Source organism: Bifidobacterium avesanii, assembly GCF_009299475.1.
In the GTDB taxonomy this organism is placed as follows: domain Bacteria; phylum Actinomycetota; class Actinomycetes; order Actinomycetales; family Bifidobacteriaceae; genus Bifidobacterium; species Bifidobacterium avesanii.
Map to the genome: position 1 here is coordinate 1 of NZ_WBSN01000015.1, position 57,671 is coordinate 57,671.

The following is a 57,671-nucleotide window of genomic DNA, read 5'->3' on the forward strand; positions in this document are numbered from 1 at the left end:
GGGGATGCGGGCGGGGGCGGGTAAGCATAAACGGATGGGCGCGGCCGGATCGCCGCCCGCAATCTCGACCGCGAACCGCATCCGCCAGCCACGCCCGCGGTCCACCAATCGGACTACTTGTGTCGGAAATGTGAAGATGTGACGCGGTTATCTTGACGTTTTGCCATAATCTCGTCGCGTCTGTTTACATTGGGTGGCTATTATGTGAACGGCTCGAAAACGATAGTCGCAGCACTTAGGTCTCTATATAAGGAGGAAGGATGGCACCAGCGTCATGCTGAAATTCATCGCCAAGCGCCTCGCCAATTACGTCGTCATGCTGTTTGTGGCGGTGTCTTTTACCTACTTCATGGCGTCCGCCTTCATGCATCCGCGCTCGAACTACGAAGCGCGCACCCCCCGCCCGCCTCAGGACTCCATCGAGCGCACGCTTGATCTGGCGAATGTGAACGACCACACGCCGGTCCTCGAGCGCTACTGGAACTGGCTCACCGCCATCGTCACCCGCTGGGATTGGGGCAAGTCCCCGACGCTGGAGTCGGTGAACGGCGCGATCGCCCCGCGAATCCTCGCCTCCACCGAGCTGGTGACCCTGTCCACCGTGCTGTCCATCGTGCTCGGCGTGGCCCTCGGCATCTACACCGCCCAGCGCCAGTACAAGTGGCAGGACCGCGTGTTCACCATCACCGGCACGTTCTTCATGGTCATCCCGTCCGCCGTGCTCGCGCTGCTCATCGTGCTCATGGCCATCGCCGTGAACGACACCGCCGGCTTCCGCCTGTTCTACGTGACCGGCCTGTCCAGTTACACGGGCGACAACTGGGGTCTGAGAATAACCGACTTCCTGCAGCACATCATCCTGCCGACCATCTCGCTGACCCTGCTCGGCATGGTGGGCTACCACCTGACCCAGCGCACCTACCTGCTCGACGAGCTGCACGCCGACTACGTGCGCACCGCCCGCATGAAGGGCCTCACCCGCCGTCAGGCCGTGCGCCGCCACGCCCTGCGCGCCTCCCTGATCCCGACCGCCGTGAACGTGGCCTTCTCCATTGCCTCCGTGTTCACCGGCGCCGTCATCACCGAGTCGATCTTCGCGATCAACGGTCTGGGCCGCTACTTCATCACCGCCATCAACAACAATGACATCAACGCCTCGGTCGCCATCGCCGCGTTCGGCGGCGTGTGCACCCTGACCGGCGCGCTGCTGGCCGATATCTTCTCGGCGTGGCTCGATCCGCGCATCAAGATGAGCTGACGCAGGGGGAGAGAAACCAACCATGACTGAAGCAACCGCATCATCCGTCAAAGCCGGCAAGGCCGAGTCCAAGGACGGCAAGAAGAAGGAAGTCAAGCACCTGAGCTACGGCGCGCTCATCGCCCGCCGCTTCTTCCGCCAGCCGTCCGCCGTCGTGGGCGTCGTGATTCTGGCCGTCCTCATCTTCTTCGCCCTCTTCGGCTCCTACGTGGGCCAGTGGGGCTACGACGAGCCCGACTTCATGGCCCTCGCCGCCCCGCCCAGCTCCTCGCACTGGCTGGGCACCGACCCGGGCGGCTCCGACCTGTACGCCCTCGTGGTGCACGGCCTCGGCAAGTCCCTGCTCATCGGCGTGATCACCTCCGTGGCCACCATGGCCATCGCGTCCATCTACGGCACAGCCATCGCCTTCTTCGGCGGCTGGGTGGAGCGCGTGGGCATGTGGATCCTCGACTGCCTGCTCGTGATCCCGTCCTTCCTGCTCATCGCCATGCTCGTGCGCGCCGCGAACGCCAAGGCCGGCTGGATCTGGCTGGTCGTCGGCCTGACCGCCTTCGGCTGGGTGGGCTACGCGCGAATCATCCGCACCATGACCCTGTCCCTGCGCGAGCGCGACTACATCAAGGCCGCCCGCTTCATGGGCGTCGGCTCGTTCAAGATCATCCTGCGCCACCTCGTGCCGAACCTGGCGTCCATGATCATCATCAACACCGTGCTCGGCGTGGTCGGCGCGGTCAACTCCGAGACCGCCCTGTCGTTCCTGAGCGTCGGCATCAAGCCGCCGGACACCTCGCTCGGCGCCATCCTGCAGACCGGCCAGTCCACCATCCAGACCGCGCCGTGGATTCTGCTGGTGCCGTCCGTCGCGCTGATCCTGCTCACGTTCAGCATGCAGCTCATCGGCGACGGCCTGCGCGATGCCCTTGATCCGAACTCCGCAGCCGGTGGAAAGGTTGGTGCGTGACGATGTTCCGCAAAACGAAGAAGGCCGCAAGCCCGCTTGCGGACATCATGAAGGCCGGCAACGGCGAGATCCTGCGCGACGACATCCTGAGCTACGAGCTCCTCGAGGGCAACGGCCCCAAGGGCGCGCCCAAGGGCGACCCGATCATGCAGGTGCGCGACCTGCACGTCTCGTTCGCCACCGAGGCCGGCGTGTGCCGTGCCGTGCGCGGCGTGAACTTCGACCTGTGGCGCGGCCGCACCCTCGGCATCGTGGGCGAGTCCGGCTCCGGCAAGTCCGTGACGGCGCTGAGCCTGATCGGCCTGCTCGACGACAACGCCAAGGTCACCGGCTCCATCAAGATGAACGGCGTCGAGCTCGTGGGCAAGACCGACGAGGAGATGAGCGTCATCCGCGGCGAGCACATCGCCATGGTCTTCCAGGACCCGCTGTCCGCCCTGACCCCGATGTTCACCATCGGCGACCAGATCGCCGAGGGCCTGATCACCCATCACCCGGACATGTCGAAGCAGGCGATCCACGACCGTTGCGTCGAGCTGCTCGACCTCGTGGGCATCCCGCAGCCGGAGGAGCGCCTCAACAGCTTCCCGCACCAGTTCTCCGGCGGCATGCGCCAGCGCGTGATGATCGCCATCGCCATCGCGAACAACCCGGACGTGATCATCGCCGACGAGCCGACCACGGCCCTCGACGTGACCATCCAGGCGCAGATCCTCGACGTGCTCGCCAAGGCGCAGAAGGAGACCGGCGCGGCCGTCGTGCTCATCACGCACGATCTGGGCGTGGTGGCCGGCGCCGCCGACGACATCCTCGTCATGTACGCGGGCCGCCCGGTGGAGCGCGCCAGCATCGACGACATCTTCGCCAAGCCGTCCATGCCGTACACCATGGGCCTGCTGGGCGCCGTGCCGAAGCCGCATGTGGCCGCCTCCCAGCGCCTCGTGCCGATTCAGGGCAACCCGCCGTCGCTGGTCGACATCCCCGCCGGCTGCCCGTTCTCCCCGCGCTGCCCGCTCGCCACCCCGGAGTGCTCGCAGTCCGAGCCGAACCTCGAGGTCGTGGACGCGGCCAACGGCCATCTGGCCTCCTGCCGCCGCCTCGACGAGATCGTCTCCAAGCACATGAAGTACACGGACGTGTTCCCCGTGCCGGACCTGCTGCCCGCCGAATGGGCCGAGGTGCCGCGCGACCAGCGCCCGGTCACCCTCGAGGTGGAGCACCTCGTCAAGACGTTCCCGCTCACCGGCGGCGGCATGTTCCGCCGCACGATCGGCCGCGTGGCCGCCGTGGACGACGTGACGTTCAAGATCCGCCAGGGCGAGACGCTGGCCCTCGTGGGCGAGTCCGGCTCCGGCAAGTCCACCACGCTCATGGAGATCATGAACCTCATGAAGCCGGAGGACGGCAAGATCGTCGTGCTCGGCCACGACCTCGCCTCGATCAAGGGCCGCGCCGAGCGCAAGGCGCTGCGCAAGGACCTGCAGATCATCTTCCAGGACCCGATGAGTTCCCTCGACCCGCGCATGACCATCTACGACGTGCTGGCCGAGCCGCTCAAGGTGCACAAGTGGAGCAAGGAGCGCATCAACGAGCGCATCGGCGAGCTCATGGAGCTCGTGGGCCTCAACCCGGACTACGTGGACCGCTTCCCGTCCCAGTTCTCCGGCGGCCAGCGCCAGCGCATCTCCATCGCCCGCGCTCTGGCCACGGACCCGAAGGTGCTGCTGCTCGACGAGCCGATCGCCTCGCTGGACGTGTCGATCCAGGCCGGCGTGATCAACCTGCTCGAGGACCTGCAGGCCAAGCTCAAGATCTCGTACCTGTTCGTCGCGCACGATCTGGCGGTCATCCGCCATATCTCCGACCGCGTGGCCGTGATGTACCTCGGCCAGGTGGTGGAGCTCGGCGAGACTGAGGACGTGTTCACCCACCCGCGTCATCCGTACACCCAGGCGCTGCTGAGCGCCATCCCGGTGCCGGATCCGGTGGTGGAGCGCACCCGCAGCCGCATCATCCTCAAGGGCGACCTGCCCAGCCCGGCCGAAAAGCACCCGGGCTGCCGCTTCGCCTCCCGCTGCCCCGTGAAGCTCACGCTCACGCCCGAGCAGCAGAAGGTGTGCGAGGGCACCCGCCCGACGCTGCGCGCCGACTCCAAGAACCCGTCCGAGTTCGCGTGCCACTTCCCGCTGGACGTGACCGCCGACTCCAATCCGTTCTAAGCGTCAGAACCGTCGCGGCACGGCGTCAAGGCTCCCCGAAAGGGGAGCCTTTTTCATTGCGCCGAACATGGCGGGCGGCATTGCGTGGTTTGCCGCGCCGGACTCGCGCGGGGGAGGGGAGCGTTCCGCGTTCCGCTATGCGGACAGAAGTGCGAATAGTGGCATTCCCTTAGAAAACACTGGGGTTTCTCCGCAAGGACGCCCTGCGGTTCACCGTCCCGTAACATACGGCTGACGATCCCATCCCATACTCCGAGACACATCCGCGGACGCGGGCGGCCGCATCGCCATACGATCGTCGCTTCTCTCCGCGGCCCGGCAGAGAAAGGAACTCCCATGGGATTCAAGTCACAGGCCACCAAGGCCATGGCGCTCGTCGCGTCCATGGCGGCCGTCGTGGCCCTCGCCGCGTGCGGCGGCAACGGCGGCAACACCGCCACGTCCGGCACCGCCGTCACCGAGGAGCCGCAGGCGGGCGTCGAGTCGAACTACACCGGCACCTTCCCGAAGCCCGCGCAGGGCAAGGCCTACAACAACCCGACCGACCGCGACAAGGTCAAGGACGGCGGCACGCTGACGCTGGGCATCGGCGAGATCGGCCCCGACTGGAACATGCAGTCCGTCAACGGCAACTCCGTGGACATGTCCGACCTGTGGGCGTTCTACATGCCGCAGCTGTACACGTACTCCGCCGACGGCGGCACCGTGGAGCCCAACACCGACTACCTGACCAAGGTCGAGCAAACCAGCGACAGCCCGGAGACCATCGTCTACACGCTCAACGACAAGGCCACGTGGAACGACGGCACGCCGATCGACTACACCGCCTTCGTGGCGACGTGGAAGGCCATGAACGGCGAGGACTCCAACTACACGCCGGCCTCCACCGACGGCTACCGCGACATCGCCTCCGTGGAGCGCGGCTCCACCGACAAGGAGGTCAAGGTCACCTTCAAGACGCCGTTCTACCCGTACCAGACGCTGTTCGCCAAGCTCCTGCCCCCGCAGTCCGCCAGCGCCGACACGTTTGTCAACGGCTGGCAGAAGAACCCGCACTCCGAATGGGGCGCCGGCCCGTACAAGGTCGAGTCCTTCTCCGACACCGAGGTCGTGTTCACCCCGAACGAGAAGTGGTGGGGCAACAAGGCCAAGCTCGACAAGGTCACGTTCCGCCAGATGGAGGACTCCGCCGAGATCAACGCCTTCAAGAACGGCGAGATCGACGCCGCGCTCGTCGGCACCGCGGACAAGCTCAAGACCGTGAAGTCCATGGACAACGTGCAGATCCGCCGCGCCTACGGCACCTCGGTCTCCACCTACACCATCAACACCAAGAACGTGCCGGACGTCAACGTGCGCAAGGCCCTCGTGCAGGCCATCGACCGCGCGTCCCTCGCCTCCATCGGCTACGCCGGCACCGAGTGGACCCCGGACGCGCTGCCCGGCTCCGTGCTGATCCCGACCTTCCAGAAGGGCTATGAGGACAACATGCCCGCGGACGCCGCCTTCTCCGCCGACAACGCGAAGAAGACCCTCGAGGCCGCCGGCTACACGCTCGGCTCCGACGGCTACTACGCCAAGGACGGCCAGACGCTCGACCTCAAGTACACCACCTTCTCCGACAGCGCCACCACCAAGGCCGTGACCAACGCCATCATCAAGATGGGCAAGGACGCGGGCATCAAGATCGAGGGCGACATCAAGGCGTCCGCCGACTTCTCCACCACGCTGTCCTCCGGCGACTTCCAGATCCTCGGCCTCGGCTGGGGCTCTTCCGACCCGTTCAACTACGTGTACGGCTGCCAGATCTACTGCTCCACCTCCGAGTCCAACTACTCGTTCACCGGCAACGACGACGTCGACTCCAAGATGCAGTCCATCACCGGCACCGAGGACGGCGCCGAGGCGCTGAAGAACTTCAACGAGGCCGAGAAGGAGGCCCAGAAGCTCTACGCGCAGATCCCGTACTCCGCGCCGCCCATCACCATGGCGGTCAAGAAGGGGCTGGCGAACTTCGGCCCCGCCGGCTACGCCACCAGCTCCTACGGCATCCCGCTGTTCCACACCGAGGACATCGGCTGGACGGCGTGACGTCGGAACCGGTCCGTCCCCGCGGCGGTTTCCGCGGTGGTTTCCGCGGTGGTTTCCACAGCGGTCTTCCGCGGTGGTCTTGCAAGGAAACCGTGAAGATGTCCACATAATGGGCGTTACGGGCGCATTCCACGACTCTGTGGGATGCGCCCGTTTTCCGTGTCATTCCAACGAATGAGGGCCCCTTATACCACATCAAGCTGAAATATACAAGACACATAACTTGGTGTATGCTCACGGTTCTAGTTGCAAGATGTGAAATGGAGAGCACGGCGTGCGCAACTCATGCCGTGCGAAGAGAGGAATGCAACACTCATGAAGTTTGCATCTATGCGTAAGGCGACGGCCCTGCTCGCTTCCGTGGCGGCGCTCGTCTCCCTCGCCGCGTGCGGTGGCAACGGCAACACCAACGCCGCCGTGAAGAACGACACGACGACCGCCGAGCCGTCCGAGGGCACCCCGATCAACCAGGACTCCTACCCGATGCCTGATCCGACCTCGGCCTACAACAACCCGAAGGATCGCTCCGCCCTGAAGCAGGGCGGCACCCTGACCTTGGCCATCACCGAGATCGGCCCCGACTTCAACGCCCTGTCCGTCAACGGCAACACCTCCTACATGTCCGGCATCTGGAAGTTCTACATGCCGTCCATCTGGGACTACTCCGTGGACGGCTCCAAGGCCGAGCCGAACACCAACTACGTGACCAAGGTCGAGGAGACCTCCACCGACCCGGAGACCATCAAGTTCACCATCAACGACAAGGCCTCCTGGAACGACGGCACCCCGATCACCTGGAAGGACTTCTACGCGACGTGGAAGGTCTCCAACGGCGAGTCCGACAAGTTCACCCCGGCCATCACCACCGGCTACGACTCCATCGACTCCGTGAAGGCCGGCGCCAACGACAAGGAAGTTGTCGTCACCTTCAAGAACAAGTTCTACCCGTACCAGTCCGTCTTCCAGCAGCTGTACCCGTCCATGGCGTACGACGAGAGCAACCTGGACAAGACCGCCGACACCTATACCAACGGCTGGTCCAAGAACCCGCACGCCGATGAGTGGGGCGCCGGCCCGTACACCATCCAGTCCTTCGACGACACCCAGATCACCTTCGTGCCGAACCCGAAGTGGTGGGGCGACAAGCCGCTGCTGGACTCCGTCCAGTACAAGCAGATGGAGCCCTCCGCCTCCATCAACGCCTTCAAGAACGGTGAGATCGACGGCTCCGGCGTCGGCACCGCCGATCGTCTGGCCACCGCCAAGACCGTCGAGGGCGCCTACCTGCGTCGCTCCTACGACACCGGCGTGTCCACGCTGACCATCAACGCCAAGTCCGCCAACACCTCCGACGTGAACCTGCGCAAGGCGTTCGTCCAGGCCGTGGACCGCTCCCAGCTCGCCGCCATCGACTACAACGGCATGGATTGGACCGAGAAGGTTCCGGGCTCCGTGATCCTGCCGCAGTTCCAGGCCGGCTATGAGGACAACATGCCCGCCGACTCCGCCTTCTCCACCGACAACGCGAAGAAGACCCTCGAGGCCGCCGGCTACACCATGGGCTCCGATGGCTACTACACCAAGGATGGCAAGACCGCCGGCTTCACCTACACCACCTTCTCCGACGCCGCCCAGACCAAGGCGAAGGCCCAGGCCATCCAGAAGATGGCCAAGGACGCCGGCATCAAGATCGACATCGACATCAAGGCGAGCTCCGAGTTCTCCAAGACCGTCGGCTCCGGCAACTGGGACATGATCGGCCTTGGCTGGTCCGCCTCCGATCCGTTCGTCTACTCCTCCAGCTCCTACCAGCTGTACGGCTCCGACTCCGAGTCCAACTACGGCTTCGTCGGTTCCTCCGAGGTCGACGACATCCTGAAGAAGGTCGTGCAGACCGAGGACTCCACCGAGGCCATCAAGATGTTCAACGAGGCCGAGAAGAAGTACATGGAGAACTACGCCCAGATCCCGTTCGAGAACGGCTACATGATGTTCGCGTGCAAGAAGGGCCTCGCCAACTACGGCCCCGCCGGCTACGCGTCCAACCTGACCATGGGCATCCCGAACCACACCGAGAACATCGGCTGGGAGAAGTGAGCCTAGCGGCTTGACCTCCTGACCACCGGTTTCGGTCGGTTTGCCGGCAACGGCCCCGCGGATTGATTTCCGCGGGGCCGTTGCTTTAATGTTGCTTTATGCGCGCGTGAAAAACCACATAAAAACCACATAAAAACCACATAAAAACGGGGTCTTCCCTTCCATCGCGGGAAGGGAAGACCCCGTTTTGCGTGCGTAAGGGCGGGTCGCCGATTACCGGGTCGGGCTCAGCGGCAGATGCGGGAGATCGGCTCCCACGGCTCAAGCTCGACGGGCTCGGTCTCGAGCGCCTTCAGGGTGTCCGCGTCCAGATACTCCTTGCGGATGATGATCTCCTGCACGAAGCGGTCGAACCACTCGCCGGACGCCACGTAGTAGCCGTCCACGCCGTTCTCCTTGCCCCAGGAGTTCTCCACCTTCCAGCGGTCGGGCTCGCCGGCCCCGTCGAGGTTCACGCCGGTGAGGGTCATGGCGTGGTTCGACGGGCTGTCCTGGTATTCGAGGCCCTGCGCCTTGTCGAACGTGAACTCGGTGCCGAACAACTCGTCCACGCGCACGGTGGCCTTGTCGAAGATGCCGGCCTTGCGCAGCGAGAACTGCATGCAGTCGCAGGCGAACCAGATCGGATGGCCGGCGCTGAGCTGGTCCACGGCGGCCTTGCGGAACACGTCGAGCGGCACGTTGACGAACTCCATCGAGCCGGCCTCGGCCACATTGCCCTCCCACTTGAGGGCGTAGCGGCGGTAGTACGGGCGGTTCGCGAGCGGGGCGTTCGTCAGGGAGACGAAGTCGTCCAGATCCTGGCCCACGTACTTGGCGTAGAACTCCTGCGGGGTGATGCCGTGCTCCACGATCTGCCTGCGCGCGTCGATGCCGGAGTGCGCCGCGTCCTTCTTGTCGGAGTCCTTGGCCGCGTCCGTGTCCTTCTTGTCGTCGTCGCCGTCCTTGACGCGCAGCAGCACGTCGAACGCGGCCGGCGGCTCGCCCAGCGCGATCGCGCAGATGCGGTAGACCGTGCCCATCATCTCGGTCTTCATGGCGCGCAGCTCGTCCTCGGACTTGCCGGCCTTGTGGGCGTCGCGCAGCTCGGCGGCGAACTCGCGCACCTTGGTGGTCAGGTACTGCTCGAACGCGCCGGAATCCTTGGAGTTCGCGCTCTCCGGGTAGGCGTCCTTGGGAACGAGGCCGTACTTCTTCACGAGGTTGACGAACATCTGCCACCAGCCGCCGTCACCCACCGGGTAGCCGTTGACCTCCTGGAACAGGCGGCTGTCGGTCGGCTCGTCGAGGGTCTTGAGGATGTTCTCGAGGTAGTGGTTGGCCTTCTCGATCTTGTCGTAGAAGAACAGGTAGGTCTCGGAGAACTCGAAGTCCTCGAGGTTCCACTTGTGCATGAGCTCGTAGCGCAGGGTGTTCAGCGAGGCGAACATCCAGCAGCGGCCGGAGTGGCGCTGGTTGGTGATCGAACCCTGCTTGAGCTCCACGGAGAACGTGCGGGGCAGCGCGCGCACGCCGCGGTAGGCGGTGGCGGCCTCGAGGATGCCGTTGGAGACGGACGCGTTGGCGGCGACCAGATTGGCGCGGTCCGCGTTGAACGCCTCGGAGTACTGCTTGAGCTGCTCCGGCGTGATGGCCAGGGCTTCAGGCTGGGCCTGAGACATGGGGTTGCTTCCTTTCTTGGCAATGCCTGTGGTTGCGGGCCGTCGTGGCCCATTCCTCGAAGGAGTCTACCCGCCGCGCGTGAACTGCGTGGCGCGCGCACGCCGCGGCCCCGGGGACGCCGTTCGCAACGCCGTTCGCAACGCCGGGTGGACCGCATCCCGCATTGTTCATTTTGGGCGGCTACCATTTCTCAGGCATGCGGCGCCGCCCTGATTCATGGCGGCGCCGGTCCGACGACGTCTGGAGAGGATACGCGCATGACCGAGCAAGGCACATCCGGGGCGTTCCGTGTGGGAGCGGACGGCACGACCGAGGAACTGTTCTCCTATGAGGAGGCGATCCGCCAGTTCGTGTACATCGAGCTGCCGTTCGACGGCGACGACGACGGGCGCAACGACCTGATCCGCGCGGACATCATCCGCCCGCGCGAGCTGGACGGCGTGGCGAAGGTGCCGGTGATCATGGACCCGAGCCCGTACTACGAGCGCCTCGACCGCCACAACGACCAGAAGAAGTACCTGCATCCGGACGACAAGTGGGACAGCCCGCTGACCGTCTTCCCGTTCTTCTACGACAACTACTTCGTGCCGCGCGGCTACGCGGTCGTCATGCCGGACACCTCCGGCACCGCGCTGTCCGACGGGTTCTGCGACATCGGCGGCCGGCGCGACATCGCCTCGTGCAACGCCGTGGTCGACTGGGTGAACGGCCGGGCCAAGGCGTACTGGACGCGCGACGACCGCAGCGAGGCCAACCGCGCGTATGCCGACTGGTGCACGGGTGCCGTGGCCGCGATCGGCAAGTCGTACGACGGCTCGCTCGCCAACGGCATGGCCGCCACCGGCGTCGAGGGTTTGAAGACCATCGTGCCGATCTCCGCCATATCCAGCCAGTACGACTGGTACCATCCGTTCGGCTGCCTGCTCGACGGCGATGACGCGGATGGCGGCTGGTACGAGCCGTACAACTTCGCCGAATACCTCCAGTCCACCGCGCACGGCAAGCTGCAGCGCTTCACCACCGCGCCCGACGGCTACAAGGCGCTCAAGGACGGCTCGGACAAGGAGCGCCGCTCCTACAACGAGCCGTTCTGGGGCGAGCGCAACTACCGGGCGCACGCGGGCGAATTCAAGGCCAGCGTGTTCCTGGTCCACGGCGTCAACGACCTCAACGTGATGATGAACCAGGTGGACCGCTACTGGGCGGCGCTCGGCGAGGCGGGCGTGCCGCGCAAGATCTGGCTGCACCAGTACGGCCACGACGACCCGTTCGACGTGCGCCACGACGCGTGGGTGAGGACGCTCAACCGCTGGTTCGACTACTGGCTGCTCGGCGTGGACAACGGGATCATGGACGAGCCGGTCGCCTCCGTGGAAGGGTCCGACGGCGTGTGGCGCGACTACGCGAGCTGGCCCGTGCCCGGGGCGGCCGACCATGTGTGGGGCGTGTCCGGCGAGGGCGTGCTGGCCGAGGGCGCCTCCGATGCCGAGGGCGGAGACGCTTCCGGTTCCGGGGACGAAGGTTCCGCCGCCGTCGCGCACTTCGCCGCGGGCCGCATCAAGGAGCTCACCCCGCTCGCCCAAGCCTTCAATCCGCACGAGGACCGCCTGCTCTACGTGAGCGCGCCGCTCGCCGCCGACGCGCACGTCTCCGGCACCCCGCGCGTGCGCCTCAGGGTCCGGGCCACCGCGCCGGACACCAACCTCACCGTGCAGCTCATCGAATACGGCGAGGGCAACTACGTGCAGGTCAACCCCGACCTGCACGCGATCGTGGAGCTCAAGGAGACGCGCACCTGCGGCCAGTCGTCGCCGGACGACAAGCCGACCTACCCGGTGTGCGTGCCGCGGCGCTCGACCGAGGTGCAGCACGTGGTCACGCGCGGCTGGATCGCCACCGCGCACGCGGCCGGCTTCGACGCGTACGCGCCCACGCCCGTGGGGGAGTGGTTCGACGTGGAGATCCCCATGCTCGCCACCGACTGGACCGTGCGCGCCGGGCACCGGATCGCCCTGCAGATCGCGAACAACACGACCCGCCTCGCCAAGGTGCCCGAGTCCGGCTTCGACGTGGACCTCGGCGCGCTGCGGCTCGTCCTGCCGGTCGCACGGTAGGGTTGTTCGTATGACCATCACCATCGCCACTTCCAACCTCAACGGCATCCGCGCGGCCAAGCGCAAGGGCATCGACGCGTGGGCGCGCGACAACGCGCCCGACGTGTGGTGCATGCAGGAGGTCCGCGCCCCGCAGGTCGAACTCGACCCGATCCTCGACGGCTTCGCGCGCGACTACGTGGACGCGGGCAGGCTCTCCGATACGTCCGGGCTCGCCCGCATGAACGAGGTGTGCCGCGTCAAGGGCCGCGCCGGCGTGGGGCTCGTCACGGACCTCGAGGTGACCGACCGCCGCTTCGGGCTGCCGGGGCTCACGGAGGACGTGGACTCCGGCCGCTGGATCGAGACCGACGTGGTCACGCCGCAGGGCTACACCATCACCGTCGCGTGCGTGTACGTGCACGCCGGCATGGCGGAGGACGAGACCAAGATGGCGCAGAAGTTCCGCTTCCTCGACGCCATGGGCCCGCGGCTCGAACAGCTGCGCGACGAGGCGGCCCGCGGCGGCAGGCAGGCGGTGCTGTGCGGCGACTTCAACATCGCCCACACCCCGCTGGACATCAAGAACGCCAAGGGCAACGTGAAGCACGCCGGCTTCCTGCCCGCCGAGCGCGCCTACGTGGACCGGTGGATCGACGACTACGAGTTCGTGGACGTGCTGCGCGACCTGGCCGGCGAGATGCAGGGACCGTACACGTGGTGGAGCCAGCGCGGCCGCGCCTTCGACAACAACGTCGGCTGGCGCATCGACTACCAGTTCGCCACCCCGGAGCTCGCCGAAACGGCCCGCGGCTTCGTGATCGACAAGGCGCCGAGCTACGACGCCCGCTGGTCCGACCACGCGCCCCTGACCGTCACCTACGACGTGTGACGCGGCGTCCGCGCGTCCCGCGGGCCATTTTGGGCCGCGCGGGACGCACAATCGCCGCTTTGCGAATGTGCGCGTGCTAGGCTGTGGTGGAGTTGCAACCAGCACCGAAACGGTACGACAGTACGAAACGAGGAACCCATGGGACTGTTTGGATTCGGCAAGAAGAAGCATCGGGACGAGGACGTCGCCGAGCCGGCCAAGGACGAGGAGACCAAGGCCGAGGCCGCCGAGGAGACCGAGGACGAGGCAGCCGAGGCCGCCAAGGACGGTGACGCCAAGGAGAACGGCGGCGTGTTCGGCGCCCGCGGCGAGGACAACGGCCCGTGGGACCTGGACGACGAGAACATCCCCGACTACGACGAGTACCTCGACATCGGCTCCCTGCTGCTGCCGATGATCCCCATGCAGTTCGACAACGCCGGCCTGCGCCTCAAGGCCGACCGCGCCACGAACGCGGTGGTCGGCGCCGTGATCACCGTGGGCAACTCCAGCCTTGAGCTCGAGGCCTACGCCGCCCCCAAGACCATGGGCCTGTGGGACGACGTGCGCGCCGACCTGCTCGACGCCAACCAGGAGGCCGTCGAGGTGGACGGCACGTTCGGCAAGGAGCTGCACCTGCCCGTGCACCTGAAGGGCGGCACCGTGATGACCCGCATCGTGGGCGTGGACGGCCCGCGCTGGATGCTGCGCGGCATCTTCGCCGGCAAGGCCGCCGAGGACGGCAACGACCAGCGCGAGGCGCTCGACGAGTACTTCACCCGCATCGTGGTGGCTCGCGGCGAGGAGCCGCTCGCCCCGCGCGACATGATCCCCATGCACGCGCCCATCACCCCGGCCCAGCGCCGCGCGATGGAGGCCGCCGAGGAAGCCGGGGACGACGCCGGCAAGGCCGCCGAGATCCCGGGCAAGCCGAAGGGCCCGCTCAGCTCCGACCACGAGACCGAGGTGAAGACCACCCTGTCCCGCGGCCCGATGTTCTCCGAAGTCCGTTGATCGACGGCCCGTTGAAGGAACCGCGCGCATCAAGGAAGCGCACCGGCCTCGCCGCGCTCGCGGACGCCGAGGGGGAGGACGAGTTCTCCGTCATCGAGGCGATCGGCGGCCTGCGCGGCGTGGTCGAGTCGATGCTGCCCGGGCTCGTGTTCGTGGTGATGTTCATCGTCACCTCGAACCTGCAGCTCACGGTCATCGTCTCCGCGGCGCTCGCCGGCGTGCAGGTGCTCGCGCGTCTGGCGCAGCGGCAGTCGATCGTCGGCGCGCTGAGCGGCCTCGTCGCCGTGGCCATCTGCCTCGTGTGGGCGTGGAAGAGCCACGAGGCGCGCAACTACTACACGTTCGGGTTCATCAGCAACGCCGTGTACTTCGTGCTGCTGTCCGTCTCCATGCTGGCGCGCGTGCCCGGCATCGGGCTCATGGTGGAATTCCTGCGCACCCTGCCCACGGAACGCCTCGGCGCGTGGCTGGCCGACTGGCGCGGGGACAGGGCGCTCCTCAAGGCGTACATGATCGTCACCGGCCTGTGGACCGCGCTGTTCGCGCTGCGCCTCGCCGTGCAGGTGCCGCTGTACCTCACCAACAACGTGGCGGCGCTCGGCATCGCGCGCCTGATCATGGGCATCCCGTTCTGGGCGCTCGCGATCTGGGTGTCCTACCTCATCATCGCCACGCCGCTCGCGCGCCACAAGCGGGCCGGCGAGCGCACGGAAGACGAGCACACGGAAGAACAGGCCGGCGAGCAGGCCGCGTAATCTCCCGCCGGCACTCCCAAGCCGCACAACGAAAGGAACGCATTCCATGGACGCCCAAGTCCGCATCGAACGGTACGCCGATCAGGGCCGCTGCGTGGCGCACATCGACGGGCGCGTGGTGTTCGTCCGCTTCGCGCTGCCCGGCGAGCTGGTGCGCATCACGCTGGACGAGCCGCACGACCGCGACGACCGCTTCTGGACCGGCGAGGTGGCCGAGGTGGTCGAGCCGAGCCCCGACCGCGTGGATCCCGCATGGCCGCTGGCCGGCCCGCTCGCCATGGGCGGCGGCGTGGGCGGCGCCGACTTGGTGCACGTCTCGCTCGAAGGCCAGCTGAAATGGAAGGCCGCGACGATCGGCGAGCAGCTGCGCCGGCTCGGGCACGTGGACCCGGAGTCGGTCGGCGGCGTGACCGTGGAGCGCATGTCCGGCGACGAGGAGCTGGGCGGCCTCAACTGGCGCACGCGCATCGAACTCATCGCCGACGAGGACGGCTACGCCTCCATGCGCCGCCGCGGCTCGCACACCCGCGTGCGCCTCGACGGCATGCCGCTCGCCACCAAGCGCCTGCTGGAGATCGCCGAACGCGAGCACGTGTGGGACGGCGGCTTCACGCCGGGCGCGCAGATCCGCCTCGTCGCGCCCGAACCGCGCGGGGACGCGGCGACGGGGCGGGACGGCAACTTCGCGGTGCTCGTCGGCGGCGAGATCGCGGCCGGCTCGGCGGACGTGGAGGAGCGCATGAGCGTGGACGGCCACGACTTCCGCTACGAGGTGGCGTCCTCCGGCTTCTGGCAGATCCACCGCGAGGCCCCCATGCGCCTGCCCGCCTACGTGATGTCTCTGGTGCGCGCATCGCTCGACGGCGCCGAATCCGCCGTGCTGTGGGACCTGTACTCCGGTTCCGGCCTGTTCTCGCTGCCCATGGCCGCGCTCGCCGCGCCGCGCACGCGCATGCTCACCGTGGAGGGCGCGCCCGAGGCCGTGCACCACGCCCGCCGCAACCTGCGCGCCGCCGGATTCGACGCCGTGGACGCCCGCTGCGGCGACGTGCACGCCACGCTGCAGCATGTGCCGCACGATCTGGAAAGCCCTGACGTGGTGGTGCTCGACCCGCCGCGCGCCGGCGCCCGCGCCAAGGTGTGCCGCCGCGTCGCCGCCGCGAATCCCGCCGCCGTGGTCTACGTGGCCTGCGACCCGACGAGCCTCGCGCGAGACACCGCCACGTTCGTCTCGCTCGGCTACGGGCTTGCCTCGGTGCGCGCCTTCGACATCTATCCCATGACCCACCACGTCGAGACGGTCGCGCTGTTCCGCCGGACCCGGGCCTGACGCCGGTTCGGCCTGATACGCCGTCCCGGTTACAATCACATGCCATGACGATGACTGGAAGGACCCGCACCCGCCTGATGGCCGCGCTCGCCTGCGCGGCGGCGCTCACGACCCTCGCCTCCGGCTGCGTGCCGCGCGGCGTGGCGGTCGGCGACACCCAGGCCACCGAACCGGCCATCCAGCACGACGGCGTGGACGTGTCCGACGCGATCATCATCTACATCGGCTCGCAGGACTCCTCCGCGGACAAGCCGATCGTGGACGCGCTGCAGCGCGCCGGCCTCGACACGGCGTACATGTCCATGGAGGGCGTGGACGAATCCGCGGGCAACCGCGCGATCATCGACGCGACGAACCGCAACCTGTCCGCCGTGATGGTCGGCCCCAACGACGTGAACCAGTGGGCGGACGGCCTCAGGGTCGCGCGCGAGGCCGGCTACCCGGTCATCCTCGTGGACCCCACCGCGCCCGTCACCATCGACGAGACCCTGTACGCCGCGATCTTCCACGTGACCGACGACGCCTCCGCCGCCACCATCTTCGACGCGTCCATCCTGGTCATCGACGACCACGCGCACGACAAGACCATCGACGTGCGGCTGTCCTGAGCTGACTGGCCACGGGCCACGGGCCGTCCCGGGCTGAAATACGGGCCGAAACCGACGCCCCGGCGGGGGTTTGGCGCTTACAATCGCGGATTTCGTCGTTTTCGGCCCGCAATGCCGCGCACGATGCCGCGTCCGCGCGCGTGGACCGGGGAGGGCGGTCCGTCCGGGACGGGTTAGGCTAGAGACATGAGTTCGAACGCCAGCAGCATGTCCACCGCGCCCAGCATGCCCGAAACCGCCGAGCGGGGGCTCACGGCGGCCGAAGTGGCCAACCGCGAGCAGAACGGCCAGACCAACCGGGTCAAGACGCAGTCGTCGCGTTCCGTGGGACAGATCGTGCGCGCCAACGTGTTCACGCTGTTCAACGGGATCATCCTCGCCGCCATGGTCATGGTGCTCATCACCGGCTCGTGGAGGGACGCGGTGTTCGGCTTCGTGATCATCATCAACACCGGCATCGGCGTCGTCACCGAGCTGAGGGCCAAGCGCACGCTCGACCGGCTGTCCATTCTCGTCGCATCCGACTACGTGGTGCGCCGCGACGGGCGGAACGTGGAGGTCAAGCACGACCAGATCGTGGTGGACGACCTGCTGTGGATCCGCGCGGGCGACCAGGTGCCCGCCGACGCGGCCGTCGTGGAGACGTGGGGCCTCGAACTCGACGAGTCCATGCTCACCGGCGAGTCCCGGACCGTGCGCAGGAAGGCCGGCGAACAGGTCTACTCCGGCTCCACCGCCGTGTCCGGGCTCGCGCTCGTGCGCGTCAACGCCGTGGGCGAGCACAGCTATGCGGCCACGCTCACCGCGCAGGCGAAGGTCTACAAGAAGACGGTGTCCGACCTGACGCGCGGCATCAACACGATCCTCAAGTTCATGACGTTCCTCGTGGTGCCGCTGTGCGTGCTGCTCATCTGGTCGCAGATCTCCGCGGTGGGTGGCTGGAACCACGCGCTCGCCACCGGCGAATGGCGCACGGCGGTGATCTCCGCGGTGGCCGGCGTGGTGGGCATGATCCCCGAGGGGCTGGTGCTGCTCACCTCGCTCAACTTCGCGCTCGCGGCCATGAGGCTCGCGCGTAGGAACACGCTGGTGCAGGAGCTCGAATCCGTGGAGACGCTCGCGCGCGTGGACTGCCTCAACCTCGACAAGACCGGCACGATCACCGACGGCGGCATCGCCTTCAGCCGGCTCGTCATGCTGGACGGCGGCTCGGAGGGGACGTCGAACGCCGACGCGGTCCGGCGGGTCCGGCAGGCGCTGTACGACCTCGCCAACGAGGAGCAGCCCAACGGCACCGGGCAGGCCGTGCTCGCGGGGCTCAAGGCCGAGGGCGTGGGCGCCGGCCCGATCGCGGCCCGCGTGCCGTTCTCGTCCGCGCGCAAGTGGAGCGCGGTGGTCGAGGGATCCGCGGGGCCAGCGGGGGAGAAGGGCCGCGAAACCCTGTGGTACATGGGCGCGCCGGAGGTGCTGTGCTCGGCGTTCGACGGCGACCACACCGACGTGCTGGACATGGTAAACGCGTACGCGAACGACGGCAACCGCGTGCTGCTCATCGCCCGCGCGGATATGGCCGACCCGTCCGCCTTCGCCGACGACCCCCACCTCGACCCGCACGCCCGTCCCGTCGCCCTCGTGCTGTGCGCCGAGCGCATCCGCCCGGACGCCGAGGAGACGCTCGCGTGGTTCCGCGAGCAGGGCGTGCGCTGCCGCGTGATCTCCGGCGACAACCCGGTCACCGTGGGCGCGATCGCCCGCAAGGTGCACCTGACCGGCGACCGTGCGCCGGTGGCCATGGACGCGCGCGAGCTGCCGGACGACGTCAACGAGCTGGCCCGCGTGCTCGAGGGCGTGGACGTGCTCGGCCGCGTGCTGCCCGACCAGAAGAAGGCCATCGTGCGGGCCCTGCACACGCAGGGGCACGTGGTGGCGATGACCGGCGACGGCGTGAACGACGCGCTGGCCCTCAAGGAGGCGGATCTGGGCGTGGCCATGGGCAACGCCGCGTCCGCCACCAAGGCCGTGGCGCAGGTGGTGCTCGTCGACTCGAAGTTCTCCCACCTGCCCGACGTGGTGGCCCGGGGCCGCCAGGTCATGGCCAACATGGAGCGCGTGGCGAGCCTGTTCCTCGTCAAGACCGTCTACTCGGCGCTCATCTCCCTCGCCGTGGTCCTGACGCGCATCCCGTACCCGTACCTGCCGCGGCACATCACGTACATCGGCGCGCTCACCATTGGCATGCCGGCGTTCATCCTCGCGCTCGCGCCCAACACCCGCCGCTACATGCCCGGGTTCCTGAAGCGCGTGGTGCACTTCGCCCTGCCCGGCGGCGTGGCCACGGCCGCCTCGGTGCTCATGGCCGCGTGGTTCCTGCCCTCGACGATGGGCTGGGACGTGGACGCCTCCGACGCCGACCTCGCGGACCTGAGGGCCACGTGCGCGATCGTGCTGTTCGTCATGGGCGTGTTCGTGCTCGGCCGCGTGGCGAGGCCCCTCAACGGCTGGCGTGGCGTGCTCGTGGCGTGCTTCGCGGCGGCCGGCGTGATCGGCCTGTTCATCCCGTTCGTGCGGAACTTCTTCGCCCTCGTGGTGCCGCAGGGCCGGCTCATCCCCGCCACGCTCATCGCCATGGGCGGATCGGTGGCCGTGTTCTTCCTGTGCCTGTGGATCGTGCCCATGATTTGGCGGATTATCGCACGCGCGCTCGCGACACGCTAGAGTTCTGCGTTACGTACCCGACCCAATTGAGCCGGATAATCGTACCAACGCATTCGTTTGAAGCACGGAGGAAGCATGTCCGTTCGCGATGACCAGCTCGCCACCCTCAGGGTGGGGGACAAGGACTTCGACTACTACCGCATCGACGACCTGCCGGGAATCGACCACCTGCCCTACTCGCTCAAGGTGCTGGTGGAGAACCTGGTGCGCAACGTCGACGGCGCCAACATCACCGACGAGCATGTGAGGGCGCTGCTCGACTGGGACCCGGACGCGCAGCCGAGCCACGAAATCCAGTTCACCCCCTCGCGCGTGGTCATGCAGGACTTCACCGGCGTGCCCTGCGTGGTGGACCTAGCCACCATGCGCGACGCGGTGGCGGACCTCGGCGGCGACCCGGAGGTCATCAACCCGCAGGTCCAGTCCGACATGGTCATCGACCACTCCGTGCAGATCGACAAGTACGGCACCCCGGACGCACTGAAGCAGAACATGGACATCGAGTACCAGCGCAACGGCGAACGCTACCAGTTCCTGCGCTGGGGCCAGCAGGCGTTCCGCAACTTCCGCGTGGTGCCGCCGGGAACCGGCATCATCCACCAGGTCAACATCGAGTACCTCGCCAAGGTCGTCATGACCAAGGCGGCCGGGGCCACCGGCCTGGACGACGGGCGCGACCTCGCGTACCTCGACTCCTGCGTGGGCACCGACTCGCACACCACCACCGTCAACGGCCTCGGCGTGCTCGGCTGGGGCGTCGGCGGCATCGAGGCGGAGGCGGCCATGCTCGGCCAGCCCATCTCCATGCTCGTGCCGCGCGTGGTCGGCTTCAAGCTCACCGGCTCCATCCCGGAGGGCGTCACCGCCACCGACGTGGTCCTCACCATCACCGACATGCTGCGCCGCCACGGCGTGGTCGGCAAGTTCGTGGAGTTCTACGGCGAGGGCATCGCGTCCGTGCCGCTGGCCAACCGCGCCACCATCGGCAACATGGGCCCGGAGTTCGGCTCCACCTGCGGCATCTTCCCGATCGACGACGTGACGCTCGACTACCTGCGCCTGACCGGCCGCTCCGAGGAGCAGGTCGCGCTCGTCGAGGCCTACGCCAAGGCCAACAAACTGTGGGGAGACGCCTCCGCGCCCGGATACGTGGAGCCCAGGTACTCCGAGTATCTGGAGCTCGACCTCGGCGACGTGGTCCCGTCCATCGCCGGCCCGAAGCGCCCGCAGGACCGCATCGTGCTCGCCGAGTCCAAGCCGGCGTTCGAGAGGACCCTGCCGGCCTACGAGACCGAAAGGACCGTCAAGGAGCCCGTGGCGGTGTCCACCGACTTCCGCGGCGACTTCGACCTGAACAACGGCGACGTGGCGATCGCGTCCATCACCTCCTGCACCAACACGTCCAACCCGTCCGTCATGGTCGCCGCCGGCCTCATCGCCCGCAACGCGCACGCCAAGGGCCTCAAGCCCAAGCCGTGGGTGAAGACCTCGCTGGCCCCCGGCTCGCAGGTCGTGGCCGACTACCTCGCCAAGGCCGGCCTGCAGGACGACCTCGACGCGCTGGGCTACGAGCTCGTCGGCTTCGGCTGCGCCACGTGCATCGGCAACTCCGGCCCGCTGCTGCCGGAGATCTCCAAGGCCATCAACGACAACGACCTCACCGTCACCGCCGTGCTGAGCGGCAACCGCAACTTCGAGGGCCGCATCAGCCCCGACGTCAAGATGAACTACCTCGCCTCGCCGCCGCTCGTGATCGCCTACGCGCTCGCCGGCACCATGGACTTCGACTTCGAAACCCAGCCGCTCGGCGTGGACCGGGACGGCAACGACGTGTATCTCAAGGACATCTGGCCGTCCAACGAGGAGATCGAGAAGGTGGTCTCCGAGACGATCAGCCGCGAGATGTTCGTGCGCGACTACGCCTCCGTGTTCGACGGCGACGCGCGCTGGAAGGGCCTCGACGTGCCCGAGGGCGAGCGTTTCGCGTGGGATCCGAAGTCCACGTACGTGCGCCGCCAGACCTTCTTCGACGGCATGAGCGCCGAGCCGGAGCCCGTCAGGGACATCCACGGCGCCCGCGTGCTCGCGCTGCTCGGCGACTCGGTGACCACCGACCACATCTCCCCGGCCGGCGCGTTCAAGGCGTCCAGCCCCGCCGGCCGCTACCTGACCGAGCGCGGCGTGGAGCCGAAGAACTTCAACTCGTACGGCTCGAGGCGCGGCAACCACGAGATCATGGTCCGTGGCACGTTCGGCAACATCCGCCTCAGGAACCAGCTGCTCGCCTCCGTGGGCGAGGAGGTGACGCCCGGCGGCTTCACGTACGACTTCCTCGCCAAGAAGCCAACCACGATCTTCGAGGCGTCCGAGGACTATCTCGCCCACAAGGTGCCGCTCGTGGTGCTCGCCGGCAAGGAGTACGGCACCGGCTCCTCGCGCGACTGGGCCGCCAAGGGCACGGTCATGCTGGGCGTGCGCGCGGTGATCACGCAGAGCTTCGAGCGCATCCACCGCTCCAACCTCATCGGCATGGGTGTGCTGCCGCTGCAGTTCCCCGAGGGCGAGTCCTACGAGTCGCTGGGGCTCGACGGCACCGAAACATACGACATCTCCGGCGTGGAGGCGCTGAACGAGGGCGTCACGCCGAAGACCGTGCACGTCACCGCCACGCACGCGGACGGCTCGGTCACCGAGTTCGACGCCGTGGTGCGCATCGACACCCCCGGCGAGGCCGACTACTACCGCAACGGCGGCATCCTGCAGTACGTGCTGCGGAACCTCATGAAGTAGCGCGTCCGGTCTGCCCGGTCTGCCGGGCCCGTTCGACCGTCCGTGTATGCCGCTCCGCTGTGTCCCGGATTGCATCCGTTTTCCGAATTGGGGGCAATCCGGGACACACGGGGCGGTTTTTGCGTCTCAATCCGCATCCATTTCGAGAATTGGCTGCGGAATGAGACACGAAGCATGGCTCTTGTGTCTCGATCTGCATCCAAAAGTGAAATCGGTGGCGGATTGAGACATGGAGGGGCGTCTGTGTGTCTCAAACCGCCACCATATGTGGGTGAACATATGGGCGCGAACATAGACGTACCGGCGATCAGCCCTCCGCGAGACGCTGGTAGACGCGGGCGCAGGAGCTGCCGGCGCAGATGGCGTACGGGTCGTATTCGGTCGTGGCATACAGATCGGTGCCGGCCGGCAGCTGCGTGGCGTCCCAGTCACGCAGCGGGGTGTCCGTGCTTCCGACGATGCGCCCGACCGCGCCGATGCGCCGCACCTTGGCCATGTCGTCCGCCGACATGACCGAGGCGTCGGCGCGGATGTAGGCCGCGTCCCCCACGAGAATCAGGTCGGCGCCGGGCTGCCTGGCCCACACGACCTCGGGAATGGCGGACGCGTCCGTGCTGAGCCCGGTGAAATGCGGTCCGTCGCCGATTTGGTCGGGGAACGCCGCGGAGGAGACCAGATCGGTCAACTCGACGGCCTTGCGGTTGCCCAGCGGATTGCGCAGCTTGGCGCTCATGGACGCGTATCGCCCGGTCGCGGCGCCGGAATCGCCCGAGGGCTGGCAGTATCCGGCCGTGCCGGCGCTGCCCGCGACCACGGTCACGCCCACATACTGCGACGTTTCCCGCACCACGAGCCGGTACAGGCAGGAATCCGACGCCGGGAAGAACACGCGCACGCCGCCGTCCGACGTGGGCGCGTAGTGGTACCAGGCCACGCGGCTTTCGTCCGCGAGCCGCTCGGTCGGCTGCAGGTCCTCGCGCGCGTCGGACGACTCCTCGCGGTAGCGGATCGGCGTGGCGTTGGCGGACCAGCTCCGCTCGGGCGTCGTCGGGTCGGAGGATCGGATGGCCCCGACGCCGTAAAACGCGGCCAGCGCCAATGCCGTGATCGCCAGCAGCGCGCATGCGGCGACCAGACGATTGCGGGTTTTGGCTGGCATGCGCCGGGTCACGGACGCGCCAATCGCGTGGGCGGTCGGACTGGTCGGGCCGGCCGGATTGCTTTGGAGCCTCGTTGATTGGGCCGGTTGGGCCGCCCGGTCCTGTCCTGCGGCCTGAACCGACTGTGTGATTGGGGTCGGCTGCGTTGTCCGATTCGGCTGAGCGGTTTGAACCGGCTGCGTTGCCCGGTCCGGCCGGATGGGCTGGTTGTTCGGCTGATTGGTCGTCATGGCCCTCACCTCGCTTCATTGCGTTGATTCCATGGTATGGTCCGGGTTCCGTGGCCCGCAACGGCCGTCATGCGTGCCATGACACGGGATTTCGCCGGACCGGGAGCGGCTTTCCGGACGGGGAGCGCCCGCTCCCGGTCCGGCAACTTCGCAATCCGCGGAATGACGCCGTTTTTGACGCCGCCGGACGGGGAGCGCCCGCTCCCGGTCCGAGAATGCGCTCCCCGTCCGGTGCTCACGGAGGCGGAATCGCAGAGACACAATGTAATCACGGAGGCGGAATGCCCGTGCCCGTTCCGCCACCACAGCGCGGCTATACTGTATAGCAATATGGTCGCGATGATGAAGGGAGTCGCCATGGCCGCCGTGCAGATGAACGTGCGCATCGACGAGGCGCTGAAGGACGAGGGCGATGCGGTGCTGCGCGAATTGGGCGTGTCCGCCAGCGATGCGATCCGGGCGCTGTGGACGTATCTCGCGGATCGGCGCGCGCTGCCGGACATGAGCACCACCGCGGACGAGGCCGCCCGCGAGGCCGAGCGCCAACGCCGGCTCAAGCTGGTGCGCGAATCCGCCGGCATGGTCCACCGCGCGTTCGTCGAAGCCGGGCTCATCGGCGAGGACGAGGACCTGCTGGACGGTATGGATGATGCGGAGCTCAAAGACTACCGTCGTCAGTTGGCGTATGAGCGGTATATGAACAGGAACGGGAACTGGGAGGCCGCGTGATGCGCAACGAAGAATTCCGCTGTTCCGTGATGTGCGACACGAATGTGCTTATCTACTACATGCTGTGCACGCCGCCCTTTTTCCTTCGCGTGTTTGACCTGTTCAATCTGTGCGCGCAGCAAAATATTCGCATGGTCTGCACCGCGCTGTCCCTTAAGGACGTGTTTTACATCACGCCGGGACGGTTCAGGGACCGGTATATGGAAGATGAATCGGAGCTGGTGAAGTCGTTTGCGAGCAACATGCTGCCGCGCGTGGCCCGGACATCCGTTTCCCAATTGCGGAAGATGATGGCAGTGCTGCCCGTGGGCGACGATGAATGCGCCGCCGCGGAAGGACTGTATGGCAGGCATCCCGATTTCGAGGACAATCTCCTCGTAGCCGCGGCGCAGCGCGCCGGCGTGCGCTATATGGCCACGTATGACAAACAGCTCATCAGGCATTTCCCCGAACTGTGCATGCGTCCGGAGGACATCGCCGCGCGATTGGGCGACCCTACGCCCGCGTAGGCAGGTCGGCGCGCTCCACCAGACGGGCCATCTGCACCCGGCCCATGCAAAGCTTGTCCGCGGCGGAGGACAGGTGCGCCTTCGCCGTGCGCTCGGAGATGAACATGCGCGCGGCGATCTCCGCGTTGGTGCATCCCTCGGCGGCGAGCAGCACGGCTTCGCGCTCCCGCTCGGGCAGCGCGTCGAGCATGGCCCGGGCCTCGTCACGGCGGGAGCGGGGCTTGGACGCGTGCAGGTCGCTGATGAGCTGCCGCTGGCTCGCCGGATTGAACTGCGGATCGCCCTCGCACACGCCCAGCACGCGGCGGATGATCTCGTCCGGCGCGTCGGTTTTGGAGACGAACCCCTCCGCGCCGGCCTCCACCGCGCGCTCCACCGTGCCGGACGGACTGAGCGACGTGAGGATCAGCACGTGCGGCGCGGGGGAGAGGGCACGCAGACGCCGCGTGGCCTCGATGCCGTCCACGCCGGGCATGGCGATGTCCATGAGCACCACGTCCGGATGCTCCTCGCGTGCGCGTGCCACGCAGGTCTCGCCGTCCGTGGACGTGGAGACCACCGTGATGCGGCCCGCGGAGTAGTCGGTCAGGATGAGGCTCATCGCCTGGCAGATCATCGGATCGTCGTCGATGACGCTCACCTTCACCGTTCGGGTGCCCTTGCCTTCAGTCACGTTCGCCATCTTAGCCGCGCCACGGCAGCGTCACGTCCAGATGGAAGACGTGGCGGTCGTCCTCGCCGAACCGGCATGCGCCGCCCGCCGACTTCACGCGCGCCGCGAGTCCCGGCAGACCGGCGCCGTTGCGGGCCTCGGCAGTCGCGGAATCCTCGGAACTCCCGGCATCCGAAGCCTCCACGGGATTGCTGATGTGCAGGTGCACGCCTTGGTCCGGACCGACGCCGACCTCCAGCGACACCGGTTGCCCCGGCGCGTGCCGCCGCGCGTTGGTCAGCCCCTCCTGAACGGCCCGGTAGGCGATCTTGGCGACGCCGTCGTCCAAATCGCTCAATTGCCTGACGTCGATCCACGTGTTGAGCCGCATGCCGCCGTTGCGCGCGTCGGCGATCAGCCCGTCCAGCGACTCCCGCGTGAGCGACGTGTCCGCGGACGGGGCGAGCTGCTCCCATGCCTGCGCCGGGTCGCGCAGCATGTTGATGATCGAATGCGCCTCGTCCAGCGCGCCCGCCGCCTGCCGGCGAATGTCCTCCGCCTTGTGCGCCAGCTCGCGCGTTTCGGGGGAGTCCTCCAGCCGGGACGCCTCGGTCCTCAGCGCGCTCGCGTTCAGTGCGATCAGCGACAGCGAATGGGCTAGCGTGTCGTGCGCTTCGGCGGCGATCGCGTCGGCCAGCTGCTGGCTGGTCAGGTCCGATTGCAGGTTCTCCGCATGGTGCTGGGCGGCTTGGGCGCGCGCATCGGCCTCATGGAGACGGGCCCGGGAGCGGATGTGAAGTCCGAGCAGCACCGCCGCGGCCGTTTCGATCAGGGCCACCACGGCCGCGGTTGCGATGACCGTCGCGTTGCTTGCATTCACCACGGCCGGCACGCCGTTCGAGCCCGTGCCCGGTTCCGCGAACAGCTGATGCCAGAAAGAAAAACCCGTCGGTCTGACGGCGTCGCGCAGCTCGGCGTAGAGAGACGCCGCCAAGCCGGCCAACGAGACGCGGACCGTGCACCGCGGATCGCTTCGCCGCGCGAGCACGCCCGTGAGCGCCATGAGCATGGGCATCGGGGCGTAGGGGAATACGGCCACGGCTGCCGCGCAGCACCAGAACACCGGCTCGGGACGCGCGTCACGCCACAGCAGCGCGAACGGCAGCGCAAGCGCGAACAGCACGCTGACGGACGTCCACGCCTTCATACCGCCGGACATCGCGTCGAAGGACGGGCCGCCCATGAACGAGGCCTGCGCGAGGCAGAAGAACGCGGCCACGGGAATCATGACGGCCGCGAGCCAGCGCTTCGTGCGCACCGGCACCTCGTCGGCGGGCTGAGCCCCGTCGGCGGATCGCCCGTCGGAACGTCCGCCGGGCTGCATGACGGGCCGCATGGTCGTGTTCTGGTCTTCTCTGCTCATGCCTCCACTGTATTGCCGCGCGTCCCGCTTCGCCATGGGACGTCGGGGCATGCGGGGCGGCGGCGGTCTGCCCGATCGGGCGAACGGAAAGGGCATGTCGGCCAATGGCGGCGGCGTCCCGCGTTTCCTAGCGTGGAAGCGTGCCGCCCCGGCGACGGCATCCCAGAGAAACCTCCTCAAGAGGAGAAGCATCCCGGAGAAAGAAGGAACCATGACCAATCCCGCACCCCAGCAGCCGCCCGTCCGGCCCGCCGCCAAATCCGAGCCCGCACACCTGACCGTATGCGGCGTGGTCGCCGTGGTGTTCGGCGCGCTGGCCCTCGTGCTGAGCTTCATTCCGATCATCAACAATCTGGCGGCCATTCTGGGCGCCGTGGGCGCGGTGCTTGCGCTCATCGCGCTGGTCGGCACGTTCCGCGGCAAAAAGCGCGGCAAGGCGCTGTCCGTGGTCGCGGCCGCGCTGTCCGTGCTGGCCATCGTGGTCACGCTGATGATGCAGTCCGCCGCCAGCAAGGCGATCGACGACTCCGTCAAGGAGTCCAAGGGCATCTCCACGTCCCAGGTCGGATCCGCGCCCGCGGCCAAGGAGCAGGACGCCGAGGGCGACGTCGAGGGCCTCCACGTGAAGATCGTCTCCGCGGCCAAGGCCGGCAACGACTACGAGGGCAAGCCCACGGTGATGGTCTCCTACGAGTGGACGAACAAGACCTCGAAGAACAACTCGTTCATGGCCCTCGCCCACGCGCAGGTGTTCCAGAACGGCTCCGCGCTCGACACTGCGGTCTACACGGACGCGCCGGCCGGCTACGACGCCGGTTCGTCCATGACCGAGGTCCAGCCCAATGCGACCGCCGCGGTGACCGTGGGTTACGTGCTCAAGGACGATTCGCCGGTGACCGTCGACGTGAGTGCGTTCCTCTCGGTCGGCGACGATTCGAAGGTGACGCACGTCTTCACGCTGCAATAGCGCCGCAATGGTCCGGACCGGGAGCGCCCGCTCCCCGTCCATGGGCGTTGGAAACGGCCGCATCGCAAGGATGATGGCCATGTCGGACGGGGAGCGGGCGCCCCCGGTCCAAAGAAGCCGCATCGCTCCCAGCGGACGTTCAGGAATCGTCCGGGAATCTTTGCCGGGATTGCCCGGAGACGTGGATGATCGCCCCAGTGGCCCTTCGGGAACGGGCGGTTCCATGGGAGGCATGAACACAGCAACACCATTGACAACGCCATCCGCGCCGCCGGCCGAAGCGCCGGCCGCATCGGTGATCGCCGAGCGCGTGGGCTCCCCGCGCCCGGTGGACGCCGACATCGTCATTCCCGTCTACAACGAGCAGGAGCAGCTCGCCGGCTCGGTCGTCACCCTCATGAACCATCTGGCCGCGAGCCAGCGCGAAGGCTGGGCGTACACGTGGAACATCGTCATCGCGGACAACGCGAGCACCGACGCCACATGGCCCATCGCCGCGCAGCTCGCCCTGCAGTATCCCGACCGCGTGCGCGCCGTGCGCATCGCCGCCAAGGGCCGCGGGCGAGCGCTCAAGCTCGCGTGGGGCGAGTCCGTCGCCCGCGTGCGCGCCTACATGGACGTGGACCTGTCCACCGATATCCGTCTGACCGGCACGCTCGTCGGCTCGCTGCTCTACGGCGGCGCGGACGTGTCCATCGGATGCCGTCTGTTCGACGAGTCCGACGTGGAGCGCTCGCTCAAGCGCGAGGTCATCTCCCGCACGTACAACACGATGCTGCGGGTCGGCCTCGACGCGGCCTTCCACGACGCGCAGTGCGGATTCAAGGGCGTGACCGCCTCCGCCGCGCGCACCCTGCTGCCGCTGATCGAGGACGACGAGTGGTTCTTCGACACGGAGCTGCTGCTCCTCGCGCAGAACCTCGGCCTCAACATCTACGAGTTCCCCGTGCACTGGATCGAGGACGCCGGCACCACCGTCAACATTCCGGACACGGTGAGCAAGGACCTCAAGGGCATGTGGCGCATGCGCCGCACGCTCAGGGCCCTGCGCCGCGAGCGTGAGGCGGCTGCGGCGTCCGCGGCGGCGAATCCCAAGCCCGCAATGCCCGCAAAGCCCGTCGCCGCGCCGTCCGCGCCGACCGTGGCCCCGGCCGCGCTGTAAGGGGACGCCATGAGCAGCGCGACCGCATCAACGACCTCCTCCCGCTCCCGGCGCTTCCGCTGGCCGTCCTTCGCCGGCGTGAACGGCGGCCGGTTCGTCCGTCCCGCCGGACCCTCCACCGTGCGCGCCTCGATCGCCGCCAAGCGCACCGCCGCCGACTGGATCGGATTCGGCGCGATGATGGGCTTCAGCCTCATCGTCATGTTCGTCAACCTCACCGCATCCGGATACGCCAACGAGTTCTACTCGGCCGCCGCGCAGGCCGGATCCGTGGACTGGTGGGCCTTCCTGTGGGGCTCCTCCGACGCCGGCAACTCCATCACCGTGGACAAGCCGCCGGCGGCGATCTGGCTCATGGCCCTGTCGGTGCGCGTCTTCGGCCTGAGCTCCTTCGCCATCCTCCTGCCCGAGGCGATCTGCGGCATGATCAGCGTGTGGCTCGTCTACGCGTGCGTGCGCCGCTACTGGGGCAACTGGGCGGGCGTCGTCGCGGGATTCACGCTCGCCACCACGCCGGTGGCCGCGCTCATGTTCCGCTTCAACAATCCGGACGCGCTGCTCGTCACGCTCATGGCCGGCGCCACGTACGCCGTGCTCCGGTCGCTTGAATACCCCGCCGAACGCCGCGCGAACCGCAGGCGCACGGCGTGGATGGCGCTCGCCGGCGTGCTCATCGGATTCGGCTTCCTCACCAAGCAGATGCAGATGTTCCTCGTGCTGCCCGGCTTCGCGGCCGCGTTCCTTGTGGCCTCGCCGACCAAGTTCCTCCGGCGCATCGTGGACGGCCTCGTCGCCGTCGCGTCCATGGTCGTGGCCGCCGGATGGTGGGTGCTGCTCACCGTGGTCGTGCCGTCCGGATCCCGCCCGTACATCGGTGGCTCGCAGACCGACTCCTTCCTTGAGCTCACGTTCGGCTACAACGGCTTCGGCCGTCTCACCGGCAACGAGACCGGTGCCGTCGTGGGCGGCGGCATGGGCGGCAACGGCGGCGGCATGTGGGGCCAGACCGGCATCACCCGACTGTTCGACGGCGAGTACGGCGGCCAGATCGCATGGCTCGCGCCCGTCGCCGCGGTCGGCATCCTTGCAGGGCTCATCGTCTCCCGCCGCGCCCGCCGCACCGACGTCCGCCGCGCCTCCGTGATCGCATGGGGCGGTTGGCTGCTCGTCACGTGGATCACGTTCAGCCACATGGCCGGCATCTTCCACCAGTACTACACGGTCGCCCTCGCCCCGGCCCTCGCCGCGCTCGTCGGCATCGCCGCGGCCGCGCTGTGGGAGCGCCGGGACACGTTCTGGGCGCGCGCCGTGGCCGCGCTGACCGTGCTCGCGGGCACCCTGTGGTCGTACGAGCTGCTCGGCCGCTCCACGTGGCTGCCCGCCCTCAAGGCCCTCGTGCTCGTTTTCGGACTGATCGCCACGCTGCTGTTCGCGGTGCTCGCGCTCGCCGCCGTGCCGATGCGCGGCATGCGGGCCCTGCGCGGCGCCGGGGCGTCCGGCATGATGTTCGGCGTCACGCTGGCCGCGCTGGTCCTCGCCGCCGTCGCCCTCTACGCCGGACCCGCGGCGTGGACGGCCTACACGGTGTCCACCGGGCATCAGGGTTCGATCGTCACCGCCGGTCCGAACGTGACCAGTTCCACCGGCATGGGCGGCGGCCCCGGTGGAGGCAACGGCGGTCCCGGCGGGCAGGGCGGTCCGGGAGGCCAGGGTGGATTCCCCGGCGGCTTCGGACAGGACGGCTCCTCGCAGAGTGACGGCCAGAATTCGAGCGACGGTCAGAACGCGACTGACGGCCAATCCGGCCAGATGTCCGGCGGCGGCCAGATGAACGGTCAGCCCGGCGGTCAGACTGCCGATGGACAGTCCTCCGATGGCCAGTCAATGGGCGGTCAGTCCGCTCAGTCCGGCCAGTCGACGGACGGCGACGGTTCCGCTACGGATGGCTCCTCCGGCGCCCAGTCCTCCGACGGCCGTGGCAACCGCGGCGGCATGGGCGGCGGTCTGCTCGGCGGCGGCTCGGCCAGCGAGACGATCGTCGAAATGCTCAAGCAGGACGCCGACCAATACACGTGGGCGGCGGCGACCACCGGCTCGCAGAACGCGGCGAGCTACCAGCTGGCCAGCGAACAGGCGGTCATGCCGATCGGCGGTTTCAACGGTTCCGACCCGAGCCCCACGCTCGAGCAGTTCAAACAGTACGTGGCCGAGGGTCGCATCCACTACTACATCGGTGGCGGCGGCATGGGCGGCAACCAGCTCGGCGGCTCCAGCGCCGCCAGCGAGATCGCCTCCTGGGTCGCGGAGAACTTCGAGGCCCAGACCGTGGACGGCGTGACCATCTACGACCTCACCCAGCAGTGAGGCCGGCGGCAAGGCTCCGGACTCCCGACAAACAGGCAGCAGCGGCGGCGTCCGCTTCATCCCCGATGGATGAGGCGGACGCCGCCATTTGCATCGGATGCCGGTTGCTCGCCGTTGGACCGGGGCGGTCTGTTGAGGCACGGGGGTGATCCTTCGGCTTCGGTTGCGCCTTCGCTCAGGATGACGGTGATGATGCTCTTTATGCGGTCGGCGGTGGCTGGAGCTTGACTTGGTGACGGGGATCCGGAGAGTGGGTTTTCGACGTCGGCCGCCTCTGCGTCCGAGATGACGGGGAAAGATTTTTAACGCGGGTGCTTCGCTCCTGTGCCGTATGGTTCCGGAATTGGCATCTGTATTGATCTCGATATCGGCTTGGCTTGGGTTTGGGATTGGATTTGCAGTTTGGCCTGATGACGTTTGGTCTGATGACGGCGGGAACTGGGGAGGGTTTTAGTAGCTGGTGACAATGTGGGTACAGCGTGGGCACAATGTGCCCACATTGTCACCAGCTGGGAAAAACACCATATATCCTTCCTCAAACCGCTGCGAAATGTCGATGTGTTTCCCGAAGAGGCATGGAGTGGAATGCGGTGTCGGCTGGCAACGATCCGTCCGGATCAGGCGCGCGGGTCACCGAACCAGCTGGAGTAGATAATGGCGAAGTTGCGGTTGCCGTAGCTCGAGCAGGCGTCGCCGGTGCCGGTTCCCGCGGCGAGGGCGGCGGCGTTGGGCTGGTAGGGCGTGTAGATGTACAGCAGCGTGGTGGCGTCGTTCTCGATGAACACGTTGCCGGTGCCGCACACCACGTTCGGGTGGTATTGGATGGCGTTCACCTTGCCGGTGCGGAACTTGTAGCGCTTTTCGTTGGCCAGATAGTACCTGAACCGCCGGGCCGAGCCGATCACCTGGTTGACGAACCCGGCGTACTGGGGGTCGCAGCTCGCGTCGTCGGGGCAGCTCAGGCCCATCGCCGCCTGATAGTTCCAGTCGCTCGGCGGCGCGGCCGTGACGAGGTGCTGCTCCTTCTGCATGAGGGTGAGCAGCACCTTCTGACTGATGCCGCACGCGCGGGCCGCGGTGTCGATCACCTGCGCGGCGATCCGTCCGGCGGCCGCGGCGACGGCCCCGCACAGGTCGTCGGCGTCGCGCGCGTCCACGTCGAAGGTCTTGGACTTGAGGCACTGGTCGCCGGAGCACTTGGCGCCCTTGTCGTCGAGGAACGCCTGCACGTCGTCCGCGCTCATGGCGTCCGCGTTGAAGAACTGCGCGTCGGAGATGATGTCGCCCGGGTCGAAGTCGTACTGCACGGTGTATTCGCGCTGCTGCTCGCGCGTGGACGCCACCAGCCGCTGGTACTGCACCACGCGCACCATGGCCAGCACCAGCGCCACCACCATCACGGCGGCGACCATCGTGGTGCCGGCCATGGCGACGCGCTTGGCCAGGCCGGCCCTGCCCCACGAGCGCTGCCAGTGCAGAAAATCCGCCGCGCGCAGGGAGACGATACCGTCCCGTCGTTTTGTGGGGCGGGCGCCCCTTTTGTTCCTGTTGCTCATACCGGCCGCCATTGTAGCGGCTCCGTCTGAATGCCAGTCTGCGAATGCCGCCCGGTCCGAACGGCAGTCCGGTCAGGCCAGCATCTTCCGGAGCCGCTGCATGCTCACCGGCTTGGCGGTGCCGAGCTCCTGCGCCCACAGGGACACGTAGAACTCCTCGAGCGTCCAGCGGGCTTCCTCGGCCTTCCGTTCCAGCGCCTCGTGACGCGGACCGGCCGGCTCGCGCTTCGCGGCCGCCTCCGCCTTGTCCACGAGCTGCTTGGCTTCGTCGGCCTCCCACGCCCAGCGCACGTCGCGGTTCTTGTCCGCCTTGGCCTTGGCCAGGCGCGTCAGGTCCGCGCGCAGATAGCGTTCGATGCGGGGCAGTGCGTCCGGGGGAGTGCGGCCCACGAATCCAGGGTACACCAACGTGGCGATGTGGTCGCGGATCGACTGCAGCACCGAGAGCATCGGCAGGTCGGCCGGTCCCGAGACGGCCTTGTCCACCTCCGCGTAGCGCTTGAGGATCGTGATCACGTCGTGCGCCACCGCGTACACCGTGTCCTCGAACACCTCGGTCATGCCGAGCACCGCGTCGGCCAGCGCGTCGTCGTTCGGCAGCTTGTCCACGTTGGGCAGCAGCCGTTTGACCGCGGCGAGCTGCAGGTCCTCCACGAGCGCCTTGGTGGTCTTGTAGGGCGCGGACGCCAGCATGAGCGCCTCGGCGCCGAGCCAGCGGGACGAGACGCGCTCCGAGGGCAGGCGCAGCGCGTCCAGCGCGCCCTTCCACAGCATCTCGGCGCGCGAGACGGTCGTGGCGCCGGCCTTGTGCAATAGGTTCGCCCGCTCCACCAGCTTGCCCTGATCGCCCGCGGCTGCGGCCTTGCGCTCGACCATTTTGCGCGCGGACGCCTCGGCCTGCTCGGCGAACTTGCGCTGCAGCGCCTTGAGGTCCTTGCCCGTGCCGAGTGTCTTGACCGGCGCGCGCCCGCGTCCGCGGCGGTTCCTCGGCTGCGGCAGCTGCTGCTCCACGGCGAAGGTCATGCGCAGGTACGGGGCGAGCTTGCCCCACAGCTCGGCGTTCAGCACCTCGGGGTGGATCTGCGCGCCGACCGTCGCGATGGCGGCCTGCGTGAACAGATGCGTGAAGTCCGGCACGGGCTCGCCGGCCGCGTCGCGCATGTCCTTGGAACCGGGCAGCGACGGATACTGGTCGTCGATCCACGCGCGGATCTTTCTGGCCGCGTCCGGCGCGGGCACGAACTGCACGCGCAGCTGCTTGGGCAGCGCCTTGATGAGCCCCAGGATCAGCTCGTCCAGCAGACCCGGCACGTTCCACGTGAACTGGTCGGGTGTGAGGCGCGAGAGCACCTTCAGGGGCGCGTGCACGGTCACGCCGTCGGACGGGTCGTGCGGGTCGTATACGTAGCTGAGCCTCAAGTCGATCGGCGTGCCGTCCGTGCCCGTCGTATGCCAGTGGTCCGGGTAGTCGTCGAGGCTCACGCCGTCCGCGTCCGCGAGGCGCTCCACCTTGTCCGGGTCGAAGTCGAGCAGATCCGGATGCTCGCCGTGCTCGGTCTTCCACCACTTCGCCAAGTCCGCCACGCTCGTCACGTCCACGGGGATCACGGCGTTGTAGAAGTCGAACAGGTCCTCGTCGCTCACCGTCTCGGCCATCTGGCGCGTGCGGTTCGCGTCCTCGGCGGCGTCCTCGAGGATGTCGCGGTTGCGGGCCACGAACTCGTCGTAGCTGAAGCGCTGCTGGATGTCGCCCTCCACGAGGCCCTGGCGCAGCAGGAAGTCGCGCGCCTCGGCCGGGTTGATGCGGCCCCACTGCACGGTGCGGTCCTGCACGATCGGCAGGCCGTAGAGCAGCACGCGCGCGCTCGCCACCGCGGACCCGCGCGAACCGGACCAGTGCGGCTCCGCGTACGTGGTGCGGGTCAGGGCGCCGGCCAGCGGTTCGGCCCACGCCGGGTCGATCGCCGCGGAATATCGCGCCCACAGGCGGCTCGTCTCCACGAGCTCGGTGCTCATGACCCACGGCGGCGTGGACTTGGCCACCGCGGACGCCGGAAACAGAGCGAACCGCGTGCCGCGCGCGCCCTGATACTCGTTCTTCGACTTCTTCTGGGCGCGCTTGATCGCACGTGCGCGCGCCGCCCCGGTGAGCCCGGCGAAGTCTGACGCCTTGGGCTCGCGCACCACCTGCATGCCCATGTTGGACAGCAGTCCCGCGAGCATGGCGGTGTGGATGCCGCGGTCGTCCCACGAGCAGACCATGCTGTGCGCCGGCTGCTGGTTCAGGGGCAGCTGCCTGACGGTGAGGTCCGGGCGCGACGCCGGCTGGGGGACGCCCACGTTGAACTTGAGCTCGCGGCACATCTCCGTGAGCTGGTGGACGAGGTCCCTCCACTGGCGCATCCTGAGCCAGCTCAGGTACTCGGTCTTGCAGATGCGCCTCAGGGCCGAGTTGCTCGGCTCGCCGTCCGCCTGGAACACGCGGTCCCACAGGTTGAGGGCCGTGAGGAAGTCGCTGGAGGCGTCGGCGTACCGGTTGTGGATGCGGTCGGCCTCGTCGCGGTTCTCGTCCGGGCGCTCGCGCGGGTCCTGCAGGCTCAGGAACGCCACGATCACCAGCACGGCGGCCAGCGTGTCCGGCGTGGACTTGGCCGCCTCGATCACCATGCGGCCGAGCCTCACGTCGATCGGGATGCGCGCGAGCTGGCGGCCGATGTGCGTGAGCGTCACCTCGCCGCGCCGGCGTCCGATCGCCTTGAGCTCGGTGAGCTCGTTGAAGCCGTCGGACACGGCCTTCATGTCCGGCGGGTCGATGAAGCCGAAGTGTGTCACGTCCTCCGCGGTGCGCGCCACGCCCACGGAGAGCATGTGCAGCACCACCGCGCCCAGCGACGTGCGCAGGATCTCCGGCTCGGTGAAGCGCGGGCGGGTCTCGTAGTCCTCGCGCGAGTAGAGGCGGATGGCGATGCCGTCGGCGATGCGGCCGCATCGGCCGGACCGCTGGTCGGCGCTCGCCTGGCTGATCGGCTCGATGGGCAGGCGCTGCACCTTCGCGGTCTTGGAGTAGCGGGAGATGCGCGCGGTGCCCGGGTCCACCACGTAGCGGATGCCCGGCACGGTCAGGGACGTCTCCGCCACGTTGGTGGCGATGACGATGCGCTGGTGGGTGTGCGGCTCGAACACGCGGTGCTGGTCCTTGGCGGAAAGACGCGCGAACAGCGGCATGATCTCGATGGCGTCGGGCCGGCGCATGTCGTCCGCGCGGGGGCCGTAGTGGCGGCGCAGCGCGTTCTCGAAGTCGTGGATGTCGCGCTCGCCGGACGCGAACACCAGAATGTCGCGGGCGCCGCGCTCGTGGCTCGAATGGATGACGAGCTCGGCGCAGGCGCGGGCCACGGCCGTGGGCATGTCCGTGATGCCGTCGTCGTCCGCGTGCGCGTTGCGGCCGCCCGCGCCGCCGCTCGAGCGGGAGGGACGACCGTCGTCCTCGCCGGCGATCGCGGTGGCGAGCTCCTCGTAGTCGGCGTCGCCGGGCCGGGCGCCCACCGCGAACCCGGGCACCTCGCGCATGAGCGCCGGCGCGGTGCCGAGCGGCTCGTAGACCACCTGCACCGGGTACGTGCGCCCGGACACCTCGATCACCGGCACCTTGGCGTGCAGCGCCTCCTCGAAGTGCTCCTTGAACTTCACCGAGTCGATGGTGGCGGACGTGATGATGAGCTTCAGATCGCGGCGGCGCGGCAGCAGGGCGGTGAAGTAGCCCAGCAGGAAGTCGATGTTGAGGCTGCGCTCGTGCGCCTCGTCGATCACGATCGTGTCGTACTGACTGAGCTTCGGGTCGCGCTGGATCTGCGCGAGCAGGATGCCGTCGGTGACCACGCGCAGGCGGGTCTTCGGCGAGCTTTCGTCGGTGAAGCGCACCTGAAAGCCCACCTCGTCGCCGAGCCTCACGCCCAGTTCGGCCGCGATGCGCTCGGCCACCGTGCGCGCGGCGATGCGCCGGGGCTGCGTGTGCACGATCTGCCGGCCGTGCGTGCCGCGGCCCATCTCCAGCAGAATCTTCGGAATCTGCGTGGTCTTGCCGGAACCGGTCTGTCCGGAGACGATCACCACCTGCGATTCGCGCACGGCCGCGGCGATCTCGTCGCGCGCCGCCGAAACCGGCAGCTCGGAAGGATACTCGAACTTCATCTACCCTGCTTGTCCTGTTCGTTCCCTGTCAGTATGTTCAGGCCGCGTCCCTCGCGACCTCGATCACGCGGTAGCCCTTGGCGGAGTGGTATTTGCCCACCGCGAACCCGTCGCCCAGCGCCCCGGCAAGCCACGGGATGAGCGAGTCGGCGCCGAGGTTCTTCTGCACCACCAGATAGGCGGCCCCGCCCGGGTTGAGGCGCGGCAGCCACGCCATGAGCAGTTCGTGCAGCGCGTCCTTGCCGATGCGGATCGGCGGGTTCGACCAGATGAGGTCGAACGTGAGGTCCGCCGGCACCTGATCGGCCGTCATGGCCTCCACGTTGGCGAGACCGGCGTTTTTGGCGTTCTTGGCCGTGAGCTCCAGCGCGCGCTCGTTGACGTCGATCGCGACCACGCGGGCGGCGGGGCTCTCCTGCGCCATGGCGATGGCGATCGGCCCCCATCCGCAGCCGATGTCCAGGAACGTGCCTTCGGCCGGCGGCTCGGGCGCCTGCCTGAGCAGCACCGACGTGCCCAGGTCCACGCGGCCGCCGGAGAAGACGCCGTTGGACACCTCCACCTGCCTTTCCACGCCGCGCAGCGTCACCGTGAGCGTGCGGCGCACGTCCTCGGACGAGGGCTCGGCGGAGAAGTACTGCTCGTTGGCCACCGGCTGCTTGGCCTTCCGCGCGGCCTTGGGAGCCATCGCGGCTTGCGCGGGCTGCGTCGTGTTGCGGTCGCTCCGTCTGTTCCGTGTGTTTTGGTCGTTCCGCGCGTTCTTCGCGTTCTTCGCGCTTTGCGCGCGTCGGCCGCTCCGATCGTCCTGCCCGCCTCGCGCGTTTCGATCGTTCCGCGCGCCGCGGCTCCCGCGTGCGTCGTTCCTGCCAGTGCCCGTGCTCTGCCTGTCCTGCCTGCTCATCGGCGTCAACCCATCCGTTCCAACCTGCCGGCGTTCTCTTGGCCGGCGCTCTCGTGTACGGAACCATGATAGTAATAGGGTGTTCCAACGCGTTCGCCGGCGGCGTTCGGATCATTTGCCGTTTGCCCGGACGAGGCGCGCTTTGCCGGACGGGGTGCGTTTCTTCGCGGACAGGGAGCGTTTCTTCGGACAGGGAGCGCTCACTCCCTGTCCATGGGATTGAAAAACGGCCGTTTTCCAAGGTTTTTCGCCGCGCCGGACGGGGAGCGGGCGCTCCCTGTCCGTCCGCCCACCTGCTCCCGGGCCGTCCCCGCCCCCGCTCCCGGTCCGGCGTCCGGCGGGTGGGACGTTGCGCCCGGTCCCGTGCGGGGCGGATTGTCGGGCAAAATGCCCATAATGGCAGCGAAACGAACAGCGACCAGCAGAGGTGCCATTGACCCAGCCCGAAGACTTCGAAACCAATCCGAACGACGACCCGTCCGCGTCCGACGGCGTGCTGTCGAGCCAGTCCGACGTGCTGCTGGAGCGTCCGCTGGACCCGGGCGCGGAATCCCACGATCTGGCGTGGGAGGAGCGCGAGCAGCGCAACCAGCTGAAGCGCGTGGCGGGTCTGGGTGAGCTCAAGGACGTCACCGAGGTCGAATACCGCAAGGTCAGGCTCGAGCGCGTGGTGCTCGTGGGCGTGTGGTCGAGCGCCGTCACCACGGCCGCGAAGGCGGAGGAATCCCTGCGTGAGCTGGCCGCACTGGCCGAGACCGCGGGCGCCGTGGTGTGCGACGGTCTGCTCCAGCATCGCTTCAAGCCGGACGCGGCCACCTACGTGGGCTCCGGCAAGGCGCGCGAGATCGCGGACATCGTGGCCGTGGACGAGGCCGACACGATCATCGTGGACGACGATCTGGCCCCCTCGCAGCGCCGCGCCCTGGAGGACGTGGCCAAGGTCAAGGTGGTGGACCGCACCGCCGTCATTCTGGACATCTTCGCCCAGCATGCCACGAGCCGCGAGGGCAAGGCGCAGGTGGAGCTCGCCCAGCTCGAGTACATGCTGCCCCGACTGCGCGGCTGGGGCGGCTCTTTGTCCCGCCAGGCCGGCGGACGCGCCGCCGGCGCCGACGCGGGCATCGGCTCCCGAGGCCCGGGCGAGACGAAGATCGAAATGGACCGCCGCGTCATCCGCAGCCGCATCGCGCGCCTCAAGCGCCAGATCCGCGAGATGGCCCCGGCCCGCGAGGTCAAGCGCGGGTCGCGCCGTCGCTACGGCCTGCCCACGGTGGCGGTGGTGGGGTACACCAACGCCGGCAAGTCGTCGCTCACCAACCGGCTCACCGGCTCGGCGGAACTCGTGGAGAACGCGCTGTTCGCCACGCTGGACACCGCCGTGCGCCGCGCCACCTCGCGCGACGGCCGCTTCTACGCCTACGTGGACACGGTCGGCTTTGTGCGCCGGCTGCCCACGCAGCTCGTCGAGGCGTTCAAGTCCACGCTGGAGGAGGTCGCCGAGGCCGACGTGATCCTGCACGTGGTCGACGGCTCGCACCCCGACCCGTTCTCGCAGATCGACGCGGTCAACGCCGTGCTCGCGGACATCCCCGGCACCGAATCCATCCCGCGCGTCGTCGCGTTCAACAAGGCCGACCGCATCGACGGGGCGACCCGCGCACGTCTGGGCGAGCTGGACCCGGAGGCGCATGTGGTCTCCGCGTATTCGGGGGAGGGGATCGACGCGCTGCGCGACGCGATCGAGTCGCTGCTGCCCACGCCGAACGTGCACGTGGAGGCGCTGCTGCCGTATTCCGCCGGTTCGCTCGTCTCGCAGATCCGCGAATACGGCAAGGTGGACGCGGTGGAGTACCTCGCCGAGGGCGTGCGCGTGGAGGCGGACGTGAGCGACCGTCTGGCCGCGCGCGTGGTGGAGCAGTCGATCGGGTAGGCGTTCGGATCGTTGGCCCGCCTGTTCGGGTAATCGATGAAATTGTGAGCGATAACACCCTTTGCGAACACTCGCAATGTGCGTGTTGCCGTGAGTTGGCTTTCGTCAGCCGCCCCGGTTATTGTGTGTATCGAGTGAAATGCATGCCCGCGCTCTGGCGGGTCGTTTCAAGGAGAGGTAACTATGTCCAATTCGCCTATCAAGCCCACGAAGCTCGCCATCATCGGCGCCGGCGCCGTCGGTTCGACCATGGCCTTCGCGGCCGCCCAGCGCGGCGTCGCCCGTGAGATCGTCCTCGAGGATATCGCCAAGGAGCGTGTGGAGGCCGAGGTGCTCGACATGCAGCACGGCTCCAGCTTCTACCCGACCGTGTCCATCGACGGCTCCGACGACCCGGAGATCTGCCGCGACGCCGACATGGTCGTCATCACCGCCGGCGCCCGCCAGAAGCCCGGCCAGTCCCGCCTCGACCTCGCCGGCGCGACCATCAACATCATGAAGTCCATCATCCCGAACCTCGTGAAGGTGGCCCCGAACGCCATCTACATGCTGGTCACCAACCCGGTGGACGTCGTCACCCACGTGTCCATGAAGCTCTCCGGCCTGCCGGCCAACCAGATCTTCGGCTCCGGCACCAACCTCGACTCCGCCCGCCTGCGCTTCCTGATCGCGCAGCAGACCGGCGTCAACGTCAAGAACGTGCACGCCTACATCGCCGGCGAGCACGGCGACTCCGAAGTCCCGCTGTGGGCCTCCGCCACCATCGGCGGCGTGCCGATGTGCGACTGGACCGCCCTGCCCGGCCACGATCCGCTGGACGCCGCCAAGCGCGAGGAGATCCACCAGGAGGTCAAGAACGCCGCCTACAAGATCATCGAGGGCAAAGGCGCGACCAACTACGCCATCGCCATGTCCGGCGTGGACATCATCGAGGCCATCCTGCACGACACCAACCGCATCCTGCCGGTGAGCTCCCTGCTGCAGGACTTCCACGGCATCTCCGACGTGTGCATGTCCGTGCCGTCCGTGCTCAACCGCTCCGGCGTCAACACCCACATCAACACGCCGCTGTCCGACCACGAGCTGGCCGCCCTGAAGCGCTCCGCCGAGACCCTGAAGGAAACCGCCGCCAAGTTCGGCTTCTGATCCTCGATCTTCCGGTTTCGGTTTTTCCTTTTCACTGAAAGCGGGTCCTCTCCGTGCTGGGAGGATCCGCTTTCGTATGCCGGGTTCGGCGTCGTCACTTCACGTTCTTGATGCCGAACACGGAGACCGCGGCGATCGTGAGCACGATGAAGCCCATGGGGAACAGGCCGGCGTAGCCGAACATGCCGATCACGGCGGCGGCCAGCAGCGGGGCGAGCATCTGGCCGATGGTGCCGGCCACGTTGAGGAAGGCGAGATCCTTGGCTGCGGTCTTCTGGTTGGGCAGCACGGAGGTCATGAGCGCCTGATCGAGGGCCACGAAGATGCCGCCGCCGAGGCCGGAGAGCGCCACGTAGATGGTGTACATGAGCGGGGTGGGGATGAAGAACGGCAGCCAGCAGGGCACGCCCACCAGGAACACGGCCACGGCGACCGGCACCTTGATGGTCTTGATGCGGTCGGCGAGCGGGCCGGAGATCACGGCGGCGACGATGGCCATGACGAGGCTCAGCGCAGCCATGAGGCTCATCCACTTCGCGGCGGCCTCCTCCGGGGTGTGCATGTAGTCGGTCAGCGTGTACAGGCGGTAGGTGCCGATGCCGCCGGGCATCATGTACATGAGGCGCGCGATGGCGGCGAACCAGTAGTCGCGGCCGGCGTGGCGCGGCGGCAGGAAGCTCTCTTTGGCGGCCTCGACCGAGAACTTCGCGCGGGGTACGTCCCTGTTGGACTTCTCCTGACAGATCACGACGGCGAGGATGAGGGCGATGTCCGCGACGATGAGCAGGACGAACACGCCGGTGGACACGTTGGTGATGTACAGGGAGGCGAGCGACTGGGCGCCGTTGAGGCCGATCTGCGTGGCGACGCCGAACATGGAGGACGCGGTGCCGCGGTGCTTCGGGGCGATGAGGTCCGGCATCCACGCCATGGCGGCGGCCATGACTGCGTTGTACCACACCACGTACACGTACCAGGCGCCCAGCGCGAGCGTGGTGTCCGAGGCGGTGGCGAAGACGATCAGGCAGATCGTGGCGAGGACGCCGCCGCCCACGATCCACGGCGTGCGCGCGCCGAAGCGGGAACGGGTCATGTCGCACAGGGCGCCGCAGATGAAGCCGGCGAACACGGAGATGAGCAGCGTGATGGTGGTGGCGCTGGCCGTCATGGCGACCTTGTCGTCCGGGGCGATCATGGCGATCTTCGCGGGCAGCAGCACGGCGCTGATGCCGAAGAACGGGGCGTAGAAGCCGATGGTCGCGAAGAACTGCGCGATGGACGGCCTCCACGGGAAGTTGGGCTGCTGCGCGTCGGTGACGGCGGCGTTGGTGACGTTGATGTTCATGTGGGCGGTGGCTCCTTTGCTGTGGATGATCGGCGGCGATCCGTTGGTCCGCTTCGGCATGTCCCGCGATCGGTTCTGCGATGAATATTCGACGGTGAAGCTCGCGGGTGTGTAAGCGGTTTCTTGATCGTTGATCAGCGCAATGAGGCTCGGCTTCGCTGCTGCAAAGCTGCCATTCTGTATATGGCAGAAGCGATTTCATGCCTCATTGCAACCTCCTTTTCCATTGCTGACATGTGTACCATACAGCATTATGTAACCGGTTACAAACCGCGTTTCATGCGGCGTGGCGCACTGTTTGACATGGGCGTCGGGCCGGCGGCGTCCTTGCGTGTTGCCGATTGTGCGCGGCGCGTGCGGAGCGGATGCATCGGTCGGTGCGCGGGCATCGGTGCTTGACCACGGAAGCGGGGCATTGCGCGCGCGGCCGGCGGAAATGCGGGATTGCGGAATGGAATGCGGCGCTTCCGTGGTCGCTGTTTGTGGCGCATATACGATTGGCCCGCTCCGATGCTTCGGTGGTGTCTTGCGCGTCGCCGCGAACGGGTCTATTCTCAATAAAGTTTTGTTATTGAGAACATGGCGCGGGTGCGGCATGGGAACCGAGGAATCATGGCGCATGATCATTCCGCGCACGCGGGCGTGGCCGGCAACGGGGGAGCGGACGACGGCGGGCATCAGCGCCGGTTGCTGATGACGCTGGCGCTCACCGCCACCGTGTTCGTGGCGGAGGTCGCGGGCGCGGCCGTCACCGGGTCGCTGGCGCTGCTGGTGGACGCCGGCCACATGCTCACGGACATGTCCGTGCTCGTCGCGTCCACGATCACCGCGATCCTCATGCGGCGCAAGCCGAACAGCAGCCGGACGTGGGGCTGGGCGAGGCTCGAGGTGCTCACCGCGGCCGGCGGGGCGATCGTGCTGTTCATCGTGGGCGTGTACGCGCTCGCGGAGGCCGGCATGCGCCTGTTCGGCGGGCGCGCGGACGGCGTGCGCGACGTGAACCTGCTGCTGTTCTTCGGCATTCTCGGCCTCGCCGCCAACCTCGGGTCGATCGGCATCCTCGCCTCGCAGCACGCCGACAACATGAACATGCGCGCCGCGTTCCTCGAGGTGATGAACGACGCGCTCGGCTCGGTCGCCGTGGTGGTCTCCGCCGTGGTCATGATATCCACCGGATGGGACGGGTTCGACGCGGTGGCGGGCGGCGTGATCGCGATCCTCATGATCCCGCGCGCGATCAAGCTGCTGCACGGCGCCATGCAGGTGCTGCTCGAGGAGACGCCGCAGGGCCTCGACCTCGACGCCGTGCGGCGGCACTTGGAGGGCGTGCCGCATGTGGTGGCCGTGCACGACCTGCACGCGAGCACCGTGGCGACCGGCCTGCCGCGCCTCACCGCGCACGTGGTGGTCGAGCGCGGCATGACCATGGAACAGGCCGCCGACGTGCTCCACCAGTTGCAGGACTGCCTGCGCGAGCATTTCCCCGTGGCGATCGAACACACCACGTTCCAGCTTGAGCCTGACGGCTACGAGGCGAGGAATCCGGAAGAGGCCATGCACTCCTGACCGCGCCGCACGCGACACGCCGAAGAGCGTCGCTCGACGTGCAATTCGTCCCCGAATTTGCGCGTTTCGTCCCCGCACGCCCACGCGCCCCACGATTCCGCGGTAGGACTGGACGCAAGGCATCGCGGATGGGAGACAGCATGGAAGCGGAAGCAAGAAGCGCCAAGCCTCGCTACGGCATGTGGAGCAACACCGGGTTCATGCTGTCCATCGCATGGCGGGTGTCGCGCAATGTGCCGTTCGCCGTCACGGCCATGGCGGTGTGCGCGTCGGGCGCCGCGATCACGGAGCTGTTCATCGCCCCGGTGATTCTGGGGCGGATCGAATCGCATGCCTCGGCGTCCGGCACCATGCTCGCGATCGCCGCGTTCACGGCCGTGCTCATGGCGTTGAACGGCGCGCACGAGTACCTCGACACGTGCAAGGTGTTCGACCGCACCGAGGTGCGTGACAACCTGCTGTGGAGCATCGGTCGCAAGACGGCGGGCACGTCGTACATCAACACGCTGGATCCCGCCTTCCGTGCGGCGGAACGCAAATGCAGCGACGCATGCAACAGCAACTGGGCGCCCACGGAACGGTTCTGGAGCACGTGGACGGAAATCCTCACCAACGTGATCGGTTTCGCGGTCTATCTGGCGGTGCTGTCCGGACTGGACCCGCGGCTGATCGCGGTGGTGATCGCGACCGCGGCGGCAAGCTATCTGTCCGGCAGGCGCATCAACGAGTGGGGCTACCGGCACCGCGAGGAGGGGCAGACCGCCCTCAAACGGTTCGACTATCTCAATGATCTGGGCGCCAAGCGCGAATACGCGAAGGATATCCGCATCTTCGGCCTTCGCCCGTGGATTCTGGAACTGCGCGCCGGGGCACTGCGCACGCTGGCAGCGTTCCATGCCAGGCGCGAACGGACCACCATGTGGGCGAACGTGATCGATGTGGCGCTCACCTTCGCGCGCAACGGAGTGGCCTACGCGTACCTCATCTGGATCACACTCGCGCAGGAACTGTCCGCCTCGCAGTTCCTGCTGTACTTCACGGCGATCAGCGGATTCGGCATGTGGGTGACCGGCATCCTCGACCAGTTCGCGGAACTGAACAAGGAAAGCTTGGAACTCTCCCAGATTCGCGAGTTCCTCGACTGGCCGGAACCGTTCGCGTTCGAAGACGGCGAACCGCTGCAACGCCGGATCGGCCACGCCTACCAAATCACTCTGGACCATGTCTCGTTCCGCTACCCGGGCGCGGGCGTGGACACGCTCACGGACGTGAATCTGGACATCCACGCCGGCGAACGCCTCGCGGTGGTCGGCCTCAACGGGGCCGGCAAAACCACGCTCATCAAGCTCGTGTGCGGATTTCTGGACCCCACAGCCGGCCGGGTGCTGCTGGACGGCGAGGACATCCGGCGGTACGACCGACGCGACTACTACGAGCTGTTCGCCGCCGTGTTTCAGGACTTCTCCGTGCTGGACTCCACGATCGCGCAGAACGTGGCACAGCGGTTCGACGGCATCGACCGCGAGCGCGTGCGCGCATGCCTGCACGAGGCCGGGCTCGCCGACGCGGTGGACGCGCTGCCCGGCGGGCCGGACGCGCACATCGGCCGTGCGGTCTACGAGGATGGCGTGGAACTGTCCGGCGGGCAGACGCAGCGGCTCATGCTGGCCCGCGCCCTGTACAAGGACGCGCCGATCCTGCTGCTCGACGAGCCGACCGCGGCGTTGGACCCGATTGCGGAGAACGACATCTACCTGCACTACAACCGCATGACCGCGGGACGCACGTCGGTGTTCATCTCGCACCGGCTCGCCTCCACGCGCTTCTGCGACCGGATCATCTTCCTGTCCGACGGCCGGATCGCCGAGCAGGGCACGCACGAGTCGTTGCTGGCCGCAGGCGGCGGGTACGCCAGGCTGTTCGCGGTGCAGAGCAAGTATTACCGGGACGGCGTGGCCGGCGACACAGGTGGCGACGCCGACGGCACCGACGCGGCCGAAGGAGGGACGCTATGACGGACAACGCCAAGCCGTGGGACATGCCGATGCACGAGGCGTGGCGGCTCAACCTGCGGGCGCTGGGCCTCTATTGGCGCTACCGTCCGGCATGGTTCGCGGCCACGACCGTCAGCGCCTTGCTCGCCGCGGCGCTTCCCTACGCCACGATCTGGTTTTCCGCGCGTCTCATCGACGAGCTCGCCGGCGCGCGCGACCCGGCACGGCTGCGCATGTGGGTGATCCTCATCCTCGCGGTCGGCGCCGTGCTCGGGCTGGCGGCCGCGGCCGCCAAGCACTGGGCGAACGCGGAAAGCGACACCGTTGAGCCAGCGGGATCCCAGACGATTCCGGACAAGCTGCTCACCATGGACTACCCGCTCGTGGACGACGAGCGCACGATCGACGCCACCTCGCGCATCCAGCAGTCCGACCACTTCAGCGGCCGCGGGCAGCGTACGGCGGCATGGGCCTATCAGGCCTCCATGCCGGCGGTGTTCCAGGTGCTCGGCGGCATCGGACTGTCGGCGACGCTGTTCGCCGCCCCCGTGCCGGCGGGCGCCGGATGGCTGACGGCGCTCAATAGCCCGTGGCTGGGCGTGGGCGTCGTCGGCGTCATGCTGGCGATCGTATGGGTGTCCACGGTCGTCTCCGCCCGCGGCGAGGCCTATTGGGACGTGCTGGACGAGGAAGGCAGGTTCGGCAACCGCGTGTTCCGGTTTTTCGGCTACCTGTTCCGAGACGCCAAACGTGCGGCGGACCTGCGCATGTACCGGCAATACGAACGGGTGGCCCTGCCGTTCCAGAAGGCCAACGAACCATGGAACATCGACGGGCCGTTCGGCCGCCTCCTGTACCGGCGCATGGCCCCGCTGCTTGGCGCGGGCGCGGCGCTCACATCGCTCATCACCGGCTTGGCGTACGCGTACGTGTGTCTCAAGGCGCTGGGAGGGGCGTTCGGCGTGGGCGCGGTCACCCAATACGTGGGAGCCATCACCACCATGTTCGCCGGCGTGTCGAAGCTGTTCGAGATGGGCGTGCAAATCTGGGCCAACGGCCCGTTCCTGCGTCGTCTGTTCGCCTTCCTCGACACCCCGAACGCGATGTACCAAGGCACGCTGACCACCGAGAAGCGCACGGACCGCCAGTACGACGTGGAGTTCCGCGACGTGTCCTTCCGCTACCCCGGAGCCCCCGAAGGCGTCTGGGCCCTGAGGCACGCGAACGTGAAGTTCCGCGTCGGCTCCAGGCTCGCGGTGGTCGGCGAGAACGGGAGCGGCAAGACCACGTTCATCAAGCTCCTGTGCCGCCTATACGACCCGACCGAGGGGCAAATCCTGCTCAACGGGATCGACGTGCGCAAGTACCGGTACGACGAGTACATGCGCATCTTCGCCGTCGTGTTCCAGGACTTCCGGCTCCTCGCCCTCCCGTTGGGCCAGAACGTCGCCGGAAGCGCGCATTACGACCCCGCGAGGGCCGCCCGGTGCCTCGGGGACGCGGACTTCGGGGAGCGGCTCGCCTCGCTCCCGCGCGGGCTGGACACGTTCCTGTACCGGGAGCTCGACCCGGACGGGGTGGAGGTGAGCGGCGGGGAGGCGCAGAAGATCGCGATCGCCCGCGCGTTGTACCGGGACGCGCCGTTCATCGTGCTCGACGAGCCGACCGCGGCGCTGGACCCGGTCGCGGAGGCGGAGATCTACGAGCGGTTCGACCGGATCGCCCTGGACCGGACGGCGGTGTACATCAGCCACCGGCTGTCGTCGTGCCGGTTCTGCGACGAGGTCGCGGTGTTCGACCATGGGCGGATCGTGCAGACGGGAACGCACGGGGAACTGGTCGCGGACCGGTCGGGCAAGTACTACGAGCTCTGGCACGCACAGGCACAATACTACGCGTGAAACCACGGACGGTGGGCCCGATGATGCTTAACGTTGACCCGTTACGCATTTGGTCACCTTGCGAGTGGCTTGTAGGCCTAGGTGCGGTGGGCCTACGCGTGGTCCACCGCACCTATTGACGTGTATGCCGGAAACGGGGTGCGGGCGGCGGAACCGTCAGACGGCGAGCCCGAGATCATCAGATTTTGCGCAGGACGGTGACGACCTTGCCCATGATTTCGGCGTGGGTGCCGTCGATGGGGGGATATGCCGGGTTGTGGGGCATGAGCCAGACGTGCCCGTTCTCCTTGTGGAAGGTCTTTACGGTGGCTTCGCCGTCCAGCAGCGCGGCAACGATCTCGCCGTTCACGGCCGAGTGCTGTTCGCGGACGACCACGAAGTCGCCGTCGCAGATCGCGGCGTCGATCATGGAGTCGCCGTGCACTTCCAGCATGAACAGGTTGCCGGTGCCGGTGAGCCGTTCGGGCAGACGCATCACGTCCTCCACGTGCTGTTCAGCCGTGATGGGCACGCCGGCCGCGATGCGGCCGACCAGGGGCACGTCGCGCGACTGCGCGATCGATTCGGGTTCATCCTTGCCCGGGTTGGTCGGGAACGGCACGATCGTCGCCGTCCTTGTGGCTTCGCGCGGTTCGTCGCCTGGCTGGTCGATGAGTTCGATCGCGCGCCCCTTGTTGGCGTTCATGCGGATATAGCCCTTTTCCTCCAACGCCTGAAGTTGGTGCTTGACGGAGGAGGGGCTCTTCAGCCCCGCGGCCTCTCCGATCTCGCGGAACGACGGTACGAAGCCGTGACGGTCCATGTGCACGCGAATGGCGTCCAGTACCTGGCGCTGGCGGTCGGTGAGCACCCGCTCGTCCTTGCGGGCGCCTGTGCGTGAAGTGTCGAACGGGATCGTGCTCACTGGAGTTCCTTTCATCTGGGCTTGGCAACAGTGTAGCGTGCGTTTCCAAAAAGATCAAACATCTGTTCGAAGCGTGTCGGGCGTGTCGTAGAACAACTGTGCCATAATCAAACATGTGTTCTATAGCACAGGCGTTCGAAAGGAGTGGTGTGATGATACGGGAACACAGAATGGTCTTGTTGGCATCAAAGCCAGGGGCGGCGTTGCGGGAACGGCTGACGGCCCTGCTGATGGTCGTTCTGCTGACGATGTCCGGCGGTGCGGTGGCCATGCATGCCGCGCGGCCGTCGCAGGCATCGGGCGCCGTGGTCAGTTACACGGTTCGCCCGGGGGATACGCTGTGGTCGTTCGCGGCCAACGCCACACCGGCGGGCGGGGACGTGAACGACACGTTGGACGAACTGATGCGTCTCAACCATCTCGACTCGGCGCAGCTCTCGGTGGGGCAGCGCATCATGGTGCCGGAGCCCGGCGATGAGTGGGCCTGAATCGGCCGCGTTCGGCGGGATGGTTATGGCCGGAGCGAGGAGGCATGACGCTGTGACGTTCGTGAAGCATGCGCCGCATGCGTCGAAGGGGAACGTGGGGAGCGCACGGATCGCGGCCGAGATGGGGGAGACGGGTCGCCGTGCAACCCGCCGGTGGCGTGTGAAAGGGTTGACGGGTTACTGTAGGTACATGCATTGTCCTTTTTGTCAGAACCCCGACACCAAAGTCGTCGACACGCGCATCAGCGATGATGGCCACGCGATCCGCCGGCGCCGCGAATGCCCGAAGTGCGGCAAGCGCTTCACCACCATGGAGACGTCCACGCTGCTCGTCGTGAAGCGGTCCGGCAACGTGGAGCCCTTCAGCAGGGACAAGGTCATCTCCGGCGTGCGCAAGGCGTGTCAGGGACGTCCCATCCGCGAGGAGGATCTTAAGATGCTGGGCCAGCGCGTGGAGGAGGATCTTCGTTCGCGCGGTCTGGCGCAGATCGAGTCGGACGAGGTGGGTCGGGCCATTTTGAAGCCCCTGCGCGATCTGGACGAGGTCGCCTACCTGCGGTTCGCCAGCGTGTATCAGAACTTCAGCAACCTCAAGGACTTCGAAAAGGCCATCGAGGAGCTCAAGGAGCGCTGACACCACCGCCATTTGGCCGATGCCGCGATGGAAGCGGATAAGCCGACGGCCTTCGCATGGCGACGTGCGAAGGCCGAATGTCGGCGAATGCCATTGGCGCTGTTTGAAACGAAAAATCCGGAAGAAACCGGTAGCGGTTCCCTCCGGATTGCAAGAAACGCAGTGGCGATGACGCGCGGTCAGCGGACGATGCGCATGCGGATCGTGCCGTCGAGGTGCGCCAGCTTGTCGAGTGTGGCGTCGCTCGGCATGGTGGCCACGTCGGTGACCACGTAGCCCAACTCGCCTTCGGTGGCCAGCGACTGCGCGGAGATGTTGATGTTCTCGTCGCCGAGCACGTGGTTCACGCGGGCGAGCACGCCGGGCAGGTTCTCGTGCAGGTGGGCGATGCGAGCCACGCCGGTGTGCGGTCCCAGATTGAGCTGGGGCACATTCACGGACAGGGATGTGGAGCCCTTCTCCACGTAGTCCTCGAGGCGCTGCGCGACGAAGTGGCCGATGGCCTCCTGGGCCTCCAGCGTGGAGCCGCCGATGTGCGGGGTGAGGATCATGTTGTCCTCACCGGCCAGCGGGGTGTGGAACGGGTCGCCGCTCTTCTTCGGCTCGACCGGGAACACGTCCACCGCCGCGCCGGCGAGGTGGCCGGAGTCGAGGTGGCGCTTCAGGGCGTCGAGGTCGGCCACGAAGCCGCGCGACAGGTTGATGAAGATGGCGCCCTGCTTCATGTGGGCGAACTGGTCCTCCCCGAAGAAGCCGGTGTTGGACTTGCGGCCGTCCACGTGCAGCGTGACGGCGTCCGACTGTTCGAGCAGCTCGTTGAGGGTGTTGCAGCGCGCGGCGTTGCCGAGCGCCAGCTTCTCCTCGAGGTCGTAGAACACCACGCGCATGCCGAGCGCCTCGGCCAGCACGGACAGTTGAGAGCCGATGTTGCCGTAGCCGATGATGCCCAGCGTCTTGCCGCGCACCTCGTGCGAGCCGGACGCGGACTTGTCCCACATGCCCTGCTTGATGTGGTGCGTGTGGGCCGGGATGCGGCGCATCAGGCAGATGATGTCGCAGATCACCAGCTCCACCACCGAGCGGGTGTTGGAGTAGGGCGCGTTGAATACGGCGATGCCCTGCTTGCCGGCGGCGGTCAGATCCACCTGGTTGGTGCCGATGCAGAAGCATCCCACGGCCGTGAGGTTCGGGCGGGCGGCCACCACCTTGGCGGTGACGTTGGTCTTCGAGCGCACGCCCAGCAGATCCACGCCGTCCAGCGCGTCGATGAGCTCGTCCTCGCTGAGGGCGCCCTTCATGGTCTCGACTTCAAAACCATGGTTGCGCAGGCTCTCGGCGGCGAAGGGATGGATGTTCTCCAACAATAAAGCTTTAGGCATGGCACCTACTTTAGAGGGGGAGGTCGTCCGCGTCGCGTTCGGTCCGCACTATGGTCAGGCGCTGGGTCGGTCGCGTCATGGCCACGTACAGGTCGGAGGCCGCCACCAGACGGGACGCCGCCTCGTTTTCGATCTCGCCCGGCTGCACCACCACGACCGCGTCGTATTCGAGGCCCTTGACCTCCTCGGTGTCGCACACCACCACCTGACGGTCCCACGCGCCCTGCGATTCGAGCCGCTTCGCGTTCGCCTCGCCCAGCGTCTTCGCCACGGCCTTGGACACGGCCTTGCGCAGCGCGCCCAGACGCGCGGCCGGCGCGATGAGCGCCACGCGGCCCGTGCCGTCCGCGGACACGAACTCCTGCGCGAGCCTCGCGGCGGTCTTGGCGGCGCGGCGCACCAGATCGTCGTCGTCCTCGGCCAGCAGGCGCTGCACCGAGCCGGGCACCTGGCGCACCGCGTTCACCGTGGAGATGTACAGGCCCTCCGCCGTGGCGAACGCCGCCGCCATGTCGGAGACCTCCTGCGGGTTGCGGTAATTGATCGTCAGCTCGTTCAGATCCCAGTTGTCCGCGCCGAACAGCGGGTCCAGCGTCTTCGCCCAGTGGCGGGTGCCGCCCAGCGCCGAGGTCTGTGCCACGTCGCCCACGATGGTGAACGAGCGCGACGGGCAGCGGCGGATGAGCATGCGCCAGTCCATCGCGGTGAGCTCCTGCGCCTCGTCGACCACGATGTGGCCGTACGTCCACTCGCGGTCGGAGGCCGCGCGCTGGGCGGCGGTCTCGTCGTCCACGCCGTTCATCTGGTCCACGAGCATGGAGGAGGTGACGATGCCCGAACCGATGCCGGCCTGCGCGAGCGTGTCGCGAGCGTACTGCTCCTCGGCGGCGCGCTGCGCGTCGGCCGCGGCGTTCCGGTTCGCGAGCTTCGGGTCGGGGCCGAGCAGCTCGTACGCCTCGTCGAGCAGCGGGATGTCCGAGCGGGTCAGCGGCGAGCCCTTCTCGCGGGTCAGCGCCTCCACGTCGTCGTCCGTGAGCCACGGGGCGAAGCGCTTGAGCCGCTTGGGCTTGGAGAACATGTTGTCGATGAGCCACTCCGGGTTCATGGGCAGCCACGCGAGGTTGAGCGTGGTGCGCACCTTGTCGTTCATGCGCAGCAGCGACGTGACGCGGCTCAGCTCCGATTGCTCCGGCGTGTAGTCGAGCTGTTCGGCGTAGCGGGCCGTCATGGCGCGCAGCATGCTTTTGACGAACGTCTCGCGCGCCTTGTTGTGCTGCTGGCGCGTGCGGCGGGCGTCCATCTGCGCCTGTTCGATGTCCGTCGCCGTCATGGGCACGGGGAAGCCGTTGACCGGCACGGTGGGCAGGTCCTTGGGCACGCGCACGCGCGCCGCCACAGCGTTGGCCACGGCCGACGCCATGCGGCGGTCGCCCTTGAGCTGCGCGGCGCGGGGCGAGTCGGTGGCCTTCGCCTCCACGCCCGGGATGAGGTCGGCGATCGTGCGGCTCACCACGCCGGTCTCGCCGAGCGAGGGCAGCACCTGGTCGATGTAGTGCAGGAACGCGGAGGACGGTCCCACCACGAGCACGCCCGAGCGCTCCAGCGCGCGGCGGTGCGTGTACAGCAGGTAGGCGGCGCGGTGCAGCGCCACGGCGGTCTTGCCGGTGCCCGGGCCTCCCTGCACCACCACGGCGCGGTTGAGCCGCGTGCGGATGATCCGGTCCTGCTCGGCCTGGATGGTGGCGACGATGTCCGTCATCTTGCCGGTGCGGCGGGAGCTCAGCGAGGCGAGCAGCGCCCCCTCGCCGGTCAGCGTGCCCGCGGAGGAGGCGGCGCCCACCTGGTCGGAATGCACGTCCAGCACCTCGTCCTCCACGCTGACCACCTTGCGGAAGCTCAGCGTGATGTGCCGGCGCATCACGATGTCGCCGTGGCTCGACGGCGTGGCCTCGTAGAACGGCCGGGCGGCCTCGGCTCGCCAGTCCGTCAGGATCGGCTCGTGGCGTTCGTTGGACAGGCCGATGCGCCCGATGTAGCGGCGTTCGCCGGAGGACGTGTCGAGGCGGCCGAACACCAGACGGTCCTCCACGGCGCGCAGCTGGGAGAGGCGGTCCTCGTACATGGTGGCGAAGGAGTCGCGTTCCGTGCGCTGGGTGGGGGAGCCGTGCGAGCCGGCCGCGCGGACCGTGCTCAGACGTTCGCGGGCCTGGGCGCGCAGATCGTCGAGCCTGCCGTAGGCTCGGTCGACGGACTGCTGCTCCTCGCTCAACTGGGACGCGTAACCGGACATAGACTTCGTTCCCTCTCCCTCGCAATGGATCCCCAACCGGGACCGCACCTGATCGCGCCCGAACGCGCATGATGCCGCGCCCCGGCAAAAACTAGGTAAACCAATGTACTCCGACCTCCCTACGGACCGGCTCCGGGCGAACGCGTCCGAATTGAACTTTGCGTGAATTCCCGGCGCGTCCCGGCGTCCCGGTGCGCGTCCCGAGCTGCATCCCGCGTTCCCCGCCGTACCCATGTCGTGTTCGCCCCGCTTTCTCCGCCGTACCCCGCGGTGCATAACCCGGCGCTCAAACAGGCCATCCACGCCTGTTGTGCAGAATTGAGGATGATTTTCGCCACGGAGTGGGGCAACTTGGGGATAAGTGGGGTAGAGTGGGGAACGTTGTGAGCAGTGTGCCCGCATTCGGTGTGCACAGATCGTTTTTCCCGTGCCGCGCATACCCCTGATGCATGGCCCAAATGTTGATAAATCCAAGGAGGTGGGGAACATGGCCGACGAATCCAACGAAGCATTCGACGCGCTGCCCCCGCTCCTGCTCGGCACGTACACGCCGAAGATCGACGCCAAGGGACGCATGGCGCTGCCCGCGAAGTTCCGCTCCCAGCTGGGCGCCGGCCTGGTGATGGCCCGCGGCCAGGAGCGCTGCGTCTACCTGCTGCCCATCAGCGAGTTCCGCCGCGTGGCCGCGCAGATCCAGCGCACGTCGCTCGGCAACAAGGCCGCCCGCGAGTACCTGCGCGTGTTCCTCTCCGGAGCCACCGACGAGGTGCCGGACAAGCAGGGCCGCGTGCTCGTGCCCCAGATGCTGCGCGACTACGCCGATCTGGGCGACGACGTCGTGGTGATCGGCGTGGGCACCCGCGCCGAGGTGTGGAACCGCGCCGCGTGGGAGTCCTATCTCAACGAAAAGGAAGCGGCGTACTCCGATATCGCCGATGACGTACTGCCGGTGGTGGATTTCTGATGACCGATGCCCGTATGACCGATTTCCGCATTGACGCCCAGCAGGCCGCCGAGGCCGCCGGCGCCCCGGCGAGCGACGCCGACGCCATCGCGCGCATCCACCGACCCGTCCTGCTCGACGACTGCGTGTCCCTCGTCGCCCCGGCGCTGACCCGCCGTCCCGGCGCGACCGTGGTCGACTGCACGTTGGGGCTGGCCGGACACTCCACCGCCTTCCTCAAGGCCGCCCCCGAGGCGCGTCTGATCGGCATCGACCGCGACGCCGAGGCGCTGGCGCTGGCCACGCGCCGCATCGGCGACGCCGGGTGCGCCGGCCGCTTCACGCCCGTGCACGCCGCGTTCGACGCGATCGGCGACGTGCTGGACGACCGCGGCATCGCCGAAGTGGACGCCGTGTTCATGGACCTTGGCCTGTCCAGCCTGCAGATCGACGAGACCGACCGCGGCTTCTCCTATTCGCACGACGCCCCGCTCGACATGCGCATGGACCCCTCGCAGCCGCTCACCGCCGCGGACGTGCTCGCCCGCTACACGGCGCAGGACCTCGCGCGCATCTTCCGCGAATACGGCGAGGAGCGCTTCGCCCGCCAGATCGCCGCGCGCATCGTGCGCGACCGCGAGCACGGCGAGATCCTGACCACCTCGGGCCAGCTCAACCGGCTCGTGGACGACGTGGTGCCGCAGGCCCACCGCCCGGCCGGCAACCCCGCCAAGCGCGTGTTCCAAGCGCTGCGCATCGAGGTCAACGGCGAGCTGGACAAGCTCGCGCGCACGCTGCCCGAGGCGGCCCTGCACCTCGCCGTGGGTGGCCGCATCGTCGTCGAGTCGTACCACTCCCTCGAGGACCGCACGGTCAAGCGCTTCATGGCGCAGGGGCTGACCGCGGACGTGCCGGCCGGCCTGCCGGTCATCCCCGAGGACGCGCAGCCGTTCTTCAGGGACCTGACGCGCGGCGCGGTCAAGGCCGACGAGGCCGAGATCGCCGCCAATCCGCGTTCGGCGTCCGTGCGCCTGAGGGCCGTGGAGCTCGTCCGCCCGCTGCCCGACCGCTGGCGCAGGCAGTTCGCCCGCGACGCGGCCGGAGAGTCCGCCGGCGGCTCCGGAGCGGCCGGCTCGTCCCGTGGCCGCAGACCGTCCCGCAAGTCGTCCAAGTCGTCCGCATCGTCATACGAAAGGAGGAGATGATGCCCGCAGCATTGCGCAAGGCCCGCACGGCCTCGTCGTCCGCGCCGCGCGCCGCGCGGTCCGCGTTCGCAGTCGCGTCCGCGCCGAACACCGGCGAAAGCGCGCGCATCGCCTCCTCCGCGCCCGGATCGTCCGTCGCGCGGACCAAGAGCCGCCCGCACGCCGAGACCGCCGCCACCCGCCGGCCCGAGCTGCACGTGGTACAGGGCCGCGGCAAGCGCCGGATCGACGCCGAGGCCGTCACCGACGGCTTCCAGCGCCTGATCGCGTGGGTGGTGGGCCGCCGCTCGCCGTTCCTCACCACGGTGGTCGCCGCGGTGTTCCTCATGGGCACGCTGCTCGGCACGCTCGCCCTGCGCACGCAGATGGTCGAGTACTCCTTCGAGGCGGCTCGCGTGAACAAGTCGATCGCCATGCTCACCCAGGACTCGCAGACCTACCAGAGCGAGCTGGACCGCCTTGAGGCCCAGCTGCCGCAGAAGGCGACCGAGATGGGCATGGTGCCGCAGCAGGGCACGCTGTCCATCGACCTGCAGGGCTACCAGCCGCCGGCCGACGACGCCTCCGCGCAGGCCGCGCAGACGCAGAACCAAGGCCAGCAGACCCAGTCCCAGAACCAGCAGCAAACCACGGAAGGACAGTGATGGGCGGAACGTTCAAGCGCATCCTCGCCAGGCACACGCCGTTCTTCAACCGCGTGATGGCGGTCTCCCTGGTGTTCGCCGTCATCGCGTGCGTCTCGCTGGGCAAGCTCGCCTACATCCAGCTGCTCGAGGGATCGTCCACCGCGCAGGCCGCCACGAACAGCCGCACGGTCAAGGCGACGCTGTCCGCGCAGCGCGGGTCGATCGTGGACGTCAACGGCAACGTGCTCGCCCAAAGCGTGGAGCGCTACACCATCATCGGCGACCCGCTCGTCGCCAGCACCTTCGAGCCCGTGGACTGCGGCACCTCGACGGCCAAGGCGTACGGCTACTGCCACAGCATCGACGGGCAGAACGTGGGGGAGACCGGCCCGGCGGCCGTGGCCCGCCTGCTCGCCCCGGTGCTCGGCGTGAGCGCCATGGAGCTCGGCGCCAAGCTCACCGGCACCAGCCGCTACGTGGTGATCGCCAAGGACGTGGAGCCCGCCGTCAAGCGCCAGATCGACGCGCTGCACATCAGCAGCGTGATCAGCGCGCAGAACTCGAGCCAGCGCACGTACCCGAACGGCAGCCTGCTCGGCACGGTCCTGGGCGGCGTGAACGACGACGGCTCCGGCGTCTCCGGCCTGGAGCAGATGGAGGACTCCACGCTCACCGGCACCGACGGCTACCAGATCTACCAGCGCGGCAACCTCGGCCAGAAGATCCCCGGCACGGAGACCCAGTCGGTCGACCCCGTCAACGGATCGACCGTCAAGCTCACCGTGGACCGCGACGTGCAGTGGTACGTGGAGGACGCGGTCAAGCAGGCGAAGGCCAAGTACAACGCCAAGTGGGCCATGGCCGTGGTGTCCCGGGTGAACGGCGACATCCTCGCCCTGGCGGACTCCGATCAGTACGAGGCCGGCAGCTCCGAGGCCAAGATGCACACCTCGCGCGTGGGCACCGAGCTGTTCGACCCGGGCTCCACCGGCAAGGTGATCACCATGGC

General features: G+C 67.9%; 40 protein-coding genes (1 of these 40 running past the window's edge). 29 read left to right on the forward strand and 11 right to left on the reverse strand.

Annotated features, from left to right (window positions below; all coding sequences use genetic code 11):
* The first annotated feature begins 274 nt into the window (after positions 1–274).
* The 5 genes from DSM100685_RS07875 to DSM100685_RS07895 all read left to right on the forward strand — a co-directional run bounded on the left by DSM100685_RS07875 (position 275) and on the right by DSM100685_RS07895 (position 8,629).
* The gene (locus DSM100685_RS07875) at positions 275–1,258 is read left to right on the forward strand and encodes an ABC transporter permease (RefSeq protein WP_152350804.1); all 984 of its coding nucleotides are present in this window, start codon (positions 275–277) and stop codon (positions 1,256–1,258) included.
* A gap of 22 nt (positions 1,259–1,280) precedes the next feature.
* A complete protein-coding gene (locus tag DSM100685_RS07880) occupies positions 1,281–2,222 on the forward strand; it encodes an ABC transporter permease (protein ID WP_152350805.1) in 942 nt (313 codons plus the stop codon).
* 47 nt (positions 2,223–2,269) lie between these two features.
* Positions 2,270–4,441 carry an ABC transporter ATP-binding protein gene (locus DSM100685_RS07885; protein ID WP_152350842.1) on the forward strand — a complete coding sequence of 724 codons (2,172 nt, stop codon included), beginning with the start codon at positions 2,270–2,272 and terminating at the stop codon, positions 4,439–4,441.
* A 336-nt stretch (positions 4,442–4,777) separates the two neighbouring features.
* Positions 4,778–6,532, forward strand: a complete 1,755-nt coding sequence (locus tag DSM100685_RS07890; RefSeq protein WP_152350806.1) for an ABC transporter family substrate-binding protein — start codon at positions 4,778–4,780, stop codon at positions 6,530–6,532.
* Positions 6,533–6,847: 315 nt separating this feature from the next.
* The gene (locus DSM100685_RS07895) at positions 6,848–8,629 is read left to right on the forward strand and encodes an ABC transporter family substrate-binding protein (RefSeq protein WP_152350807.1); all 1,782 of its coding nucleotides are present in this window, start codon (positions 6,848–6,850) and stop codon (positions 8,627–8,629) included.
* A 227-nt stretch (positions 8,630–8,856) separates the two neighbouring features.
* On the opposite strand, the gene DSM100685_RS07900 is transcribed toward DSM100685_RS07895, so the two are convergent.
* Complete coding sequence (locus DSM100685_RS07900; protein ID WP_152350808.1) at positions 8,857–10,290, reverse strand: C1 family peptidase; 1,434 nt, start codon at positions 10,288–10,290, stop codon at positions 8,857–8,859.
* A 258-nt stretch (positions 10,291–10,548) separates the two neighbouring features.
* Here DSM100685_RS07900 and DSM100685_RS07905 point away from each other — a divergent pair, with 258 nt between their 5' ends.
* The 8 genes from DSM100685_RS07905 to acnA all read left to right on the forward strand — a co-directional run bounded on the left by DSM100685_RS07905 (position 10,549) and on the right by acnA (position 22,467).
* Complete coding sequence (locus DSM100685_RS07905) at positions 10,549–12,405, forward strand: CocE/NonD family hydrolase (protein WP_152350809.1); 1,857 nt, start codon at positions 10,549–10,551, stop codon at positions 12,403–12,405.
* 10 nt (positions 12,406–12,415) lie between these two features.
* A complete protein-coding gene (locus DSM100685_RS07910; protein ID WP_152350810.1) occupies positions 12,416–13,276 on the forward strand; it encodes an exodeoxyribonuclease III in 861 nt (286 codons plus the stop codon).
* Positions 13,277–13,414: 138 nt separating this feature from the next.
* Entirely contained in the window at positions 13,415–14,269 is an 855-nt protein-coding gene (locus DSM100685_RS07915) for a DUF3710 domain-containing protein (RefSeq protein WP_152350811.1), read from the forward strand.
* A gap of 11 nt (positions 14,270–14,280) precedes the next feature.
* The gene (locus tag DSM100685_RS07920) at positions 14,281–15,024 is read left to right on the forward strand and encodes a DUF3159 domain-containing protein (protein ID WP_152350812.1); all 744 of its coding nucleotides are present in this window, start codon (positions 14,281–14,283) and stop codon (positions 15,022–15,024) included.
* A 46-nt stretch (positions 15,025–15,070) separates the two neighbouring features.
* Positions 15,071–16,354, forward strand: coding sequence for a class I SAM-dependent RNA methyltransferase (locus DSM100685_RS07925; protein WP_152350813.1), 1,284 nt, complete (start codon positions 15,071–15,073; stop codon positions 16,352–16,354).
* A gap of 44 nt (positions 16,355–16,398) precedes the next feature.
* Positions 16,399–16,962: a hypothetical protein gene (locus DSM100685_RS07930; protein ID WP_152350814.1), complete on the forward strand. Its 564-nt coding sequence runs from the start codon at positions 16,399–16,401 to the stop codon at positions 16,960–16,962.
* A gap of 225 nt (positions 16,963–17,187) precedes the next feature.
* Positions 17,188–19,677 (forward strand): cation-translocating P-type ATPase, encoded by a 2,490-nt coding sequence (locus tag DSM100685_RS07935; RefSeq protein ID WP_163201025.1) that lies wholly within the window; start codon positions 17,188–17,190, stop codon positions 19,675–19,677.
* Between the two features lie 75 nt (positions 19,678–19,752).
* Positions 19,753–22,467, forward strand: a complete 2,715-nt coding sequence (gene acnA, locus DSM100685_RS07940) for an aconitate hydratase AcnA (protein WP_152350816.1) — start codon at positions 19,753–19,755, stop codon at positions 22,465–22,467.
* A 307-nt stretch (positions 22,468–22,774) separates the two neighbouring features.
* On the opposite strand, the gene DSM100685_RS07945 is transcribed toward acnA, so the two are convergent.
* The gene (locus DSM100685_RS07945) at positions 22,775–23,626 is read right to left on the reverse strand and encodes a hypothetical protein (protein ID WP_152350817.1); all 852 of its coding nucleotides are present in this window, start codon (positions 23,624–23,626) and stop codon (positions 22,775–22,777) included.
* A gap of 570 nt (positions 23,627–24,196) precedes the next feature.
* Here DSM100685_RS07945 and DSM100685_RS07950 point away from each other — a divergent pair.
* A complete protein-coding gene (locus tag DSM100685_RS07950) occupies positions 24,197–24,586 on the forward strand; it encodes a type II toxin-antitoxin system RelB/DinJ family antitoxin (RefSeq protein ID WP_239512694.1) in 390 nt (129 codons plus the stop codon).
* Positions 24,586–25,095, forward strand: a complete 510-nt coding sequence (locus DSM100685_RS07955; RefSeq protein WP_152350818.1) for a type II toxin-antitoxin system VapC family toxin — start codon at positions 24,586–24,588, stop codon at positions 25,093–25,095. The genes DSM100685_RS07950 and DSM100685_RS07955 overlap by 1 nt, the downstream gene beginning before the upstream one ends.
* On the opposite strand, the gene DSM100685_RS07960 is transcribed toward DSM100685_RS07955, so the two are convergent.
* Positions 25,082–25,768 (reverse strand): response regulator transcription factor, encoded by a 687-nt coding sequence (locus tag DSM100685_RS07960; RefSeq protein WP_276608027.1) that lies wholly within the window; start codon positions 25,766–25,768, stop codon positions 25,082–25,084. The genes DSM100685_RS07955 and DSM100685_RS07960 overlap by 14 nt on opposite strands.
* A 10-nt stretch (positions 25,769–25,778) precedes the next feature.
* A complete protein-coding gene (locus DSM100685_RS07965; RefSeq protein ID WP_152350844.1) occupies positions 25,779–27,035 on the reverse strand; it encodes a histidine kinase in 1,257 nt (418 codons plus the stop codon).
* Between the two features lie 346 nt (positions 27,036–27,381).
* On the opposite strand from DSM100685_RS07965, the gene DSM100685_RS07970 reads away from it, so the two are divergent.
* The 3 genes from DSM100685_RS07970 to DSM100685_RS07980 all read left to right on the forward strand — a co-directional run bounded on the left by DSM100685_RS07970 (position 27,382) and on the right by DSM100685_RS07980 (position 31,663).
* Positions 27,382–28,137, forward strand: coding sequence for a DUF5067 domain-containing protein (locus DSM100685_RS07970; protein ID WP_152350820.1), 756 nt, complete (start codon positions 27,382–27,384; stop codon positions 28,135–28,137).
* Positions 28,138–28,369: 232 nt separating this feature from the next.
* Complete coding sequence (locus DSM100685_RS07975) at positions 28,370–29,299, forward strand: glycosyltransferase (protein WP_239512692.1); 930 nt, start codon at positions 28,370–28,372, stop codon at positions 29,297–29,299.
* A gap of 9 nt (positions 29,300–29,308) precedes the next feature.
* A complete protein-coding gene (locus tag DSM100685_RS07980; protein ID WP_152350822.1) occupies positions 29,309–31,663 on the forward strand; it encodes a glycosyltransferase family 39 protein in 2,355 nt (784 codons plus the stop codon).
* Between the two features lie 617 nt (positions 31,664–32,280).
* Here DSM100685_RS07980 and DSM100685_RS07985 read toward each other — a convergent pair.
* The 3 genes from DSM100685_RS07985 to DSM100685_RS07995 form a co-directional block, all read right to left on the reverse strand.
* Positions 32,281–33,219: a hemagglutinin gene (locus DSM100685_RS07985; protein ID WP_239512691.1), complete on the reverse strand. Its 939-nt coding sequence runs from the start codon at positions 33,217–33,219 to the stop codon at positions 32,281–32,283.
* Positions 33,220–33,291: 72 nt separating this feature from the next.
* Positions 33,292–37,410 (reverse strand): DUF3418 domain-containing protein, encoded by a 4,119-nt coding sequence (locus DSM100685_RS07990; RefSeq protein WP_152350823.1) that lies wholly within the window; start codon positions 37,408–37,410, stop codon positions 33,292–33,294.
* 37 nt (positions 37,411–37,447) lie between these two features.
* Positions 37,448–38,098 (reverse strand): class I SAM-dependent methyltransferase, encoded by a 651-nt coding sequence (locus DSM100685_RS07995; protein ID WP_152350824.1) that lies wholly within the window; start codon positions 38,096–38,098, stop codon positions 37,448–37,450.
* A gap of 646 nt (positions 38,099–38,744) precedes the next feature.
* On the opposite strand from DSM100685_RS07995, the gene hflX reads away from it, so the two are divergent.
* Both hflX and DSM100685_RS08005 read left to right on the forward strand, forming a co-directional pair.
* Positions 38,745–40,241, forward strand: a complete 1,497-nt coding sequence (gene hflX, locus DSM100685_RS08000; protein WP_152350825.1) for a GTPase HflX — start codon at positions 38,745–38,747, stop codon at positions 40,239–40,241.
* Between the two features lie 183 nt (positions 40,242–40,424).
* Complete coding sequence (locus tag DSM100685_RS08005) at positions 40,425–41,387, forward strand: L-lactate dehydrogenase (protein ID WP_152350826.1); 963 nt, start codon at positions 40,425–40,427, stop codon at positions 41,385–41,387.
* 94 nt (positions 41,388–41,481) lie between these two features.
* Here DSM100685_RS08005 and DSM100685_RS08010 read toward each other — a convergent pair whose 3' ends face one another.
* The gene (locus tag DSM100685_RS08010) at positions 41,482–42,732 is read right to left on the reverse strand and encodes an MFS transporter (protein WP_163201019.1); all 1,251 of its coding nucleotides are present in this window, start codon (positions 42,730–42,732) and stop codon (positions 41,482–41,484) included.
* A gap of 612 nt (positions 42,733–43,344) precedes the next feature.
* Here DSM100685_RS08010 and DSM100685_RS08015 point away from each other — a divergent pair.
* The 3 genes from DSM100685_RS08015 (at position 43,345) to DSM100685_RS08025 (ending at position 48,193) form a co-directional block, all read left to right on the forward strand.
* Positions 43,345–44,298: a cation diffusion facilitator family transporter gene (locus tag DSM100685_RS08015; RefSeq protein ID WP_152350828.1), complete on the forward strand. Its 954-nt coding sequence runs from the start codon at positions 43,345–43,347 to the stop codon at positions 44,296–44,298.
* A 140-nt stretch (positions 44,299–44,438) separates the two neighbouring features.
* Positions 44,439–46,313 carry an ABC transporter ATP-binding protein gene (locus tag DSM100685_RS08020; protein ID WP_152350829.1) on the forward strand — a complete coding sequence of 625 codons (1,875 nt, stop codon included), beginning with the start codon at positions 44,439–44,441 and terminating at the stop codon, positions 46,311–46,313.
* Positions 46,310–48,193, forward strand: a complete 1,884-nt coding sequence (locus tag DSM100685_RS08025; protein ID WP_204314325.1) for an ABC transporter ATP-binding protein — start codon at positions 46,310–46,312, stop codon at positions 48,191–48,193. The genes DSM100685_RS08020 and DSM100685_RS08025 overlap by 4 nt, the downstream gene beginning before the upstream one ends.
* 178 nt (positions 48,194–48,371) lie before the next feature.
* Here DSM100685_RS08025 and lexA read toward each other — a convergent pair whose 3' ends face one another.
* Entirely contained in the window at positions 48,372–49,097 is a 726-nt protein-coding gene (gene lexA, locus DSM100685_RS08030; protein ID WP_152350830.1) for a transcriptional repressor LexA, read from the reverse strand.
* Positions 49,098–49,249: 152 nt separating this feature from the next.
* Here lexA and DSM100685_RS08035 point away from each other — a divergent pair, with 152 nt between their 5' ends.
* Together DSM100685_RS08035 and nrdR are read left to right on the forward strand one after the other, a co-directional pair.
* The gene (locus DSM100685_RS08035; RefSeq protein WP_239512690.1) at positions 49,250–49,585 is read left to right on the forward strand and encodes a LysM peptidoglycan-binding domain-containing protein; all 336 of its coding nucleotides are present in this window, start codon (positions 49,250–49,252) and stop codon (positions 49,583–49,585) included.
* A gap of 190 nt (positions 49,586–49,775) precedes the next feature.
* Positions 49,776–50,219, forward strand: a complete 444-nt coding sequence (gene nrdR, locus DSM100685_RS08040; protein WP_152350832.1) for a transcriptional regulator NrdR — start codon at positions 49,776–49,778, stop codon at positions 50,217–50,219.
* Positions 50,220–50,398: 179 nt separating this feature from the next.
* Here the strand turns inward: nrdR and serA are convergent, their stop codons facing one another.
* Together serA and DSM100685_RS08050 are read right to left on the reverse strand one after the other, a co-directional pair.
* The gene (serA, locus tag DSM100685_RS08045) at positions 50,399–51,598 is read right to left on the reverse strand and encodes a phosphoglycerate dehydrogenase (protein WP_152350833.1); all 1,200 of its coding nucleotides are present in this window, start codon (positions 51,596–51,598) and stop codon (positions 50,399–50,401) included.
* 10 nt (positions 51,599–51,608) lie between these two features.
* Positions 51,609–53,888: a HelD family protein gene (locus DSM100685_RS08050; RefSeq protein WP_152350834.1), complete on the reverse strand. Its 2,280-nt coding sequence runs from the start codon at positions 53,886–53,888 to the stop codon at positions 51,609–51,611.
* Between the two features lie 487 nt (positions 53,889–54,375).
* Between DSM100685_RS08050 and mraZ the strand changes: the two genes are divergently transcribed.
* The 4 genes in view from mraZ to DSM100685_RS08070 are tightly spaced (each overlapping or abutting the next) and all read left to right on the forward strand, a layout consistent with a single transcriptional unit that may run on beyond the window.
* The gene (mraZ, locus tag DSM100685_RS08055) at positions 54,376–54,852 is read left to right on the forward strand and encodes a division/cell wall cluster transcriptional repressor MraZ (protein WP_152350835.1); all 477 of its coding nucleotides are present in this window, start codon (positions 54,376–54,378) and stop codon (positions 54,850–54,852) included.
* Positions 54,852–56,036 carry a 16S rRNA (cytosine(1402)-N(4))-methyltransferase RsmH gene (rsmH, locus tag DSM100685_RS08060; RefSeq protein WP_239512689.1) on the forward strand — a complete coding sequence of 395 codons (1,185 nt, stop codon included), beginning with the start codon at positions 54,852–54,854 and terminating at the stop codon, positions 56,034–56,036. Before mraZ ends, rsmH begins: the two co-directional genes overlap by 1 nt.
* On the forward strand, positions 56,036–56,680 hold the full coding sequence (ftsL, locus tag DSM100685_RS11130; RefSeq protein ID WP_338070656.1) for a cell division protein FtsL: 645 nt from the start codon (positions 56,036–56,038) through the stop codon (positions 56,678–56,680). Before rsmH ends, ftsL begins: the two co-directional genes overlap by 1 nt.
* Positions 56,680–57,671 carry the 5' portion of a peptidoglycan D,D-transpeptidase FtsI family protein gene (locus tag DSM100685_RS08070; protein ID WP_152350836.1) on the forward strand. 814 nt of this gene lie beyond the right edge of the window, so the window shows 992 of its 1,806 coding nt (coding positions 1–992); its start codon is at positions 56,680–56,682; the stop codon falls past the right edge of the window. Before ftsL ends, DSM100685_RS08070 begins: the two co-directional genes overlap by 1 nt.

Coding starts and splice junctions, on each gene's coding strand:
- DSM100685_RS07875 (WP_152350804.1), top strand. CDS start 275: ATGCTGAAATTCATCGCCAAGCGCCTCGCCAATTACGTCGTCATGCTG.
- DSM100685_RS07880 (WP_152350805.1), top strand. CDS start 1,281: ATGACTGAAGCAACCGCATCATCCGTCAAAGCCGGCAAGGCCGAGTCC.
- DSM100685_RS07885 (WP_152350842.1), top strand. CDS start 2,270: ATGAAGGCCGGCAACGGCGAGATCCTGCGCGACGACATCCTGAGCTAC.
- DSM100685_RS07890 (WP_152350806.1), top strand. CDS start 4,778: ATGGGATTCAAGTCACAGGCCACCAAGGCCATGGCGCTCGTCGCGTCC.
- DSM100685_RS07895 (WP_152350807.1), top strand. CDS start 6,848: ATGAAGTTTGCATCTATGCGTAAGGCGACGGCCCTGCTCGCTTCCGTG.
- DSM100685_RS07900 (WP_152350808.1), bottom strand. CDS start 10,290: ATGTCTCAGGCCCAGCCTGAAGCCCTGGCCATCACGCCGGAGCAGCTC.
- DSM100685_RS07905 (WP_152350809.1), top strand. CDS start 10,549: ATGACCGAGCAAGGCACATCCGGGGCGTTCCGTGTGGGAGCGGACGGC.
- DSM100685_RS07910 (WP_152350810.1), top strand. CDS start 12,416: ATGACCATCACCATCGCCACTTCCAACCTCAACGGCATCCGCGCGGCC.
- DSM100685_RS07915 (WP_152350811.1), top strand. CDS start 13,415: ATGGGACTGTTTGGATTCGGCAAGAAGAAGCATCGGGACGAGGACGTC.
- DSM100685_RS07925 (WP_152350813.1), top strand. CDS start 15,071: ATGGACGCCCAAGTCCGCATCGAACGGTACGCCGATCAGGGCCGCTGC.
- DSM100685_RS07930 (WP_152350814.1), top strand. CDS start 16,399: ATGACGATGACTGGAAGGACCCGCACCCGCCTGATGGCCGCGCTCGCC.
- DSM100685_RS07935 (WP_163201025.1), top strand. CDS start 17,188: ATGCCCGAAACCGCCGAGCGGGGGCTCACGGCGGCCGAAGTGGCCAAC.
- acnA (WP_152350816.1), top strand. CDS start 19,753: ATGTCCGTTCGCGATGACCAGCTCGCCACCCTCAGGGTGGGGGACAAG.
- DSM100685_RS07945 (WP_152350817.1), bottom strand. CDS start 23,626: ATGCCAGCCAAAACCCGCAATCGTCTGGTCGCCGCATGCGCGCTGCTG.
- DSM100685_RS07950 (WP_239512694.1), top strand. CDS start 24,197: ATGATGAAGGGAGTCGCCATGGCCGCCGTGCAGATGAACGTGCGCATC.
- DSM100685_RS07955 (WP_152350818.1), top strand. CDS start 24,586: ATGCGCAACGAAGAATTCCGCTGTTCCGTGATGTGCGACACGAATGTG.
- DSM100685_RS07965 (WP_152350844.1), bottom strand. CDS start 27,035: ATGATTCCCGTGGCCGCGTTCTTCTGCCTCGCGCAGGCCTCGTTCATG.
- DSM100685_RS07970 (WP_152350820.1), top strand. CDS start 27,382: ATGACCAATCCCGCACCCCAGCAGCCGCCCGTCCGGCCCGCCGCCAAA.
- DSM100685_RS07975 (WP_239512692.1), top strand. CDS start 28,370: ATGAACACAGCAACACCATTGACAACGCCATCCGCGCCGCCGGCCGAA.
- DSM100685_RS07980 (WP_152350822.1), top strand. CDS start 29,309: ATGAGCAGCGCGACCGCATCAACGACCTCCTCCCGCTCCCGGCGCTTC.
- DSM100685_RS07985 (WP_239512691.1), bottom strand. CDS start 33,219: ATGAGCAACAGGAACAAAAGGGGCGCCCGCCCCACAAAACGACGGGAC.
- DSM100685_RS07990 (WP_152350823.1), bottom strand. CDS start 37,410: ATGAAGTTCGAGTATCCTTCCGAGCTGCCGGTTTCGGCGGCGCGCGAC.
- DSM100685_RS07995 (WP_152350824.1), bottom strand. CDS start 38,098: ATGGCTCCCAAGGCCGCGCGGAAGGCCAAGCAGCCGGTGGCCAACGAG.
- DSM100685_RS08005 (WP_152350826.1), top strand. CDS start 40,425: ATGTCCAATTCGCCTATCAAGCCCACGAAGCTCGCCATCATCGGCGCC.
- DSM100685_RS08010 (WP_163201019.1), bottom strand. CDS start 42,732: ATGAACATCAACGTCACCAACGCCGCCGTCACCGACGCGCAGCAGCCC.
- DSM100685_RS08015 (WP_152350828.1), top strand. CDS start 43,345: ATGGCGCATGATCATTCCGCGCACGCGGGCGTGGCCGGCAACGGGGGA.
- DSM100685_RS08020 (WP_152350829.1), top strand. CDS start 44,439: ATGGAAGCGGAAGCAAGAAGCGCCAAGCCTCGCTACGGCATGTGGAGC.
- DSM100685_RS08025 (WP_204314325.1), top strand. CDS start 46,310: ATGACGGACAACGCCAAGCCGTGGGACATGCCGATGCACGAGGCGTGG.
- DSM100685_RS08035 (WP_239512690.1), top strand. CDS start 49,250: ATGATACGGGAACACAGAATGGTCTTGTTGGCATCAAAGCCAGGGGCG.
- nrdR (WP_152350832.1), top strand. CDS start 49,776: ATGCATTGTCCTTTTTGTCAGAACCCCGACACCAAAGTCGTCGACACG.
- serA (WP_152350833.1), bottom strand. CDS start 51,598: ATGCCTAAAGCTTTATTGTTGGAGAACATCCATCCCTTCGCCGCCGAG.
- DSM100685_RS08050 (WP_152350834.1), bottom strand. CDS start 53,888: ATGTCCGGTTACGCGTCCCAGTTGAGCGAGGAGCAGCAGTCCGTCGAC.
- mraZ (WP_152350835.1), top strand. CDS start 54,376: ATGGCCGACGAATCCAACGAAGCATTCGACGCGCTGCCCCCGCTCCTG.
- rsmH (WP_239512689.1), top strand. CDS start 54,852: ATGACCGATGCCCGTATGACCGATTTCCGCATTGACGCCCAGCAGGCC.
- ftsL (WP_338070656.1), top strand. CDS start 56,036: ATGCCCGCAGCATTGCGCAAGGCCCGCACGGCCTCGTCGTCCGCGCCG.